Here is a 57,671-nt window from a genome sequence, read left to right as displayed (position 1 = left end):
TGTTTTTGTCGGTGACAGTTCTTTATAGGTATAAACAGCGATGATCGACTCATCTATCGACAGATTTAGAATCGTTTGAGAAATGTGCTCGCCGATTTCTTTCCATCTTAGATCTGGTAATTCATGGACCGGACGATAAATCACATTCGCTTTATTAGTGATCAATAAAACATGATCCAACGTATTGACTTCACCGGTATAAAGCAGGAAGTCCCCTTCCTTCATCCCGATTTCTTCCGGCTTGGATGCACTGTAAGAGCGCAAACTGCTCCGCTTGATGTAGCCTTCATGTGTTACTGTGACTACAACATCTTCTTGAGCAACCAATACTTGTGTATCGATCTTGATCTCTTGGATCTCATTTTCGATTTGAGTCAAGCGTTCATTTCCATATTGCTTTTTGACCTCGCGAAGCTCTTTTTTCATGACGTTGAACAATTCTTTTTCATCATTCAAAATAGTTGTCAATTCAGCAACTAAACGACTAAGTTCTTCCGCTTCTTTTTCAAGCTGCGTAATATCTGTATTTGTTAAACGATACAATTGTAACGTAACGATTGCTTCTGCTTGTGCTTCTGTAAATGCGTACTCTTTCACTAAATTGTTTTTTGCATCTTTTTTATCCTTTGATGCACGGATCGTTTCAATGACCTGATCAAGGATCGATAAGGCTTTGATCAAACCAGATACGATATGTTGACGGGCTTGCGCTTTATCCAATTCAAACTGACTGCGGTTTGTGATCACTTCTTTGCGGTGCGCAACATAGCTGTCTAAAATACGTTTGAGCCCCACTTGATGCGGTGTCATGTTATCGATGGCAACCATATTAAAGTTGTAATTGATTTGCAATTCAGTATTTTTGAAAAGATAGTTCAAGATTCCTTCAGCGTTGGTATCCTTTTTCAACTCGATAGCAATCTGCAGCCCTGTTCGGTCACTTTCGTCACGAACTTCGGCGATCCCCTCGATTTTTTTATTCAGACGTACTTCATCGATTTTTTTCACTAGTGTCGCTTTATTCACTTCATAAGGAATTTCAGTGACGATGATCTGCTGTTTGCCGCCTTTTAATGGTTCGATTTTTGTTTTCGAACGGAGAATCACTTTTCCTCGTCCTGTTTCATAGGCCTTCTTGATTTCTTCTTTTCCTTGTAGAATACCTCCTGTAGGAAAGTCAGGTCCTGGGATAAATTCCATTAATTTTTCTAATGAAGCATTTGGATGATCGATCAGATAGATCGTTCCATCTATGATTTCGGCTAAATTATGCGTAGGGATCTCCGTCGCATAACCTGCTGATATCCCTGTTGAGCCATTGACTAACAAATTGGGATATTTTGCGGGTAAAACTGTTGGTTCTTTTTCTGTATCATCAAAGTTCCATACAAAGTCAACGGTGTCTTTTTCGATATCTTTCAGCATTTCTCCACTTAATTCTGATAAGCGGGCCTCAGTATAACGCATGGCTGCAGGCGGATCACCGTCCATACTTCCATTATTTCCATGCATTTCGATCAAAACTTCACGAAGCTTCCAGTCTTGACTTAAACGAACCATCGCTTCGTAAATACTGCTGTCTCCATGGGGGTGATAATTCCCCATGATATTTCCGACAGATTTTGCTGACTTTCTAAAACTTTTTTCAAATGTATTGCCATCTTTATTCATGGAAAATAAAATTCTGCGCTGAACTGGTTTTAATCCATCACGAATATCTGGCAGGGCACGCTCTTGAATGATATATTTGGAATATCTTCCAAAACGATCGCCCATTACTTCTTCAAGAGTCAGTTCTTGAACTTCTTGGCGTTTTTCCACATTCATCACTCCCTACTCTAAATCGAACAAACTGATTTCTTCAGTTTCTGTCTTTTTTTGTTCATTTTCTATTTTTTTCTCTTCATCCAAAACATCGTTTGAAATGGAAGGCGCAATCTCTGTTTCGCCATCTTTACGGTCTAAAATACTGCCGTCTTCTTCTAAAGTGAATTGAACATGACGTTCGATCCATTTTCTTCTCGGCTCTACCTTATCTCCCATAAGAGTGGTAACACGACGTTCTGCCTGAGCTGCATCATCGATACGAACTCGAATCAACGTACGAGTTTCAGGGTCCATCGTTGTTTCCCATAACTGATCTGCATTCATTTCACCAAGACCTTTGTAGCGTTGCAGCATATAGCCTTTACCAACTTGTTCTGTTACATTTGCAAGCTCTTCGTCGGTCCACGCGTATTCAGTGATCGCTTTTTTACCCAGCCCTTTTGAAACCTTATACAACGGAGGTAAAGCAATATAAACTTTGCCTGCTTCGATCAGCGGCTTCATATAACGATAAAAGAACGTCAATAACAAGACTTGGATATGCGCACCATCGGTATCTGCATCGGTCATGATAATGACTTTATCATAATTGCAGTCTTCAACTGAAAATTCAGGACCAACACCGGCGCCGATCGTATAAATCATCGTATTGATTTCTTCGTTTTTGAGAATATCCTGCATTTTTGCTTTTTCTGTATTTAACACTTTTCCTCGAAGCGGCAAAATTGCTTGGAATTTTCTATCGCGGCCTTGTTTTGCAGAGCCGCCGGCAGAATCTCCTTCGACTAAGTAAAGTTCATTTTTCTTAGGGTTTCGCGATTGAGCAGGTGTTAACTTACCGGATAAAAGAGACTCCCCTTTTTTCCGTTTCTTTCCGTTTCTGCTTTCTTCACGTGCTTTACGAGCGGCTTCACGTGCTTCACGTGCTTTGATTGCTTTACGAACTAATTGCTGACTCATTTCGCTATTTTCTTGGAGGTAGAAGCCCATTTGCTCACCGACAACATTATCCACTGCATTTCTAGCAAGAGGTGTGCCTAATTTTTCTTTTGTTTGACCTTCAAATTGTAAAAGATTTTCAGGTACACGAATAGATAAAACTGCAGCCAAACCTTCACGAAAGTCACTGCCCTCAAGATTTTTGTCTTTTTCTTTCAATAGACCTACTTTACGAGCATATTCATTATATGCTTTCGTCATGGACGTTTTCATCCCGACTTCATGAGTTCCGCCATCTTTTGTTCGGACATTGTTAACAAATGACAAAACATTTTCTGAATAGCCATCGTTATACTGATAAGCTAATTCAACTTCGATCCCTTCTTTTTCACCAGAAAAATAAACAACTGGCGTCAAGGTATCTTTCTCTTCATTCAAATACGAGACAAATTCTTTAATTCCTTCTTCATAATGGAAGACTTCTTCTTTAGGTTCTTCTCCTCGCAGATCAGCAAGTGTGATTTTTACCCCTTTTAATAAGAAAGCAGATTCACGTAAGCGTTCCGCTAATGTTTCATAAGAGAAATGGATCGTAGAAAAAATCGTATCGTCAGGTAAAAAAGTAACAGTTGTCCCGTTCTTTTTATTTGTCTTACCGATTTTTTTCAATGTACCGACAGGCTTCCCGCCATTTTCAAAACGCTCTTTATATTCAACACCATCGCGGACGATCGTTACTTCCAGCCATGAGGATAATGCATTTACAACGCTGGCACCTACTCCGTGAAGTCCACCGGATGTTTTATACCCGCCCTGTCCGAATTTTCCACCTGCATGTAATACGGTAAAAATCACTTCTACAGTTGGTATTCCTGATGCGTGCATCCCTACGGGCATACCACGTCCAGAATCGACGATCTTTATACTATTGTCTTTTTGAATGACTACATTGATTTCATTTCCATACCCTGATAATGCTTCATCGACGGCATTATCTACGATTTCATACACTAAATGATGTAATCCGCGGCTATCTGTTGAACCGATATACATCCCTGGTCTTTTACGTACCGCTTCCAAACCTTCTAAGACTTGGATGGAGGCGTCATTGTATTCATTGTTTACCTTTTTCGCCAAAGAAAAAAACTCCTTATACTTGAATTATAGGGCCCTTAGCCACATCATTACAATAATACTCTAAAAACTCTCAAAAAAAAAGAGCTTTCCTATTCGGTAACTCTTTCTTAAGATCATTTGTGCTTATTTCGGCATTTTAGCGAGTTCGATCTTAATGCAACGATTCATTATGATAGCATTTCTTCCTGCTTTTTTCAATAATTCCGCAGCTTCTTCACTTTCTAGCCCTAGTTGTGCCCAAAAAACTGTCGCATTTGTTTCTAAAAAGTCACGGGCAACTTCTGGCAAGAATTCACTTCTGCGGAAAATATCGACAATGTCGATTGAGCCAGGGATATCCTGAAGTTTTTCATACACATATTCACCAAGGATTTCTTGCCCTGCCAAGACTGGATTGACTGGAATGATTTCATATCCATATTCCTGCAGTAATTCTGCAATTTGGTAGCTTGTTCTATCAGGCTTATTACTTAAACCGACAACTGCGATTCGTTTCGCTTCTTTCAAATAAGTAAAGATTTGTTCTTGTGATGGATTTTCAACAGACATCTTTGTCATCCTCTCTTAATTTCGCTTCTTTTTTATTATACAACGAATAGTTAATTATTGTTAGCTGTTTCTATTCATGATAAAATATAGGCTAGCTTGAACAGAAAGAGGTCACTTGATGAAATTTATAGTATTATTGATCATTGCCTATTTATTAGGTTCGATTCCGTCTGGCGTTTGGATCGGAAAACTTTTTTTCAAAAAAGATATTCGCCTTTTTGGGAGTGGCAACACTGGAACGACCAATACGTTTAGAGTATTAGGGAAAAAAGCTGGAATCACTGTTTTATTGATGGATATTTTAAAGGGAACTTTAGCAACTAGTTTACCACTCTTATTTTCTTTGAATGTCAATCCGTTGGTTTTCGGTGTAGCAGCTGTATTGGGACACACATTTCCAGTTTTTGCGAATTTTAAAGGTGGCAAAGCTGTTGCAACAAGCGCGGGGATGATTTTAGCCTATAGTCCAACATTTTTTGTTTATTCTGCATTGATTTTTATTATTACATTGTATATTACCAGTATGGTAAGTTTGACTAGTATGGTTAGTGCTGTGTTGATCACATTATCAACGATTATTATTCCTTTCGCGATCCCACAGATTTTGCCGAGATTTGACTGGTTGCTGACTTTGATCGCTGTGGCATTGACGATTTTTATTTTTGTCCGCCATAAAGACAACATCAAACGAATCAAAGAAGGAACAGAAAGCCGTGTGTCCTTTGGATTAGGGGCAAAAAATAGTAAATAAAAAACAGCCAAAGCTCGAACATATTAGGTGTTCGTCTTTGGCTGTTTTTATTATTTCGCTGTTAGTGTATAGTGTGTCTTAAATATACCTGAGCTATCAAGCTGATTGATGCCGATTTTATCAATAAGATTCCCTGTTGCATCTACACCATCTGCAATTCCGCACCATGGCTCGATACAGACGAATGGAGCTTCCTTTGGATAAGGAGACCAAAAGCCGACATAAGGCATGTCAGCATAGCTTAAACTAATGCTGTGAGGACTTTCATCCGTTGCGATCGTAAAGGTATTGACTCCTTTTGTTTCAAAGATGATCGCATCCTCTTTAAATAACTCTCTGCGCAAATCTAGACTTGTATTTGTCTGTCCAAGTGTCTTATGAGCAAAGTCAGCATAAGGACCGCTTAACGGGATTTGAATGCGTGACTTTTGTGGTGAGAACCCTAAATAATAATCATCAAATGATAAGTTCTTTTCTAAAGGCACATTAAAAGCTGGATGACCGCCAATCGAAAAGTACATTTTTTCATTGCCTGTATTCTCAACCTGATAGTTTACAGTAAGGTTGTTTTCTTCTAAGGCATAAGAAAGAATCAATTCAAAATCAAAAGGATAGACTTCCTTCGTTTCTGCTGAACTTTTAAGCGATAAAGAAACTAATTCTGTCCCGTGTTCGATCACTTCGAAGACCTGATCTCTCGCGAAGCCATGCTGTCCCATCGGATAAGACTTGCCACCATATGTGTATCGATCCTCTTTCAATCTACCTACAAAAGGAAAAAGAACAGGTGCATGACGTCCCCAGAAAGCTGGATCTCCGTTCCAAATATACTCGATATCACTTTTTTTAGATTTTAAACTGATCAATTCCGCTCCGTCTTCTGCAATCGTTGCGATCAAAAATTCATTTTCAATTTGTACAGTCATTTGTCATGCCCCCTACTAGTTCTCTTTTTCTAGTTCTTTCATGAATTGCTTATTCAAGACTTTCAAATAAGTTCCTTTCATCCCTAACGAACGAGATTCAATGATTCCGGCAGATTCTAATTTTCTCAACGCATTAACGATCACTGATCGCGTGATTCCAATCTCATCTGCAATACTTGAGGCTGTCAAACGACCTTCTTCCCCATCTAAAGCTTTGAAAATCGCATGAACAGCTTTCAGTTCGCTATAAGATAATGTGTTGATCGCCATTTGAACAGCGGTTGCACTGCGAACACTTGCTTCGATCGATCTGGATTGTTGATACAAGATCTGCATGCCAACAACGGTCGCACTATATTCAGCTAGAACTAGATCTTCATCATCAAAAGACTGTTCCACTCTCGCCAAAATGATCGTCCCTAAACGTTCTCCTGCCCCAAACATCGGAACAATCGTTGTCAATCCAAACGGATATTTTTCGCGCCATTCCACAGGAAAAGCTGTCAGATCACTTGTAATGGAAATATTTGCTTCTGTTTTAGCTAAATTGTCCGCTGCATCTGTATAGCTTTGAGGAAAGCGTTTTTCTTCAAACATATGTTTGACACGTGCATTATTGACATCTAGTTTTTCATTATACCCTAACAGTACGCCCTCACTGCTGATGATGTAAGCATTGCTGTCTAATACGTCCCCTAAGATCATCGCCATTTTATCGTAAGGTAAATCAGCTTTTTGATCAAACGTATTCTTTTGCTGTAATAATTTGTTGATTTGACGCGTTTTTTCTAATAAAGTAGTCATTTTTACTCCTCCTAATTTAAAAACTATCAAGCTTGTTTTAAAAAGATGTCCGAAGAACGTTTACTAGGATCAAAGAATGTAGCGGCTTAAATCTTCGTTTTGAACGATGCTGTTCAATTTTTCGTTCACGTAGGCTTCTGTGATCGTAATTTCACCCATTTGCATATCTGGTGCTTCAAATAACAAATCTTCTAAAAGACGCTCTAAAATCGTATGCAGACGACGTGCCCCAATATTGTCCGTGTCGCGATTGACATCAAAAGCGATGTCAGCAATACGCTCTATTGCTTCTTTAGTGAAAATAACTGTTACATTTTCTGTTCCGATCAATGCTATATATTGTTTGATCAACGCGTTATTTGGTTCAGTCAGAATCTTAACGAAATCTTCAGCGGTTAAATCATCTAGTTCTACACGAATCGGGAAACGCCCTTGCAGTTCCGGGATCAAATCACTTGGTTTTGATAAATGAAAGGCACCCGACGCGATAAATAAAATATGATCTGTTTGGATCGGACCGTATTTTGTATTGACTTGTGAGCCTTCAACGATCGGTAAAATATCACGCTGTACTCCTTCGCGTGACACTTCTCCAGAATTTTGCTGGCTTTTTGACGTGATCTTATCGAATTCATCAATAAAAATGATCCCGCTACTCTCTGCTAAACGAATCGCTTCGCTGTGAATATCAGCATCTTTGACGATTTTAGCTGATTCTTCTTTGACTAGCAGTTCTTGCGCTTCTTTTACAGTGACTGTGCGCTCTATTTTTTTCTTTGGTGACAATGCCCCTAGCGTTTCGTTTAAATCGATCCCCATTTGCTCCATCCCTGCATTCATTGCCGGCATATTTTTCTTAGGTTCATCGATTTCGATTGTAACTTCACGATTATTCAACAGTCCTTTTTCTAACTGCTCAAGAACGGTTTTTCGGTTGATTTTGATTTCTTCCGTTACTTCTTCTTGTGTTTCCTGTGGCTGTTGTGCTGCTGAGAACATTTGCATCATTTGTTCAAATTGATTAGTTGATGCTTGTTTTTGTTCTTTTTTTATCCCAGGAACCAATACTTTTACCAGACGATTATTCGCTTTTTTTAGCGCTTGAGAATAGACTCGACTGTATTGTTTTTTTTCGACGATTTGAATGGCATTTTCTACTAAATCGCGGACCATTGATTCCACATCACGACCTACATAGCCAACTTCCGTGAATTTAGTTGCTTCAACCTTTATAAATGGAGCATTGACGATTTTAGCCAAACGTCGAGCGATTTCAGTTTTTCCGACCCCAGTAGGACCAATCATCAGCATATTTTTAGGTGTGATATCCTGCTGCATTTTTTCATCGAGCTGCAGACGTCTGTATCGATTTCTTAAAGCAACAGCAACAGATTTTTTAGCCGTTTCTTGGCCAATGATATATTCATCTAATTCCTTCACGATTTCTCTAGGTGTTTTATTCAGTTCATTCATAGCTAGAATCCTCCATCTATAATTCTTCTACAATAATATTGTGGTTTGTAAAAACGCAGATATCTGCGGCTATATTCAATGCATTTTCCGCAATGCTTTTGGCAGACATCTCTTTATCACCGTAATGTTTCATCGCTCTTGCAGCGGAAAGTGCGAAGTTGCCACCTGAGCCAATGGCTAAAATGCCATCATCTGGTGTGATCACTTCTCCTGTTCCGGAAACTAAAAGCATTTCTTTTTTATTCATGACGATCAACATTGCCTCTAACTTTTGCATAGACTGCTGTGTACGCCATTCCTGAGCGAGCTCAACAGCTGCTCGAGTCAGATTTCCATTATATTCATTCAATTTACCTTCGAATTTTTCTTCTAAAGTAAATGCATCTGCAACGCTGCCTGCAAAACCGACAACGACCTCATCATTATAAATTCTACGAACTTTTTTAGCTGTTCCTTTCATCACGACAGATTCACCCATCGTAACTTGACCGTCACCAGCCATCGCAAATTTTCCATCTTTTTCAACCGCACAAATCGTTGTTGAGTGAAATTGTGATTCAACCATGATACTTCCTCCTAAATCAAAAGCTCACACGCTTTTGTTGTATTATAGATCCACGCCTTTAAAGCAGCTAATATTTTTTTGCTAAGCTCGAGGGTGAAATGTTCGATAATTTTTTTGTAAACTTTCTTTTGTTACATGCGCATAAATTTGAGTTGTCGATAAATCCGAATGTCCTAAGAGCTCTTGGACGGTTCTCATGTCAGCGCCATTATTCAGCAAATGGGTGGCAAAGGTATGCCGCAGCATATGAGGGTGGATATCCCCGTTTAGCGTGCTTTTCTTGATCAATTGATTCAACACATATTCGATCCCTGTTGATGTGATCTGATCCCCATGGTGATTGATGAAAACAAATGCATGATCTTTCCCATGTTTTTCCATCAAAACTTTTCTACCATGTTCAAGATACTCTTTTAATGCATCTTGAGCGAATGAGCCGAAAGGGACATAACGATCCTTGTTTCCTTTCCCATGGATAAGTAACACATTTGCAGAAAAATCCACTGACTGGAGCGTTAAGTTAGCGCATTCACTCACACGAATACCTGTTCCATATAAAATTTCAAGCAGTGCCTGATTTCTTAAGTCCAGTGGTTTTGTTCCCTTAGCACTCTCAAAAAGTGCATCCATCTCTTTTTCATAAAAGAAACGAGGAAGTCTTAATTGCTTTTTTTTCATATGAACATAGGAAAATGGATTTTCTTTGATTACTTCATTTTTAAGTAAAAATTGATAGAATGAGCGTAAACTAGCAATTTTTCTACTGATCGAATTGCGACTGTATTTCTTATCGTACAGAAAACTTAAGTATGTACGAATATCCAAATGATCGACTGTTAAATAATCAGCGTCTCCAGAATTTTTCAGGAAATCAAAAAAATTTAGAATGTCTTCTTCATAGGCAATTCGTGTTTTTTCAGAGTAACCGCGTTCGACGATCAAGTAAGTTAAGAACATCTCCGGCCAGTTTTTTTGCTGCATAATTTCCCCTCCATCAAATTACAAGGTAACTTTAGCATAACCATTTTGAAAAAACAAATGAATTGTCAGAATTTAATTAATATTTTCAAATTTAGTAACAATTTATTCATATTTGAAGATAAATAACTCGTGTTTTATAAGGGAAATCTAATCTGTGACAAGTCAAAAAGCAGACAAAAAAAGCTAAGGTACAGAATGTTTCCACCCTAAGTACCTTAGCTTTTAATTACTAATCGACAAGATCAAATTCTTGTTTTGTCTCAGCCAATTTTGTTAATGCTCTATTGGCAATTGCTTCATAACGCTCTTTTTTATCACGAATTCGTTCAGGCATCTCAGGAAAGAGACCGAAATTGGCATTCATTGGTTGGAAATGCTTGCCTTCTGCATGAGTGATGTAATAGGCCATACTGCCAAGTGTCGTTTCTCTTGGAAAGACAATAGGCTCTTCTCCTTTAGCTAAACGCGCTGCATTGATACCTGCCAATAAACCACTGGCCGCACTCTCAACATATCCTTCAACACCAGTCATTTGACCTGCAAAAAACAGGTTCTCTCTCTTTTGAGATTGATAGGTTGGTTTTAAAAGCTCTGGTGAATTCATGAAACTGTTTCGATGCATCACACCATATCGCACAAACTCAGCATTTTCTAACCCGGGAATCATTTGGAAAACACGTTTTTGCTCTCCCCATTTTAAATGAGTTTGAAATCCAACTAAATTGTATAAAGACGCTGCTGCATTATCTTGACGCAATTGAATCACCGCATACGGACGTTTTCCTGTCTTAGGATCTTCAAGTCCTACAGGTTTTAAAGGTCCAAATAGCATTGTTTTGATTCCGCGTTTAGCCATTACTTCGATCGGCATACATCCTTCAAAGAATTTTTCTTTTTCGAATGTTTTTAACGGAACGACTTCGGCAGAAACTAATGCTTCATAAAAAGCAGTGAATTCTTCCTCTGTCATCGGACAGTTTAGGTAAGCTGCTTCTCCTTTATCATAACGTGATTTCAGGTAAACTTTGTCCATATCGATCGTTGCTTTATCAACGATCGGTGCAGCTGCATCATAAAAATAGAAACCATCTGAGCCATTGAATTCTTTGATTTGTTCTGCCAAAGCTTCTGAGGTCAAAGGTCCTGTTGCTACAATAACGATTCCTTCTGGTAATGCAGTGATTTCTTCATTTTTTACAGTAATTAACGGATGATTTTTGATCCGATCTGTGATTTCCTGAGAAAAGGTATCTCGATCGACTGCCAAAGCTCCTCCTGCGGGAACTGCCGTTAAATCAGCGCTATTGATTATAATTGAGTCTAAACGGCGCATCTCTTCTTTTAAAACCCCTACTGCATTCGTTAAATTATTTCCTCTTAAGGAGTTAGAGCAAACTAACTCAGCAAAATTTTCAGTCTGGTGAGCTGGTGTCTTTTTTACTGGTCGCATTTCATATAGAGTAACTGGCACACCCGCTTTGGCAACTTGCCAAGCAGCTTCACTGCCAGCTAGACCAGCGCCAATAACTGTTACAGAAGTAGTAGTCATTTAGATCCTCTTTTCTTTTATATAGATACAGAAACAATTGACTTTAAAAAAGTAATTGCTTCTGTATAATTGATTATTTTATTTGTAGTCAAGATAGCTATTTTTGAACATTTTCTTCGTAATCACCATTGATACAGACAACTTGTTTTCCGCCTTTGACTTTCTTTTCAACAAGATACTGACCACATTTTGGACATGGACGTCCAATTGGTTTATCCCAAGAAGTAAAGTCACATTCTGGATAACGGCTGCATCCATAGAACAATCGGTTTTTCTTAGATTTACGTTCAATAACTTGGCCTTCATTACAAACTGGACATGTTACACCGATTTCTTTAACGATGGCTTTAGTGTTTCGACATTCTGGGAAATTGCTGCATGCATAAAATTTTCCGTAGCGTCCTAGTTTGATGACCATTGGGTGTCCGCAAAGGTCGCAGTCAAAACCAGCTGGCTCATCTTTGATTTGGATTTTTTCGATTTTCTCTTCTGCGTTGGTCAATTCTTTTTCAAATGGTTGGTAGAAGCGGTCCACAACTTCCACCCATTTTTCCTGCCCAACGCCGATTTTATCCAAATCCCCTTCCATTGATGCAGTAAAATGGACATCAACGATTTGCGGGAAGAATTCCACGATCAGAGAATTAACGATTTCACCAAGTTCAGTTGGCTCAAAACGTTTATTCGTTAATTTAACATAATAACGTCTTTGAATAGTTTCCAAAGTTGGTGCATACGTTGATGGACGTCCCACTCCGTTTTCTTCCAATGCGCGGATCAATGTTGCTTCACTGAATCGTGCTGGAGGTTGAGTGAAATGTTGTTTTGGTTCGATATCAACAGCCTTGACTTTATCTCCTTCAACTAAATCAGGAAGAATATTTTCTTTGTCTTCTTTTCCGTCATCTCGACCTTCAACATAAACTTGCATGAACCCTTTGAATTTCACTTTTGCACCGTTTGCAATGAAAATCACGCCATTTTGCTCAAGGGTTACTTTCATTGTATCCAGCACTGCTGGTGTCATTTGACTTGCAACGAATCGGGACCAAATCAATGTATACAATTTAAGTTGGTCTTTGTCTAAGTATTGCTTGATTTCATTAGGTGAGCGCAATACACTTGATGGTCGGACAGCCTCATGGGCATCTTGCGCCCCTTGTGAATTTTTGGCTTTACGCCCGCCGTGTGCTGAAAATTCACTACCGTAATTTTTTTCGATATATTCTGCAGCTTCTTCTTTCGCTGAATCCGCGATTCTGGTTGAATCGGTACGCATATAAGTGATCAAACCAACTGTTCCCTGTTTTCCTAAAGCAATTCCCTCATATAGCTGTTGAGCAACCATCATTGTTTTTCTCGTTCTAAAATTCAATTTTCTAGCTGCTTCTTGTTGTAAGCTACTCGTAGTAAAAGGTAATGCTGGATTACGTTTACGTTCTTTTTTCTCAACTTTGGTAACATCATAATCTTTTCCCGTAATTCTAGTGGTCACTTCTTTGACTGCTTCAGCATTAGGTAATTTTTTCTTCTTTCCATCCACACCCCAAAAATTCGCTTTGAATTTTTTCTTTGCTTTTTGGAAATTTCCATCAATACTCCAGTATTCTTCTGGAATAAATTTACGAATATCATTTTCACGATCAATAATGATCTTCAATGCAACAGACTGAACACGGCCTGCACTTAAGCCTTTTTTGACTTTACGCCATAGAATGGGGCTAAGTGAATAGCCAACAAGACGGTCTAAAATTCTACGAGCTTGTTGCGCATCTACTAAATCTAGGTCGATCGTTCGAGGTTCTTTGAACGCAGCTTTGACTGCTTCTTTTGTAATTTCATTGAAGACAACTCGGTTTTTGTCTTTCAGATCAAGGCCGAGAAGGTAAGATAAATGCCAGGCAATTGCCTCTCCTTCTCGGTCCGGATCGGCTGCGAGATAGACTTTATCAGCTTTTTTAGCAGCAGCTTTTAAACTTTTGATTACATCGCCTTTACCTCTGATCGAGATATAGTGCGGTTCATAATTATTTTCAATATCGATACCCATTTTACTTTTTGGTAAATCACGAATGTGTCCAACACTGGCAACTACCTTATAATTTTTTCCTAAATATTTTTCAATCGTTTTGGCTTTAGCTGGGGATTCTACAATAACTAGATATTTATACGCCATTCAACGTGTGGCTCCTTTCGGTTTTTGTGTTTCTTCTATTATATATATCAAAATGTAGAGAACTCACAAATCGTACTTCATCATATCTATTCATCACAGGTTTGTCAAGGATTGATAGTATTAAATTGAAAAATTTTGGATTTCTTCAAGGATATCTTGAGGGCAAATCGTACACTTTGCACCTTCTTGAATCAGTGTATGACAACCATCAGAACGCAAATCTAGTGAATTTCCTGGAACTGCAAATACTTCTCTTCCGTATTCTAATGCTGCTTGTGCAGTAATTAAAGAGCCACTTTTTTTACCGGCCTCGATCACACATGTACCTAAACTGATGCCTGCGATGATCCGGTTTCTCATTGGAAAATGGTATTTTCTTGGCTTTGTTCCGTTAGGATACTCACTGATCACTAGCTGTTCTGCCATCATTTTGCGTTGAACATGAGCTGTTTCTTTTGGGTAGCAATAGTCTAGTCCCGTTCCGATCACACCGATCGTTTGACCTGAATGATGCATTGCTACTTGATGGCTTACACTATCTATTCCCTTAGCTAATCCACTGACGATCGTCAGCCCATGTTCAATCATTTTAGGTACTAATTGCCTAACGACATTTATTCCATAAACAGAAGAAGATCTAGCGCCAACAAAAGATAAACAAGGATTCTTTAAAAGAGCAATATTTCCTTGGTAAAATAATAAAACTGGACAATTGTAGATTTGCTTCAGATATGTTGGATAGTCATCATCTAAAATTGTAATAAAACTATGCTGTTCTTGAAAAGATCTTAGGCTCTTATTTTCTCTAGTCCAATACTCCCAAGAGTGTAAAAAAATCTTCTGATAGGTTCGGATTTCAGCTATATGAATAATCTCTTCTTTGGAGAAATCAGCTATATTATTATAATTCATTGAAAAATCTAATACTTTTAGCATTCCTAGATTGCCTATGCCTTTACATACCGAAAGTTTAAAAAATAGTGCCCGTTGTTCTTCATTCATAAAAAAACCTTCCTTTGTGTATACTTGTTATAGTAAGTATCCGCAAAAGAAGGTCTTTTTTATTTTTTAACAAAAATCTTTTATTGGAGCAAAGGTCTTTCTATGAATTTTACAAATTCCCAGCTCCTTGATCCCTTGTAAATGCTCTTTTGTTCCATAACCAGCATTTTTTTCAAAACCATAACCGGGATACATTTTGGCATAGTCCTCCATCAATCGATCACGAATAACTTTTGCTACAATACTTGCAGCTGCAATCGAAACAGAGCGTGCATCTCCTTTTATGATATTTTCTTGAGGGATCTTGACATCCAAAGTCATTGCATCTATCAACAAATAATCAGGCATGAAGCTAAGATCTTCTAATGCGATTCCCATTGCAAGTTTAGATGCCTGATAGATATTGATTTCATCGATTTTATTGTGATCCACCATGCCAATACCGATAGAAATAGCTTGATTTTGAATTTGATCATAAAGCTCATCTCTTTTTTTAGCAGATAACTTTTTAGAATCATTAACACCAAGCAATTGAAATTTTTCTGGTAAAATAACCGCTGCTGCAACGACTGGTCCAGCCAAAGGACCTCGACCAACCTCGTCGATTCCTACGATCAAACGATGTCCTTGTGTGCGGGCATTCCTTTCAAACACTTGCATCTCATCTAAAAGCGCTATGTCCTTTTCATATCGTTGAATTCTGCGTTCCCATTGCTTTAGAGCTTGTTGTACTCCGCTGCGCTCATCTTGCTGCCAGTGCTCAATTCGTTCGTCATCTCTTCTATCAATTTCAGCTAAAGCCATTTTTATTTGTTGAATCGATTCAGCTTTCATCATTTATAGCTCCTAATTCTTCCCAACGATCTAATGTATAAGGTCCCAATTTACTGCTTCGGATCTCCTGGATGATCATTTCACTTGCTCGATCGTAATCATCACGGTACCCACGTTTTTGACTGATCAGCATCAAAAGCTCCGCAGGTGGTAAAAAAGTTTCTTCTTCAGTTAGACGGTATCGTTCAATCAAACGCTCAGGATAAAAACGAGAAAAAAACGACAAACCATAAATGGCTAAATCATCTAAATGAAGAAGTTGATCCTTGATTGCTCCCGTCAATGCCAATTTTTTTCCAATTTCCTGATCTTCAAATTTAGGCCACAAAATACCCGGCGTATCTAAAAGTTCTAGCTCCGTTCCTGAACGCAGCCATTGTTGTCCTTTGGTAACACCCGGCTTGTTGCCTGTTTGTGCTATTTTTTTCCCGACTAATCGATTCATCAGCGTTGATTTCCCGACATTAGGAATCCCAATGCACATGGCACGGATCGCGCGAGGCTTCAGTCCTTTTGCTCGTTCACGTTCGATTTTCTCTTTCAGAGCCTTTTTGGCTTCTGGAACGATTTTATTGACTCCTTTATTCTGCTGAGCATTGATAATCAGGGTATGGTAACCTTTTTCTTGAAAATATTGTTGCCATTTTTGATTCTGCTCCTTATCTGCCAAATCTCCTTTATTCAATAAGATCAATCGAGGTTTTTGCTGAACGATTTGATCCATCATTGGATTGCGAGATGAAAGCGGCAATCTCGCATCAATCAGTTCAAATACGATATCTACGTATTTGATTTTCTCTGATACTTCTCTTCTGGCTTTTGCCATATGTCCTGGGAACCACTGTATTGTCATTTTATCACCTATCTTGGTATAAATTTCATGTGTGAAAATGGGTAGTACACAAATTGAGCTTTGCCTAAAATATACTTACTTTCGACTGCTCCAAAAGAACGGCTATCCTTTGACATCCGACGGTTATCACCTAGTACAAAGTAGTGATCTTCAGGCAGCACCTTTTCTGTGATCAGATCGCTCAAATCGAAATTGGTCGTGTAAGGAACCGTTTCATGATCTTTTTTCAGATTTTTTTCTAGGAAGGGTTCCTCTACCGGAGTTTCATTCACATAAAGCTGATCGTTCTCATAGCGAATTGCATCCCCCGGCAGCCCAATGATCCGTTTAATATAAATCGATCCATTCGGTAATTTAAACACAACTACATCAAACCGCTTGATCGAAGTGAACTTCTCCATCACGATCATATCCCCTTGATTCAGTGTTTTGGCCATTGAACTTCCGTCAACCGGAACAGGAATCAAGAAAAAACCTCTCAAAATAAAAACTAAGACAACAGAAGGAATGAGTAATTTCATGAAAGAAATAAAGTAACCAACATAATTTTTCTTTTGATCCATCTTCCCCATCCTTTCGTCTATCTTATTATAAAGGAAGAACATTAGAAAAAGCGACTATTTTTATAGAAAAAAATGAATCCTTTTACAAAATAAAGTAAAGGTGTGAAAAAGGTAAAATATCGTTTAATGAATCACCCCAATTCACACCATCATTTTTAATTTTTGTTTCGTTCTTCCTGTAATTCTTTGACGCCCAAATCATAGGCTTGATCATTTTCAACAATTTTTTTCGCTACTTCTTTTTCGATATGATCTGCAGTTTCGTTATCTACTTCACCAGTAGCTGGAAGACTGTTCTCAGTTTGAATAGCAGCTACAGCATTTTTCGTTTCTTCAGAAAAATCACTGCTTTCGGCATTTACTTCATATCCCAAAGCTTTTAATAAAGCATTGAGATTTTTGACAACAGAAGAAGAATCGCCTATTTTCAACGTTTTGTCTCTAGAAATCGGAGCTAGATAGGCATAGTCAGGGTAATCTGCTTTGATCGTTGGCTCTAATCCTTTTTCATGAATCCACTCACCTTTAGGCGTCAACCACTTCATCACAGTCAATTTGATCTCACTTTTATCGTTCAAATTCTTCACTGATTGGACAGTACCTTTGCCGAAGGTTTTCATCCCAATGATTTTTTTATTTCCAGATTCTTTTAGAGCCGCTGCGAAAATTTCAGAAGCGCTCGCACTGCCTTCGTCCACCAAAACAACAGTTGGCTCTTTTACTTTAAACCCGTCATCTAATTCAGAAGAAGCCGTATCTTCACTTGTATTTCCCTGCTTATCTTCAAATTTCACGATAGTTTGACCATCTTCTAAGAACATACTGGCCATCTGTTCCACCTGATCCAATAAGCCCCCAGGATTTTGACGTAAATCGATCACGAAGGAGGTTGCCCCGTCTTTTCTTAATGAGATGATCGTATCTTTCAACTCTTGGTATGTATTTTCACCAAAGGAAGAAATTTTGATGCTGCCGATCGTTTTATCTTTGGCATCGATTTCTCCCTTAACAGTTTCGATCGGGATTGTATCTCGTTTTAATTTTAGCTCAAAAGTTTCAGAACCACGAGTGATGGTCAAGCGGACTTCTGTCCCTTTTTTTCCTCGTATTTTACTTACAACTTCAGTGAGTGTTTTTCCTTTCGTTTCCTCATCATCCACTTTGATGATTTGATCGTTTGCTTTGATTCCTGCCTTTGCAGCTGGAGATCCGTCGATCGGTGCTTGTGCCACAGTAGGTAGTTCATCGGTCATGGTCATGGTTGCACCAATTCCCTCAAAACTTCCTGAAAGACTTTGATCCAGTTCATCTGCCTCGGGTTCATTTAAATAGCTGGAATATGGATCGTCTAACGCTTCTGTCATTCCTTTTAATGCACCATCTACTAGCTTTTCTTCATCGACCTTTCCGACGTAATTTGTGACAATTTCGTTGTAAAGAGCGTCAACTTTTTTTAGCTCACTGCTTTGCATTGGACGATCTGCAAGTTGTTTTTTATATTGGTGATCAAAATAAATATAACTACCACTTCCAACAAGAAACGCGACACATAAAATTGAAATTATGTACTGATAATAAGGCACTTGTCGTTTCTCTTTCATAGCGTTCTCTCCTTCCTGCTAATTTATACTGCATGCATTCCAGTGTAACATGAAAAAAAAGCAAGGAAAAGTCTTCCCCGCTTTTTATTTGTTGTTTTCTAAGTATTTTTCCCACAACTCATCAAAAATGAGCATATTGCTTATATAATCTACATTCATTTCCAAGTAACTGGATATTTCATGATAATCCTCAGATTGTTTTGGGAATTGAATGTCTTTTGCAGCGTCATTGGCAAATTGACTTTCTGCAGTTTTTTTAGGAGCTCGTAAAGTCATTAAGTAATGGTAGAAACTTCTTCTCATTGATTCACCAATTTTCTTTTATAAAATTTGCTCGATTTGCGTGAGCATCTTCGTAGCGTTCAGGGTCTTTTTGATAAAAATCTTGATGATAGTCTTCGGCAGGATAAAAAGTGACAGCCGGTTCGATCTTTGTAACTATAGGATCATCAAAGCGTCCGCTTTCCGCTAATGCTTTTCTGCTTTGTATCGCAATTTCCTTTTGCTCATCTGTTGTGTAAAAAATCACTGGTCGATAATTGTCCCCGCGATCTTCGAATTGACCAAGAGCATCGGTAGGATCTGTTTGTTGCTAGTATATTTCTACTAATCGTTCATATGACATGATTTCGGGATCAAATTCGATCTCGACAGCTTCAGTATGCCCAGTAGTATGACTTAAGACTTGCTCGTAAGTGGGATTAGGCACATGTCCTCCTGTATACCCAGAGGTAACCGAAAGAATGCCAGGTTGGGTATCGAACGGCTGGATCATGCACCAAAAACAACCTCCAGCAAATATTGCTTTTTCACTCATAATTAATCCTCCTTACTTGAAGTATCTTTTGGTAGATAGATGTTCATTCGAATATCATCGTCTACTAAATTGATTTTTTCAGCTCGAATAAACAGGCCGTTTTGCATTCTAAACTGATCTAAACGCAGCAAAATAGTACTGTCATCCGGATTTACCTCTACCCAACTTGGTAGCTTATAATCTCGCTGAACAAACTTCAAGATCTCTTTTATTGGTAAACCTAGCGTTCCAATTGATAAACTTTTAGCCTTTAGTTGAACATTGCCATCATTCATCACAAATGGATCGAAATAAAGGTTGAATTCAATTGGATAGCCTAAAACTTCAAAAGTTCCGTTCAACATAGCTTCGTTTTCTAAATAAAATTTATAGGTAATGTCAGAATCCTTTTGAAAATCACTAAGGAAAAAATCGATCAATGCATTGACCTGTTTTTTATTTGATTGAATAGCAATTACAGGTGTTCCCTCTTTAGCAACCAGTTCAGGAACCGGTTTATAATTAGGCTCACGAACTTGAGTGATTCTTACAAAAATAAAAGCTAAACTTGCCATAATAGTACCAACTAAAATAAGAAAAGCGATCTTCCAACGATTCATTGGTGTTTGCACGTCTTTCTTTTGTTTTCTCTGCTTAGCGTCTTTTTCCTTTTTAGAAGTCTCTTGTTCATTGTTCATCTTGTTCACTCACTTCCTTTTTCTAGCCACTTATTATTTGTTTTGACCATTTCATCACGAATCGCACTTGCCATAAGTTGATAACCCAAATTATTTGGATGGAATCGATCTTCTTCATAAAGAGCATTGTTTTTGATATCACGATTTTCACTTGACGAGGTAGTCTGATCAGCACTAACGATCCCAACCTGGTCGTCTACGCCTTTATATAATAAATCATTGATTGGAATAAAATAAGAATTTCCTTCAGCTTCAACGATTTCTTTAGTTCCCTCATTCCAATTATCTACGATATCTTGCATCTCAGTGATTTCAGGAAAATAGAGATAAAATGGATTATAAATGCCCACTACATAAATAGGTGCCTCTGGATTGTATTTCCGGATCTCCGCAAGTAACTGTTCCACTTGGCTCTGATATTTTTTGAGCGGTTTTTTGAAAGAATCTTGTGTTAGACGAAAAACGTCTCCTTTAATGACTTTCATCAAATCATTTCCGCCAACTGTTAAAGAAATCAAATCGGCAGAAGCTAATCCTGTCTGGATCTCTTCTTTTTTCTTGATTCTTTTAAGAATTTGGTCGCTGCGGTCGCCATTTTTACCAAAATTATCTGTTTGAACACCATTCAAATGATATTCTTCTTGTAAATCGTTGGCAACTAACGGAACAAAACCGCCAGAGTTAGTTAAATCGCCGATCCCTTCAGTTAATGAATCACCTATTGCCGCATAATGTATCACTTCTTTTGTCGCTCTTTTTTCTGTTTTTTGGTCACCAGTTCCTAAAATCGGTTTCGCTTTAGGGATTGTGATCATCAGGAGCAAGAAAACGCTGATGATCGTGGCAAAGAAAATTGCAAAGCTTCGCCAGTTTTTTTGAAAAAAATAGTTCATTCTATCCCTTCCTTTACATAAATCAAATGAGGTAGGATTGCTACCTCCAAACGGTCATTTAAACTTACTATTAATCGCTATGATACACAAAATCAGACTGATTTTCTATGCTTTTATATCACTTTCATCAGAAAACTAGAAAAAAGTGACTGAGCGATAACTTGTCCAGTTATTCCTCAGTCACAAATTTTCTGAAATGGTACAGCTCAAAAAATTGTTCGTCTTACATCTTAAATAATTCTAAATCAAACTAAAGCTAAGTGTTTTATTGCTAGTCTGTATAATACATGATGGCAAAAGCACCTTTACCTGTATGTGTCGCGATAACAGGGTTAGTATGCAGCACAGGAATATCCATATCAGGAAATAAAGCTTGTAAACCTTCTTTGAACCCATTCGCTAACTCTAAACCATCAGCATGTGAAATACCAATTTGGCGTACATTGGATAATTGACTTAATTCATTTTTAAGTTCATCAAACCATTTGTTGAAGGTTTTTATTCCTCGACCTTTAGCCACTGGAATCAATTCTGTATGTTCAAAGTCCATGACCACTTTCATATTGAAAATATTCGACAAAAGCCCTGTTGCCCGACTGATACGACCACCTTTAACCAAGTTATCTAATGTAGAAATGCCGATAAATAGTTTGGTATTTTCTTTGACATGATTGATCTCAGCTAATATCTCAGGAAGGCTTGCGCCATTTTTAGCAAGTTTTGCTGCTTGGATCACTTGGAATGACAAGCCCTGATCGGTAAAATCACTATCAATAACTGTCACTTTACTGGTACTTAGATTGCTGGCTTGGCGCGCAGCTTCAACTGTACCACTTAGTCCTTTAGTCATGTGTATGGAAATTATTTCACTGCCGTCAGCCCCTAGACGATCATAAAGCTCAACAAATTCGCCAATTGGCGGTTGGCTTGTTTTAGGCAAAGATTTAGCTGAAGCCATCAGTTCCATGAAGTGTTCACCTTCCAAATGATCATCATCAGCGTATACAACACCATCAATCATTACAGATAAAGGCATCATTTGAATGTCTAGTTCATCTCGTACACTTTTCAACATCGTACAAGAAGAATCCGTCACAACTTTAACATTTGTCATAATTTTATCACTCTTCCTTTAAAAACAACCCCAATTCGTGGTAAAATACTTTTGAGGCTTGAATGTCTGTTTATAGTATAACAGACAAAGAAGTATTTTTCACCAAATTAAAATGAAGGAAGTTGATTTCTTGGAAAAAGCAAAATTCTCCAGAAAATACATGATTTTAAATGAAGTCCTCAACGCAGTGACTCATGGCATCGGTGCCGGCTTGAGTATTGCTGGACTTGTGATTTTACTCGTCAAAGGGGCACGTCTTGGCTCCGCAGTTCATGTTGTCTCCTATGCAATCTATGGATCAACTTTAATTTTATTGTTCCTGTCATCGACATTGTTCCATAGTCTAATTTTTACGCGAGCAAAAAAAGTCTTTCAGGTTTTCGATCATAGTTCGATTTTCTTACTGATCGCAGGTAGTTATACCCCCTTTTGCTTATTAAGCGTCAAAGGTTGGCTGGGCTGGTTATTGTTCGTACTGATTTGGTTGATGGCAATCAGCGGTGTCGTTTATAAGTCTCTTACACTACACAAGCAAGAGACCGTCAAAAATATTTCTACAGTGATTTATATTATCATGGGTTGGCTTTGTTTAACCGCAGCTAAACCACTATATGATTCTTTAGGATTCACAGGAACTGCATTATTGGTTGCCGGCGGTGTTTCATATACGCTAGGAGCAGCATTTTATAGTTTAAAGAGTGTACGATTTATGCATGTTGTTTGGCATCTGTTCGTTATGTTGGGTGCTGGCTTTATGTTTTTCTCTATTCTATTCTTCACTTAAAAATCATGTACAGCTTATCTTTTTACACCACGAATCAAAAAAGTTCTTCTTTTATAAAAAAAGAAGAACTTTTTTTGCATTTATCTCTTTACAAACCGAACAAACATTCGTATAATAACTATACAAACATTTGTTCGATAAAAAATTATGAGGTGATTAAGAATGAAAGCTATTCGTCGTGGCGGGTTATTATTTGTTGTATTGATTATTGGTATTTTCTTAGGAACATTAGGGTTGCGTTCAGCTTTACTTATCGTTAGCCCTCTCTTTATTATATGGTTTATGTTATGGGATGAGAAAAGATATATTCATACTCGAAAAAAAAGTGAACATCAACGGTATGTCTATCGGAAGTATCCATAAAAATAGTACGATTCGTTGTGTTTATAACTAAAAAAGATGTTGAAGTAGACCACCTTTACGGTCCCTCTTCAACATCTTTTTGTTTTATCAATACTCCATCAATGTAACAATTTCATAGTCACTGATTTTATCTCGTCCATGAAGATCCATTAGCTCGATCAAGAAGGCACAGCCAACAACGATTCCACCCAAAGATTCGATCAATTCAACGGTTGCTTTGATCGTTCCGCCAGTTGCTAGTAAATCATCGCAAATCAAAACACGTTGTCCAGGCTGGATCGCATCTTTATGAAGCGTCAATGTATCTGTTCCGTATTCTAAATCATAAGTAACTTCGATTGTTTCGCGTGGCAATTTGCCTTTTTTACGAACTGGAGCAAATCCTACACCTAATTCATAGGCGACTGGACAGCCTACGATAAAGCCTCTAGCTTCTGGTCCTACGACCATGTCTATTCTTTTTTCTTTTGCATAATCAACGATTTGCTTTGTTGCTTCACGATACGCATCTCCATTTGCCATCAATGGTGAGATATCTCTGAAAACGATGCCTTTTTCAGGGTAATCGGGAATACTAGCAATATAATCTTTCAAATTCATTTTTATACTTCCTCCTCATTCCACAGCCATTGTTGTAATGTCTCACGATCGCTGTATAACAAAAATTCTTCTGTTTTGATTCGTTTTAAGCGAGTTTGATAAACTGTACTCTCTGTCAATGGATGATTTTCAGGTTTTTCAACTTTTCTTAAAACACCGTTTTCTATTGTAACAAATCCCAAGTCAAAAAACACCTGAATCATAAAAATTAATAATTTTTTTTGAATATTTAGGTATTGCGCTACATTATCCAGCTTATACCGAACATCGACTTGTTCTTGTTGTTTGACGAATTTGAACAATTGCGCGTATTGCTCCCTTGTGCCCACACCATTTAAATAAGCTTCTTCTGGTGAAATGCCCATCAAATATACTCGTTCAATCTGTCCCTGCAAAGTAATTTGCTTGATCAATGAGCGATCATCGGGACAATCAACAAATACTAGTTGTTCAATTTGATTTGTTTTGATCGTTTCTAAAATATCTTCGAGGTGACTAAACAACACTCGATTTGCTGCAGGATTATCGATCAATTTTTGATTATTTTCGTTAAAATAAATAAATAGAGTGTTAGTGACAGGTATTTCTTTTTGACGACTATTTTTTCCTCTCAAGTCAAATAACTGCATACCATCAACGGAAAAATCATTGACCATCAATTGCGGTTTTTTATTGCCATTCCATTCGTTGATCGATAATTGTCCGGAGATGTTCGTCTTCCCTTGCCCTAGTTCATCGATTTGGCTGCCCATCTGAAAGGCAATTGCATCTAATTTTGCACTAGATTGAACTAATTGGAACTTAAGATGACTTTTATCCGCACCGATTTGCTTGCTCTGCTCGATGGAAACATCTTGGAATAGGAAGTTAGGAACAGGATTATCCGTACCGAAGGGAGCCAAGATTTTCAATTGCTGAATAAAAGGTAGTGTAACCTCTTCTATTTTTAATGTTTCATCTATCAATAGTTCTTGACCTTGAGAAAGATCAATTTGCTTTACTTCCAGATAATTCAGCAAATGTTCTTTTACTTTAGAAATATTTTCAACAGGTAAAGTCATTCCAGCAGCCATATGATGTCCACCAAAATGCGTGAACGATTCACGAATCTCATTTAGAGCATCAAATAGATTTAGTGCTGAAACACTTCGCCCAGATCCTTTAGCCAATTCATTATGCTCATCGATCGTCAAAACGATCGTTGGCTTTCCAGTGTCCTGCATAATTCTGCCGGCAACGATCCCCAAAACCCCTTCATGCCATCCTTGTTTTGCAAGAACGTGAACTGAATCAGCAGGATCGATCAGCTCAAAGGCTTCTTTTGTGATCCTTGATACGATTTCTTTTCGTTCTTCGTTTTGGCTATTGACATACTTTGCGATCTGCTGCGCTTCTTCTTCGTCAAAAGTCGTCATCAGCTCAACACCAGGTGCCGCATCACCTAATCTGCCTAACGCGTTTAAACGAGGACCAATGGTAAAACCAATATTTTCTTCTGAGATACTTTCTTTTTTTAATTCTGCTAAATGAATCAACATATCTAGACCGATTCGTTCACCCGTCTGAATCATTTCAAGACCCATTTTTACAAGAACTCTGTTTTCGTCTGTTAAAGAAACTAAATCAGCGATCGTGCCGATCGCAACTAAGTCTAAAAACTCAACTGGCAACTCTCCTAACAAGGCTGTGGCCACTTTAAATGCAACACCTACCCCAGCTAGATCACTGAACGGATATGAGCCTTTAGGATGTTTTGGATGAATAATAGCAAAAGCATTCGGTAAATCTGAAGGCAATTCGTGATGATCGGTAACGATCACATTGACTCCTTGAGTTTCAGCGTACTCAATCGCTTCATGCCCAGCAACTCCATTATCGACCGTTACGATCAATTGAACGCCGTCTTCTATTTGCTCTTTAAAGACAGACAAATTTGGACCATAGCCATGCTTAAAGCGATTTGGCAAGAAATAATCCACTTCGCCGCCAATCAGCTCGATCGCCTCTTTCATCACAGTCGTACTTGTGATCCCATCGGCATCATAGTCACCATAAACTAAAATTTTTTCACCTTGCGCAACAGCATCTTGAATTCTAGTAACAGCTTTTTCCATATCATACATCAAAAAAGGATCATAAAGATTTTCTATCGTTGGACGTAAAAAAGTTTCTAAGGCTTCCGCAGACTGGACCCCGCGATGCCATAGAATCTGTCCTAATAAGGGATTGATTTTTTCATTTGTTAGTATTTCTGTAAACTCAGCCGGCAATTCGCTCTTTTCTTGCAATCGCCATGCATATTTTGCTTTTTTCACGTCACCACTCCTAACCAAGTAATTATAACAAATTCAAACGGAAAACTAAAGAAAGTCTCTCACTTTATGCAAAAGAAAAAAGACTGGACAAGCGGCTCATCGAGCAGTCTGATCAGTCTTTTTGATGTATGGATCAATTATTTCTCGGCTTAGTGAAATGATCGACACGGCTTCCTACAGATTCAGGATCAACAGGTTCAGCCGTATTCATTGAAAGGGACGCTTCATATTTAGCTTGTAATTCCGCCAATTGATTTTCATAGCTGCGTTTGATTTCTTCCACTTCTGCCTGCGTTGCTTGTTCGCTATCATTTTTATAGGTTTCAATCGTTTTCTCAAGTTCTTTTACTTGTTTTTTTTGTTTCCACATCGTTGTTGTTGATGTCAACAGACCAATTAACGCTCCTATAATTGCTGATCCTAAAATCGTTAAGATCAAAGGACCTGAGATTTTTGCGACTCCGAAATTAACAGGAACTGTCTGACTGTTCAAAACTGCAAAGACCACGATAATAAGAACTAAAACAAGGCCAATCACTACTCGCCACTGATTTTTCATGTATTTTCCTCCTACTTCTTATTTAATAAACCGCCAGCTAAAAAATCACCAATGTGCGGGAATAACGCATACAGACGATATGCCCCCTCCATAGCCAATGGCCGATTGATTTCTCTTTTAAAAGTCCCCATCGCTGAAACGATCTCTTTCGCTAACTTGTTGGGCTCTAATACAAATAAATCAACTGATGCCAAATAATCTCCAGAAGGATCTGCCTTATCAAAAAATTCTGTTTTGATCGGACCTGGGTTAACGGTCGTTACAGAAATTCCTAAAGGTTTTAATTCTAAGCGTAAAGCATTGGAAAAACCAAGTACAGCAAATTTTGTTGCAGAATATATCGTTGATTTCGCTGTCGCCATTTTTCCTGCCATAGAAGCGATATTGATGATATGACCTGTTCCTCTTTCAGCCATCTGTAAAGCTACTTTTTGAGTGAAAACCATCATTCCTAAGACATTCACTTCAAACATGTTTTTAGCAATAGCCAAATCTGTTTCTAAAAAATTCTCAAAAATACCAAAACCAGCATTGTTGACCAAAACATCGATCGGTCCAACTTCTGCTTCGATTTTTTCAAATACGGCATCTACATTATCCGGATCAGCAATATCTAGTTGAAATGAGTATGCTTCATTCCCACTCAATTCTTCACACATTTCTTTGACTTTGCCGATTAGATTGATTCGGCGAGCGCACACCACGACGATAGCGCCTTTCTTAGCTGCCTCATAACAAATCTGCTCACCTAAACCAGCAGAACCACCTGTTACAACGACCACTTTATTTGTTAAATCCTGTCCTTTAAACATCACTTATCCCCCTCATCCTTAAACGGTATATCGATGATATCCATATCTTTCACGATTTTTGTTTTTTGGAAAATTTCTTTGGCTTCATTTTCCAGTTGAATAATATCACCAGTTAAATAGCGGGCACTAATATGAGTCAAGATCAACTTCTCAACATTCGCATTTAGAGCCACCTGTGCAGCTTGATGACTTGTAGAATGGAAATAAGCCTTCGCCATCTTTTCTTCTTCTTTATTGAATGTACTCTCGTGAACGAGAATATCAGCATGATCAGCTAATAACACACTATTTTTAGTTTTTCTAGTGTCACCTAAAATCGTTACTGTTCGTCCTTTTTTTTGTTCTCCAACAAAATCTTTTCCGTTGATTTCCTGTCCATCCGGTAACGTGACCGTCTCTCCGCGTTTGATTTTCCCGTAGATCGGACCAGATGGGATATTTAAAGCTTTTAGTTTTTCAACTTGTAGTTCTCCCTCGTGATCTGCTTCGACGATTCGAAAACCAAAACTAGCGATTCCGTGATCTAACGGTAAACATGAAACACTGAATTGTTTGTCAGAAAAAATAGTACCGCCTTCTTTGTCGATCTCAATAATCTTCAATTCATAAGATAATCGCGTTTGTGACACTTTTAGTGCTGTACGTACAAATGAAGCAATTCCAACAGGACCGTACAGTTCTAGTCGTTCATTTCCGCCTTGAAATGAGCGGCTGCTCAATAATCCAGGCAGACCAAAAATATGATCACCATGCAGATGAGTAATAAAGATTTTCTCGATTTTTCTAGGGCGAATATTGCTTTTTAAAATTTGCAGTTGTGTTCCTTCTCCGCAATCGAATAGCCAAACGGCATTTCTTTCGTCTAATAACTTTAATGCAATGCTGCTGACATTGCGGTGTTTTGCTGGAACCCCAGCGCCTGTACCTAAAAATTGTAATTCCATCGGCTTCCTAACTTTCTTTAAACTTCTTCTTTATTTTAGAAGAAAGTGCTCGCTTTAGCAAATAATATTTATTTTAAAGGAAAACGTAGTGTGACGGTCGTCCCTTTCGGATTAGTATCAGTCAACTCTATTTTTCCTTGATGTTCGTCTACGATCCACTGAGCAATAGCTAACCCTATGCCGTTGCCTCCTGTTTTGCGATTCCTTGATTCTTCTCCGCGATAGAAGCGCTCAAACACCGCCGCTTTTTTATCATCAGGAATACCGATTCCTGTATCACTGATTTTGATGATCCATTCACTATTTTTTACAGTAGAAAAAACGATGATCCGCTCTCCCGATGACGTATATTTCAAAGCATTGTCCAAAAGAATGATCAACAATTGGTGGATTCTCTTTTTGTCAAAAAAGAGTTGTTGTTCTTCACCTAGATCAATCGTGAATTGTTTCTCTTCAGCAATAGCTAACTCCTGATACGGCAGTAACAATGTGTTTAGAAAGTGATTGATTTTCACAGGTGTTTTTTCTAATGTCAAAGAGTTGGAATCCGAACGAGCCAATAGTAATAGGTCGCTCGTCAGTTGACTCAAACGCTGTACTTCGTCCAACGAAAGTGCGATCGTTTCAGATTCCTGCATAATGGTATGATTTGGTTTCGTAAATAGTTTTTCCAATTTTGCTTGGATGATCGCAAGCGGGGTCCTCAATTCATGAGAGGCATTTTCAACAAATTCCTGCTGTTTTTTCCATGAAATCAAGATGGGTTTCATAAACCATTTTGAAAGAAAATAACTTAATCCAATCGAAAGTAATCCGAAAATAATCATACAAATGATCAAGATTTGTTTGAATCGCTCGACAGTTCCTTTGATAGGATCTGTATTCACTAATAATTGGATGTATGCAATATCTTCTTGCCCTTCTGTAGGAAGAATGATCGATCGAAACTGTAATGAACGGTCATTACTGTCTTTCGTTTGGACATTAGTAATTTTATTCAAGTCATCAGTGGATAGCTTTAATGCTTGAAAATCATAAAGCCGAGAACCCAGTTCTCTTTCGTTCAAAATTTTTCCATCTGCAGACCAGAGGATCACTTGCTGTTGGAAATTGTTTGGAGGCGGACCGTCAAACTTTCCTAACATAGGTGATTGATTTTGCAGCTGTTCTTTTTTCATCAACTGATGTTGAATAAATTTTTGATCTGTCGCTAGTCGTTCCAAATCGTTATCTACAGATTGATACATCGATGTTTGAACCAGCTGGAATACGATAACACCTAAAATCAAAAAGATGCTGGCAAAGGAAACTAAATTCATCAAGAAATAATTGAACCGCTGCCTTTTGTTGAGTTGTTTATTCATGGGCATGACCTTCAGGCACTTCAAAGAGGTAGCCTACATTCCGTAATGTTTTGATCCAGCTATCCAGTCCGAACGGTTTCATATTTTTTCTCAGATTACTCATATAAACCTCGACTACCGTTAATGTCGTATCCGATTGAAATCCCCAAATCCGATCGAAAAGCTGATCTTTAGTAATGATTCTTCCGCGGTTTTGCATAAGATAGTGAAGCAGATCAAACTCTTTTCCCTGAAGAACTAGCTCCTGCTCTTTGAAGCTTACCTGACGATTATCTGGATCTAAACGTAAATCAGCTACCACTAACTCATTCTTCCCATTCATTCCTAAAGAACGTCTCGCCAACGCTTGAACACGAAGTAGTAACTCCTCACGGTGAAAGGGCTTTGTCAGATAATCATCTCCCCCATTTTTAAATCCATTTACCTTATCTTCTAAACCGTCTTTAGCAGTCAAAATAAGAACTGGCGTATAAATATTTTTTTTGCGGAGTGCTGTCAGAACTTGTTCTCCAGACATTAACGGTAACATCAGATCCAAAACAATTAGATCATAAATTCCGCGCTCGCCTTCATAAAGAGCTTCCTCTCCATCATAGACTTGGTCGATTTCTCCGATTTCAGATAAAATCTCCAAAATACTATCTGACAAAATTTCATCATCTTCTACTAAAAGTATCTTAAGCATCTTATTCCCACCTTTTTACTCAAAAAAAGAAGACGAAAGCAGCATTTGTCACGTCTTCTTCATGAACTATTTATTTCAACTTGCTTTAAAAATCAATGATCCACTTTTTCGCTTGATTCTTGCTTTTTATTGCGCCAAGATCTTTCTGCTGAGTCCTTTGTTTCTTTTTCAACAGCTTTAGCATCTGAGATTTCTTGTTCCACATCTTCAAAATCTAAACGAGTGATCTCACCGCCTAATTCATTCATGATCAAATGATTCAATGGACGATTATCATCTTCTTCTGCAATCAAGATCAGTCCCGTTTCACCTTCGCCAATTTGCTTTGTGACATGTTCGAAAACGGTTTGCGCCCCTTGAATTTCTTTCGCATCCTGACTGGCACCTAAAAGGCTTCCTGCAAACCAGCCAAGTAAAATACCTAGGGGACCACCTAAAATACCGATCAACATCCCGATCATACTATTTTTTGATGTATGGTCATTACCTGTAAAATCAAGAAAATCATCGATCTTAAATTGATGGACGCCATCATTGATATGAGTGACTACCGCCATTTGTTCTCCTTTGACCTGTTTTTCTACATACAATTTTTTTATTTCTGAAAATGCTTGATACGCTTGACTTTCTACTTCAAAATGCATAATAATTACTCGTTTTGACATCGTATCCACCTCATTTTATTTGATGTCTTCATTTTATCAATAAAGTAGGAGCAAAAGCAATGAAAATCAATTACATCGGTGGTTGTCCTACGCCCATCTGATTCCCACTGACTTCATTCCCGGACTGATCCACTGAGGTTAATACGTCGTCGATCGAAATAGAAGCTAGCTGGGTTCCGTTTGAATAGTTTCCATCTTGATACACCCCGTTTGTCATAGTCCCGGAGTCTTCCCCATCTATAGAAAGAGTGACTGTTTCACCGACTTTTAAATTTGGTGAACTAATCGCAATGTGAGAAAAATCTTTTGCTGGTGCAACTGAAACAATGGTTTTCCCTGTTTCATCCTTCACATTGATCAGTGTACCTGCAGCTTTTGTTTCGTCAAAATAAATACTAAGGCTAGCTTGAGAAGAGGAGTCGCTCGCACTCATTGCCATACCTGAACTTCCGCACGCGATAAATGTGCCACCGTCAATGGTAAAGGAACCATCATAGTCTAACGCTGCATTCCCATTATCCAATGGTCCATTTACGATCAATGTCCCCTCGGTCATTCGTATATCGCCATTACTGTCGACTCCATCACCTTGTGCATCAACAAAAACCGTACCACCAGAAATCTCTATAAATTTTGTACTATCTCCAGCTCCATCTGGTCCTCCGAATGAATCCGTACCGAAAGGACCTTCTTGTTCATTTTCGTTTGCGCTGCCACCAGCTGCATTGATTCCATCATCTGAAGCTTTGACAGAAATATCCCCGTCTTTGATTGTCACCGTTGCTCCTTCCAGTCCTTCATATGATTGACTGACTTTGATTTTTCCATTATTGATCAATAAATCAGTATCAGCATGAATCCCGTCATCACCACTTGTTATTGAAAACGTCCCATTGTTGATGGTAACTGCTGCATTTGCGTGGATCGAATCATCTGCGGTATTTAGGTCAAATGTTCCAGAATCAACTATAATGTTACCTGCAGCTTTCAATCCTTTGTAGCTTTTGGTTGTATCGATGGCTGAATCGTCATAGCCGTCAGCAGTTTGAATCGTTATGTCCCCAGTAGAGATCGATAGATTTGTTTCAGCCTGGATCCCATCATTTCCGGATTGAATATTGATTTTTCCGCCATCGATAGCGATCCACCCTTTTTCAGTATCTGTTGCGTTGTTTGCCTGGATCCCATCTCCTTCTGACGTCTTTAAACTAAGTGTGCCGTCTGCGATCGATACCGAGTCTTTGCCTTTCAGCGCATTATTTTTGGCTGTGACATTGATCGTGCCGTTCGTGATAACCAAATCATCTTTACTACGAATACCGTTGCTATAATTTCCTGTCACATTCAGTGTCCCTGAACCGTTTATTGTCAAATCATCTTTGCTGAAAAATACAGCATCCGGCTCAGTCACATCTGAAGAAGAAAAAGTGTAATTGGCTCCATCAGATAAGCTGTTGTTTGAATCATCTACTAAAGTCGTGATTACTTTTTGTGCCTGCTCAACGTAGATCGCAGAAGAAGAATCGTTTGTGATGTTCGCATTATTTAATACTAAATGAATGACTTCATCTTTTGCACTGATCCTCACCTGACCATCGTAATCACCGGAAAAAACATACGTTCCACCAGCAGTTATCACGATCGACCCGTCTTTTTCAGAAGCGCCGGAGCCGTCGATCTCAGTTCCAGAGTTCTTTAAAGTGATGTTTGTAGCTTTAGCTTCATCATAGCTTTCTTCAAAATCTTCATCGTCATATGAGCCATATGTATTTTCAGATGTTTGTGTAGCTTGTGCAACGGTCTTTGCTGCTTGTTGTGATGTATCGGCAGTTGTTTTTTCATCTGTATTTGACGCCTGACGATCGCAACCAGCAAGTGTCGCCAAAATCAAGATTACCAAAGCTGAACTTAGTTTTTTTCGTTTCATGATATGCCACCTACAATTCTTCTCTATTTGTTGATACTTTTCCAAAAACGATCGTTAGATTTCCATTTCTAACACGCATGGCGTCCATCAACTCTTTTTCTTTTCGGCTGTCTTTCAAATTAATCTGGTAGCGTAATTCATATAAACTACCCATATTCGTGGTTTTAACAGAATCCAAAGTAGAAGAATAAGTGTATTTTTGAAACAAATCATCAAATAAACCAGGATAATCTAAATCTTCTGGTATCGTGATTTTGATTTCTCGTTCCGCAACTCTTTGTTTTTCACCAAAATGGATAGTATTCAACAATAATAAGAATAGAGCAATGATCACAGAAAATAGTGCAATATAGCCAACAAATCCCATACCTGTTGCTAAACCGATCCCCATTGACCAGAAAATACTTGTGATTTCTCTTGCACCACCAGCTACCGAACGAAATCTGATCAAGCTAAATGCACCAAGTACTGCTACGCCTGTGCCTAAATTTCCATTGACCAGCATGATGACCAACTGTACCAAAACAGGTAAGACTGCCAATGTGATCACAAAGTTTTTGCTGTAAACATTGCGATACATGTGTACCCATGCTACCAATAATCCTAAAAAAACCGATGTTACGATACAAATAAGCAATTGTTTAAAGGATAGATCGACTGAGCTTTCAACTAACAGACTAGACAACATGATAAAAATCCTCCCTACAATATAAATAACGCTGATACGCTTGAGCATATTTAGAAAATGAACATGGATAGACCTCGAATGCTGCTAAAATTTCAGAGAACCATAAAGGATATGCACCCAATGCTTTTACTTCCATTAAAACATCGATTTCTGGAGCTACACGTTCGCCAAAATCAGTTATTTCTTTAGTTAAATATTCTTGTCTAAAACGGATATTAAAGTCAAAAGTGACCCGGAAGTCATGATTGTCTAAAGCAAATAATGCTCGACGATCATAGGCGATCATGACTTTTGGCTGTAATCTTTTTCGAGCAAAGAGCCAGTCGATTTCTTGTTTGATCTGCTGCTCTTTTGCTGAACTCAACTTAAGTGAATGCGGGTGTTGAATGTATCGTTTCGCAGATCGATAAGGCAATGATATTCGACGCTTATAAACAACTCCCAGAACTTTCTTTTTGATCTCTAAGAAGACTTCTGAGTGCTCTTTGGGAACACCATAGCTTCTGATTCTAAATTTTTCTTTATAGGTTGGCTTTGCGATCGACTGTCTGATCATTTCATAATCTTGAGTATCGAAGTAGACAGAGATGATCGTGTGTAGTCCGTATTCATCTTCTTGCATGTAGACCTGTAGTTCTTCTTTTAATTTATGATACATTTCATAAGATAACGCATATTTTTTCTCTTTTCTTTGAAAACTATTTTTTAGTTTAACCATATTTGTCTCTCCTTTAACTGAATTCATTGTAAAAAAGGAAACATAAATAAAACTTAAAGTTGGTTGATTTCTCTGGGGAAATATAAAAAATGACTGAGAAGTAATTTCAAAAGATTACTTCTCAGTCATTTGGAAATTAAATAAATGTTCATATAGCTTATAGATCGTTTAAGTTAAAAGCTCATATACTGGTGTATATTCTTTATTTTGATCTTTTGCGACTACCTCTATTGTCAAATGATTTTTATACGTGTTTATCCCTGTGGCAATCGTTTCATTTTCTTTTGCTGCTTGGACGATCCCTTTATTAGCAATTGTTACAGCATAAGGAATCGTCGTGTTTGTTAATGCAAAAGTAGAGGTTCTCGGTACAGCACCCGGCATATTAGCAACAGCGTAATGAACAACACCGTGTTTGATATAAGTCGGATGGTCATGAGTCGTGATTTGGTCCGTTGTTTCAAAGATTCCTCCTTGATCGATGGCGATATCAACAATGACTGCACCAGGCTTCATTTGCTTGACCATTTCTTCAGTGACAAGCTTCGGTGCTTTAGCACCTGGTATCAACACTGCACCAATGACCACATCTGCTTCTTTGACTTTGTTTTCGATATGATAAGCATTTGAAATCAGCGTCTGCACATGATTACCGAACAAATCATCTAATTCTGCCAAGCGATTCGGGTTGACATCCAATATAGTAACTTTAGCCCCCAACCCAATAGCGATTTTTGCGGCATTCGTCCCTGCAACACCTCCGCCGATAATGACCACTTTTCCTCGCTCAACACCAGGAACGCCGAAAAGCAGGATTCCTTCTCCACCTTTTGGTTTTTCTAAAAATTGTGCACCGATTTGAACAGACATTCTACCAGCGACTTCACTCATTGGAGTCAATAGAGGTAATGTATGGTTCAAGCTCATTGTTTCATAGGCTACAGCGGTGACATTACTAGTGATCAAAGCATTCGTCAATTCAGGTTCAGGTGCAAGATGCAGATAGGTAAACAAAATTAAATCATCATGAAAATACTGAAATTCTTGCGGCAGCGGTTCTTTGACTTTGATCACCATTTCTGATTGCCAAACTTTACTAGTATCCGCTTCAATGACTGCACCAACTATTTTGTATTCCTGATCTGTAAAACCTGAACCAAGACCTGCTCCACGTTCAACAACGACGTCATGACCAGCATCAACTAAACTAACGACTCCAGAAGGTGTGATGGCTACTCTGTTTTCATTATTCTTAATTTCTTTAGGAATTCCAATACGCATTTTTATCACCTCGCTGATTTATTTTAAACAACTAATGTCCGTTCATTACTAAACTGTTCATAGGTCTTTTCTACGGCGATTTTCTCTAGTGTTTCCACAAGTGTATACACTTCTTGATAAGTATTATACAAAGCTATTGGTGCCAACCGAATGACATTTGGTTCCCTAAAATCCGGAACAATCCCTGCTTGCTTTAATGCCTTGCAGATTCGGTATGCTTCTTGGTGTTCTAAGCAAACATGACCGCCACGTCGATAGTCTTCACGAGGATTTCCTACATTATAGCCATAACGTTCAAGTTTTTCATCGATCAAATACATTAAATAGGCTGTGATCAACAATGATTTTTCACGAATCTTTTCTATTCCCACTTCATTAAAAATGTTTAAGGTCCCTTCTAAAGGCGCCATAGCTAAAAAGCTTGGTGAACCGATTTGCCAACCACTGGCATCTTGTTGGTGTTCGAACTGATGCTTCAATTCAAATTGAGTCTCATCTTTATTCCCCCACCAGCCAGCTAATCCAGGAGTTTCTTTAAAATGTTTTCTATTCATGTATAGACCAGCAATCGATCCTGGTCCTGCTGAGAGATATTTATAGGTACACCAGACTGCAAAATCTGGTTGAACCTCTTTAAAATCCATTGGAATCGCACCGATTGCATGACACAGGTCCCATCCGATCAAGATCCCTCTATCGTGTGCGGCTTTTGTTACTTTCCCCATATCTAGTACCTGAGAACTTCTATACAACACAGTTGGCAGCAGTATGATCGCAACATCATCTGTCATTGCAGCGATGACCGCTTCTTCATCGATCAAACGACCATCAGAACTTTTGACTACTTTAACAGCTTCATCAGGGGTGTATCCACGCAGACGTACTTGACTGTCGATGGCATATCGGTCTGTTGGAAAATTTAGATCATCTACTAATATTTTATAACGATCTTTTGTTGGTTTATATAATGTACTAATGCATTGATGAATATTTATCGTTGTACTTCCAGTGATCACGATTTCATCTGGATAAGCATTGATCAATGGAGCGGATAATTCACCTAACTTTCCGGCATAATGAAATAAGCCGTCCCATAGTTTGATGCCTTCCTTTTTCCAAGTTTCCAGCATTTTTAGCAGGGCCTCTTCTGCATCTTTGGAGGCTAGCCCCAAAGAATTCCCATCCATATAAATTTCATCTTCCTGTACATAAAAGCGACCTCTAATTTCTTTTAACGGGTCATTATCATCCAACCATTGTGCATATGCACGATCTGCTTGAAAATTTTTTTTCATTGCTATCACCTTTCCTTTTTCAACGATTCCTATTTAATAAATCAATCATCGCTCTTTCAGGCTAAAACTTTTTCTCGATTCAATCTGACAAAGGCTATGATCGCCAGCAAAGAGAAAATTCCAATACCGCTCAGCGCATAAATCGCGAACTTCCACGATTGATTTTTTTCACTGATTTCTGTAGCTATGGGTGTGCCTATAAAAATACCTATATAAAAAAATAAGTTGATAAACGAGATGCTTGACCCAATCGATTGTTCTTGCTTGACTACTTTTGGTGCTAAGATCATCACACAGGATGATGCTAGACTTGCTCCGGCAGATAGAGTAAACAATTGTCCAATAAATGTCGCTTCACTGGATAAAAATGCCATCCATAATGTTGAAACAAATAATAAGAGAAATGAACCAACAATCACGACTTTGCCTTTTCTTGTTTTATCGATCAAGTAGCCGGCTACAGCACCGAAAGGAATACCGAATAGACCAAAGTAACCTGTATACCGATTTGCCACTATTTCTGATAATCCATATAGCTGTGTATAAATCAATGGATAAAGATTGATAAAAGCGAACAAAATAAAAGCCATCCCACCTTGTGCTAAAGCCAAAAGACAGATCGATTTATTTTTGATCGTCTTTTTAATAGTTATCTTCTTTTCTTTTTGACTTTCCTTTTCATATACTGCGGGTTCATCGAATAGAAACAGATAAATAAACAATAAGAAAACGGCACATACTGCGATAAGCAACCACAAGAAACGAAGACCGTACAATTGAGTCAATGGTTTAAATACATTCATAGCCAACATCGAACCTAATGCTGAAAAGGTTCCCCAAAGACCAGTTGCAATGCCGCTATTTCCTTTTTTAAACCAAAAATTGATCAATACGATGCCTACCATAATGATCATCGAAAACGAAATTCCCTCAATGACTCTGGAGAGTAATAATGTGAAATAGCTCTTGGAAAAATATCCCCAAAGGTTCCCTATAGCTAAACAACTCATCAACCCAACTAATAGCTTTTTCGCTCCAAAGTGCGCCACTAAAGCGCCTCCTGGAATTGCTAAAAAGATACCAGAAACTGTAAAGATCGCCATCAACCATGAAATCATCGATAGACTAACGCCAAGCTCCTGACTTAATTCATTCTGAATAGGAACCAACTTCAATTGGCTCAATGAAACGACCACTCCACCTAAATAAAGCAACAAAAATTTCAACCATTTGTTTCCCACCATAAAGAACACTCCTTCTTGGTTCCTTTTTTGATTGAAGAAACACTGCTTTTACTAGTAAAATAGCTTACATCTCAAGATAGGTTTATCATAAAGGATTCTTTCTATTTTTGTATATAAAAAAAAGCACGAAATGAAAACGCATTCTTTTCAGATTAGAAATTATTCTTTCTTTTTTTTTACAATCTGAAATAGCTAGAAAAAACACGAATTATACACTATAATAATTGTACAAAATAAGTCACACAGCACTATTAGGAGGTAGATCGATGGATAGAACTGATTATAAGCTATTACAGATCCTGCATGAAAATTCACGTATTTCAATCGTTGAGCTCTCTCGTCAGGTTAATTTAAGTCGTCCCAGCGTAAAAGAACGAATCGATAAATTGGTCGAAAAAGGGATCATCAAAAGCTTTACGATCCAAACATCTTTAAATCAGTACAATGAAACAATCACCTTCTTTTCCGAACTAAGCCAAGTCACCTTGCCTCTTGAAAAGATAATTCCCATGCTAAAACAGCTGCCGCAAGTCAACGAAGTCCATATCGTCAGTGGAGAAGTGAATTATCTTGTGAAAGCCACCGTTCAAAATACCACTGAGATGAAGGAGCTGCTTGCAAAATGGATGAGATTTGCTAAAGTCAAGAGTTCAATTATCTTAGAAACTCCTATTGAAAATCACTATCATTTTGAAGTAGACAATTAAATCAAAGAGTCTCTTGAAAAAGAGTCTTTGCCTCAATTCATGTGAATAAATTCACTAAAATCATCTAAAAAAGAACTGATCAATGATCAGCTCTTTCATCTATTCTTATTCAACAAACTCAAATTCAAATTCAGCTATTCTCACGATATCTCCATCTTTTGCTCCGCGTGCTCGGAGAGCTTCATCAACGCCCATTCCGCGTAATTGACGAGCAAAACGCATCACGCTTTCGTCATGTTCAAAGTTCGTCATTTGGAATAATTTCTCCAATGATTCACCTGACAAGATCCAAGTGGCATCAGGGTCACGGTCAATGCTAAATTGCGGACCTTCGGATTGGAAACCATAATGAACAGTATCTTCGACGATTTCCTCTTCATATAACGGAAATTCTGGAGTAACCTCAAGTAGATCCGCTGTTGCATTCAGCAAAGGCTCGATCCCTTTGCGGGAAATACCTGAGATAGGGAAAATCGGTAAATGATCAGCATATTCATCTGTCCGTTCTTTCTCGATCTGTTCCTTGAATTTTTTTAAGTTTTCTTCAGCTTCCGGCATATCCATCTTGTTAGCGACAATGATTTGCGGACGCTCCATTAAGCGCAAGTTATGAGAGGCAAGCTCTTTATTGATTGCCAGATAATCTTCGTACGGATCACGGCCTTCCATCCCACTCATATCGATCACATGAAGGATCACTCGTGTTCGTTCAATGTGGCGTAAAAACTGTGTACCCAAGCCGACACCTTGCGACGCACCTTCAATCAATCCAGGCAAATCAGCAGCAGCAAAACTGCGCCCATCTGTTGTTGAAACCATTCCAAGATTTGGTACAAGCGTCGTAAAGTGATAGGCACCGATTTTTGGACGTGCAGATGAAATGACTGAAAGTAACGTAGACTTCCCGACAGAAGGAAAACCAACGAGTCCGACATCAGCTAAGACTTTCAGCTCTAATTCGATTCGTCTTTCTTGGCCTGGTTCACCGTTTTCAGCAATTTCAGGTGCTGGATTTTTCGCAGAGGCAAAACGAATATTCCCACGTCCGCCGCGTCCGCCTTTAGCTACAGTCAAAGTTTGACCATTTTCGATTAAATCACCGATCAAAACGCCCGTATCTGCGTCGCGTACAGTTGTACCCGGCGGAACTTTGACAAACGTATCTTCCGAGCCGCGCCCGTGCATTCCTTTACTCATACCATTTTCGCCCGGCTGTGCTTTAAAATGACGGTTAAAACGAAAATCCATCAATGTACGCAAGCCTTCTTCAACGATTAAAATCACATCACCGCCGCGACCTCCGTCACCGCCTGCTGGACCTCCGTCCGGTACATATTTTTCTCTACGAAAAGCTACCATTCCATCGCCGCCTTTACCGGCTTTGACGTCGATCGTTACCTGATCTAAAAACATGGACATAATTTGTCCTCCTATTCTAAAGAAATTGAAATAAACTCTTTCGATATTCATTATTTCATTCATTGGATTTAATTGATGATCGTAAAACAGCTTAGTGTTTTACTATTTTCCTCAAAAGGAAATGCTGTTTGAAAGCCTTTCTTATTGTAAAGGTTAATGCTGCATTTGTCTAGTTACTTTCCTTATTATGAGCTTAAATTAACAAATGTCCATGTTTTCTTTTTTCACTTTTATGCTATAACAGCAAATATTTTTTGTGACCTTTATTGATCAAAAGACAAGATTTTTGACAAAAATCGAAAAAGCGTTCATGCTACAGGTATAGCGTATATCTATCTGTTCTTAACTCAAAAGGGATATTACGTTGACTGCTTTATTCATTTTATGTACTGTTTTTGTGTTCAAAATTTTGGATAAATGGTGAGAAGGTATCAAAATAGTTAACCTATTTCTTGATATTGTCTTAACCTTAACTATCAAAGGAGGAAATTTAGCATGACAGTAAAAGTAGGTATTAATGGATTTGGACGTATTGGACGCCTTGCGTTCCGTCGAATCAAAGAGGTTTCTGATGATATTGAAGTGGTGGCGATCAATGATTTGACTAGTCCGACTATGTTGGCTCAGTTATTGCAGTTCGACTCTACTCATGGTACTTATCCTGGAAAAGTAACTGCAACTGACGATTCAATTGTAGTTGACGGGCAAGAAACAAAAGTCTATGCAGAAGCTGATGCCAGCAAATTGAAATGGGTCGAAGAAAATGGTGTCGACATCGTTTTAGAATGTACTGGTTTTTATACTTCTGAAGCGAAAGCACAAGCTCACTTAGATGCTGGTGTAAAACGAGTTGTGATCTCTGCTCCTGCTGGAGACATGAAAACGATCGTATACAACGTAAACGATGATACATTGACTCCTGATGACAAAATTATTTCAGCTGGCTCATGTACAACAAACTGTTTAGCACCGATGGCCTTTTTCTTAAACAATGAGTTTGGTATTGAAGTCGGCACAATGACTACGGTCCATGCGTATACTTCTACTCAAATGCTTTTAGACGGTCCAGTCAAAGGTGGAAACTTGCGTGCCGCTCGTTCTGCAGCTGATAATACGATCCCTCACTCTACTGGAGCAGCTAAAGCAATTGGTTTAGTTATTCCGGAATTGAATGGAAAATTACAAGGCCATGCGCAACGTGTTCCTGTTGTTGACGGTTCATTAACTGAATTAGTATCGATTCTAAAAACAAAAGTAACTGCAGACCAAGTCAATGAAGCAATCAAAAAACATACAGTTGATAATCCTTCATTCGGCTATGATGACCGCGAAATCGTTTCAGGTGATGTCATTGGTACTACAGAAGGATCGATCTTCGACCCAACTCAAACAGAAGTCACTTCTGCTGGTGAATTCCAATTAGTCAAAACCGTTGCTTGGTATGACAATGAATATGGCTTTACTTGCCAAATGATTCGCTTACTGGAAAAATTTGCTAATTTATAAATCATGATCGTAAAAAAGCTCTCACAAGCAATTATTTTGCTTTGAGAGCTTTTTTCATTGCTGAAATTATTTACGCATTCTCAGCAATATATTCAACTAAACGTTCCGTTTCATCCCAGCCTAAACATGGATCGGTGATAGATTGACCAAACACCTTGCCGTTTGCTTCTTGCCGTCCACTTTCAAGGAAACTTTCGATCATAAAGCCGCGAACCCATTGTTTCATATCATTGTTCCAAGAACGATTGATCAATGTTTCTTTGACGATTCGGATCTGTTCTTTGTATTGTTTACCAGAATTATCATGATTAGTGTCGATCACAATAAATGGATTTTTATACCCACCTGATTTGTATAATTCTACTACTTTCAATAGATCTTCATAATGATAATTAGGAATATTTTTCCCATACTCATTTAACCCTCCACGTAAAACAACATGAGCCAATGGGTTTGAGCTAGATTCCACTTCTAATCCATTAAAAATAAATTCTTGTTTTTGTTGTGCTGCATACAAAGAGTTGAACAGTACATTTAAGTTGCCGCTAGTTGGGTTTTTCATTCCTGTAGGCTGGTCGATCCCGCTAGCCACAAAACGATGTTGCTGATCTTCTACTGAACGAGCACCAACTGCAATGTAGCTGACTAGATCCTGTACAAATTCTAAATTTTCTGGATAAAGCATCTCATCTGCTGTTGTCAATCCTGTCTCACTGATTACACGATTATGGAGACTGCGGACAGCTGCGATACCTTTGATCAGGTTACTTTCACCTTCTGGATTTTGTTGATGAAGCAGCCCTTTATAGCCGTCGCCATTTGTTCTTGGTTTATTCGTATAAACACGCGGAACCATAAAAACTTTATCCTGTACTCTTTCTTGCAATTTTGCTAAACGAGTAACATATTCCATCACAGCTTCTTCATCATGAGCAGAACATGGGCCGATCAATAATAAAATCTTTTGACTTTTCCCTTCTATGATCTCCTTCAATTCATGATCTCGAAGTGCTTTTTTCTCCGCTTGCTCTTTCGTTAATGTAGACAAAGATTTTACTTGATCAAAATCGATCGTCTTGCTTAATGCTTTAAAACTCATAGAATAACTCCCCCTCATTTTTCTAGTACTCAAACAATAAAAAAAGCCCCGCCTTTTCATTTCTGAAAAGGACGAGACGTATTGACTCGTGTTACCACCTTTGTTTACAATCAGCTCACACTCATTGTCTTAATAGGTACAAATATATACCCTGGCACAATAACGGGCGCGCACTAACCGTCACAGCCTACTTCATTCGGTGTGAAGTTCAAAGAGGAATTCGGATAATCCAAGTTTGTGCGCCTCTCAACTACCGGCTACTTTCTGTACAACTGTCTTATCTTACTAGTTCTTATCGATACTTTTATTGTTTATTGAAGCTATTGTATGAGATTCTTCAAGGATTGTCAATCATTTTTGCAAATAAACGACAAAAAGCCAAACAAAAGTATCTAAAATACACGTTTGGCTTTTTCAAATAGAACACTATTCTTTTGTTTGACTTTTCTTTTTCTGCTGACATTCTTCACAAATACCATGAAAGGTTAAGCGATGATCTTTCACCATGAAATGATAGCGTTGCTCAATCACTTGCTCGACTTCACCGAGAAGGTCCTCTTCTACTTCTTGAATATTGCCACATTCCAAACATAGCAAATGATGATGGAAATGCTTTGCACCTTCTTTACGTAAATCATAACGGGCTAATCCATCATTAAAACTTACTTTATCGACGACCTTTAGATCCGTCAATATTTCCAGTGTGCGGTAAACAGTTGCTAAACCAATTTCAGGGCTTTTTTGTTTGACTAAAAAATAAATTTCTTCTGCTGATAAGTGATCTTTTTCATTTTCTAGTAAGACTAAAACCGTTGCTTCTCGTTGAGGCGTTAGTTTGAATCCAGATTCATGCAATTGTTGTTTCGTTTTCTTTAAAGCAGCAGTTGAATCCATAGTTGGCAGCCCCTTATTTAGAATGATTTTAAACTAGGAACTTAATTCCTAGAATTAGATTATAATTAGTATAAAATAACTGAAGAACATTTGCAAGTGATTCTCAATTAGAATGAAAAAAGATTTATTTCTTCTCTTTTTCCAATAAAATAGTAAAACCAGATTCCTGCTTGATCTTCCCTTGTTTTAGCAAGCTGCCGATCGCCCGCTTGAATTGAGCTTTGCTGATACCAAATGTCTGCTTGATTTCCTCAGGATTCGATTTATCAGTAAAAGGGATCTTATGATCTGCAGCTCTTTCTAAGAAGGTCAAAATCATCAGCGCATCATCACTAATGACTTCATATCCTCTAGGTTTCAATGAAAGATTCAGCACACCATCAGGACGCACACCAATGACTCTGCCATTTACTTTCTCACCTAAACGCGGCTCTTGATAACGTTCGGAAGGATGGATAAAGCCAATTTGAAAATCATCTGTTAGAACAAAAGTACCTGCCATCTTTAAACGATAAACGATGCCGCTGACATTTTTGTTTTTAAGGTCTTCAGTTCCAGGCTTAGCCATTGCTTTAAACAATTTTTCATCTGCTAATTCACCCCAAATACGGTCTTTGTCATCGACTTTGAGTGCAATCATTAGTTGGTCATCTTTCTTAGGCCATAATTCGCGCATAACAGGCAATTCATCAAGAGAGACTACTACATCCTTATCCTTTAAGCCAATATCGACAAAAGCGCCCAGATCTCTTCTAGTACCCGTTACCGTCCCAAAAGCAAATTGACCGATTCGAGCTGCTGGGATCACCGTTGTCATTTCCGGCTCTTGTTTTTGATTTAAGTAGCCGAATCCTTCAACTGCCTCACCGATTTCATGAGCTCCTTCTTCTTTTGCTAAACGAAAAGTGATCCCGTTTTTTTGTAAAAAGTAATATCCGTCATTTTCATCGATCACCAATGCGGTAAAAATTTTTGCTAATAATTCATTCATAGTATGCTCCTTCTGGCCTTAGCCTAAAAAAATGCGTAGTAAAGCTACCGTTACGATCCCGACTAAAACGGTTTTCATTAAGTCTTTCGTACGAATAGCTACGAGTAAAGTGGGAATACAGCCTAATGCTTCTATTACTTTTACCCGGGGGAAACCTGTTGTCTGAGCCTCTAAAATACTCTGAAATAAAAGTGCAGTCAAGATACAAATAGGAATAAACGATAAAAATCGTAAAAACCATTTAGGAAAATCTACACGTTTTGAGATCAGGAACGGTAAAATCCGCGGAATCCAAGTAACTAATGAACATCCTAAAATAGTCAGCAGCACATAATTATTCATCACGATAATTCACCACCCCGACTGTACAACCTAATAGTGTAGAAAATAAAACAGAAAGTTCTGGGGAAAAGAATCCCATAAATAGATAAAGTGAAACGATCACCGTTCCTAAAACGATCAATGTTTCTTTGGTATGTTTTTTTATTGGATCATCCAATTGCAATATGAATAAGCCGGCAAACATCGCAACTAACGCAAAATCCAAGCCAAGTAAATTTGGATCTGGAATCCAAGTACCCAATAATCCTCCAATGACAGTGGCGAAAATCCAAGCAGCGTAAGCTGTGATATTCAAGCCGTGTGTCCATGCCGAAGAGACACGATTTTCATTATTTAAAGCTGACATCAAAACCCCATACGATTCATCTGTCAGAAGTGTTCCGATCCCAATACTTGTGATCAGAGGCTCTTGTTTAAAATATGGCGCAACGGACATGCTCATCAAAAAATGACGTAAATTTACTAAAAAAGTGGTAAAGATAATTGCAGAAACTGGTGAATGTATTGCGAGCATGCCGCAAATGATAAATTGTGCACCTCCGGCATAAACCAAAATGGACATTAAAGCAATTTCCAAAATCGATAGGCCAACGTTTTTCCCAACGACTCCTGCAGCGATCCCGATGCCTAAATAGCCTAAAATGGTTGGTACACAAGCCTTTACCCCTTCTTTGAATGTGTTATATTCTTTTTTTTCCATACTGTTTCTCCTTGTATTTAGCCAATCGTCATTGGCTATTTTCACCATAGGGCGTTTATCAAGACAATTAGTGATGCTTTTAAAAATACAGAAACTCATTTTTTCTATTTCATGCTTGCATAAGCGCCTATATAGATTGATTCAGAAGGAAAACGAGACAAAAGTACAAAGACCTTTGCCTCATCTATTTCTTCTCAAAAAAATGATCATCTTCCAGCATTTCTTGAAGCATTTCCTTTGAACCAGCCTGTTTTAGCATTGATCGTAACTAAATACTGACCATCTCCGCCATAGAGATTATAATAGCCTTCCCCATCAATGATTCTAGCAGGTTGTAATGAGTAATTACCTGCTGTAATGTAGCCACGTTCAATACAAGTAGCAATGACTTTATCTTGGATCCCAGGTGCCCAGACCCATGCTGGGTTACTCATATCGCTAACATCATTTGCATCTGCCGTATAAACAGGAGCTGTATAAACACCATCAGCATTTGCAGGCGTGAATGTACTTGCATCTGGTTGTCCGCCATTTGCAAGTTGTACAGTATTTCCTTGCTCATCATAAACAGCTGTGTTCCCCGCTGACGACTGTCCGCTCGCTTGAGCAGATGCCGCTTGCTGTTGTGCTGCATTTGCTGTTTCTAGTTCAGTCAATGCTTGATCAGCTTTTGCCAGTGCTTCTGTTAACGGCTTACGTAACGTTTCACTCTTGACTTGATCGACTTCGGCTTTTGCAGCATTATAGGTTTCTCTTGTCAAGGCTTCAGTCGTTTGGTTATCCTTGTAGACAACTTCAACTGCAGCTTTGGCTTTTTGTAATTGATCATATTGTGCGATTGCTTGATCGATTCCTTGGTTGATCAATTTGTCAAAAGCATCTTTTTCATCATATTTACTAATATCGACTTTTTTATCGGCCTTGATTGCAACATCATTTAATTTGTTTCCAGAAATAACTGGTTGATCAAATAGCTCATTGACCTGTGAAAGTGCAGCCTGCTTCGTCGTCACTTTATCATACAATGCTTGTAGTTTTTTGTGATCTTTATCATCTTTCAATGTGTCCAAATTTTCTTTGATGGTTTTCGGACTAAGATTGACCATCTCCGGCTTGATAAACAGCTGTTTATCATCTGTAAAATAACTATTCAATTCTTTTTCTGTTTGAGAAGCAAGTTTTTCATTCGTTTCAGACACTTTTGTTCCATCAGAAGATTTCTTTTGTGTTTGGCTATAAGCAAACCACGAGCCTCCTGCTAGTACTACGACCGCCGCCAAAATAATCGATAATTTTTTATAGTTTTTTGGTTTTGATGGTTTTGGATTGTCAGATTTAGGTTCAGCTTTACTAGATGGAGCCGCCGGTTTAGCGAAATGATCTTTAGCAGAAGACGATCCTTCTTCCCCATCTTTAAAAAAGATCGGTGCTGCGTCCATTTCGATTTCTTCTGGCTTTTTACTATTTGAAGGGATTTCAGTTGTTTCTTTCGGTAATGCTTTAGGACCGATTGGTTTTTCTTCTGGTTTAACGAATTTAGAAATTCCTTCTTTTGATGTATTATTTATCGATTTTTCATTCTGTTGTTTATCCTCTTCTATAGGCTTCACTTCATCTTGTCCTTTATCAGTAGATTCTACTTCCGGCTCAGCAGCTTGTTCTGTTTCTTCAGAAGTCATCGGCTCTTTAAGCTCTTCATTTTCATTGGTCTTTTCAGCATCTTTTGTTTTCTCATCAGAAGATAACTCGTCTTTTATTTCTTCATTTTTATGGTCATTGATATATTGGGCTAACGCAGCTGTGTCTTCGAGGTTAGTCTTTTTCTCTTCGATTATTTTCTCAGAGTCATTTGTGCTTTCCTCAGCAGTCGCACTTGTATCTTCTTGCTGCTCATTGAACATCGTCATTACATGACCAATACTCATATCTTTCAATTCAGACCATTCAATATTTTCATTTTGTTCCTTATTAAGAAAACTTGAGGATGACTCTTCCTCATTGATCGTCGCTTCAGTGTTCGTTTCCTCAGTTGAAATCTTTTCACTTTTTTGGTCTTCTTTAAAAGAATGACCACAGTTTGGACAGATTTCTTCTTTATTATCTATTTCAGTTCCGCAATTTGGACATTGTTTCGTCATTCATTCCGCCTCACATTCTATCATTCAAGTAAATCTAATCTACCATAAAAATGCTGTTCTTCCAATATGTACTATCTAACTTTTTTGTTACGATTATTTAAAAAAAGAGTGAAGCAAAACTAAACAAAAGTTTTGCTTCACTTTAAAACTTAGATAAACAGCGTCCTATCAGCTATTTTTATTCATTTTTAACTGTACCTATTCTTATTCTAAAAAGTCTTTCAATTGTTTAGAACGAGATGGATGGCGTAATTTACGCAATGCTTTCGCTTCGATTTGACGAATACGCTCACGAGTTACACCAAAAACTTTTCCAACTTCTTCTAATGTGCGAGTACGTCCGTCATCTAAACCGAAACGCAAACGAAGAACATTTTCTTCACGATCAGTTAATGTGTCTAAGACATCTTCTAATTGTTCCTTCAACAATTCATACGCTGCATGTTCAGCCGGACTTGTTGCATCTTGATCCTCGATAAAATCACCAAGATGAGAATCGTCCTCTTCACCGATCGGTGTTTCTAAAGAAACTGGCTCTTGAGCGATTTTTAGAATCTCACGTACTTTTTCAGTAGGTAAATCCATTTCTGCTCCGATTTCTTCCGGCGTTGGTTCTCTGCCTAAATCTTGCAGTAATTGACGTTGGATTCGGATCAATTTATTGATCGTTTCTACCATATGCACTGGAATCCGGATCGTTCTTGCTTGGTCAGCGATCGCACGTGTGATTGCTTGACGGATCCACCAAGTCGCATAGGTTGAAAACTTGAACCCTTTACGATAATCAAATTTTTCAACGGCTTTCATCAAGCCCATATTTCCTTCTTGAATCAAATCAAGGAACTGCATACCACGGCCAACATAACGTTTTGCAATAGAAACAACCAAACGTAAGTTAGCTTCAGCTAAACGCTGTTTCGCTTCTTGATCGCCTTCTTCGATCTTCAAGGCAAGTTCAACTTCTTCTGCCGCTGTCAGTAATTGAACGCGGCCGATTTCTTTTAGGTACATACGCACAGGGTCATTGATCTTGACACCCGTAGGAGCAGATAAATCTTCCATTTGGGCCTTTTCAGCAACTTTTTCATCTTTTTTCAGACTATGTTCACTAGGGTCGCCATTTTCATCTACAACACTGATTCCAGCGTCTTCAACTTTTTGAATCAATTTTTCCATTTCATCTGCATTCAATGTAAATGGTGTTGCTAATGTGTTTGTTAAATCATCATAAAAAACAGTTCCTTTAGGCTTGTTTTTCTTGATAAAGGCTGCCAGTGCAGCTGCATATTTTTTTTCTGTTTCTTTTTCCATGAAAAGAAGGCCCCCTTCATTTTTCCATTCAGCTAAATCTATAAATAATAGTCAAATACATGCTCTTGAACAGTTCGTTAAGAGGCTGTACGACTTTTTTGCAATTGTCTTACTAAGCCGATGACTTCAATGGATAATTCATCAACTAATTGTTTGTTGCCGATACGTTCTGCTTCCTTTTTTTGCTGTTGTTTCAAAGAAATTTGTTCTTCCAAGCTGGAATTTTGGATCACTCGTATGACATCTGCAATTTCACGATCCGAACTTTCTTCAGAAATCTTTTGAAGAGAGATATCAATAGCGAGTTTCTTTGTCGAATCTTCTTTCAAATAATCAACAAAATCAGCTAGTAAAAAATCACTATGAATACTCATATAGCCATCCAAAAGTAAATATAATTCTTGATACTGATCATGAGCAAAACTAAAGTCAGCCAGCTGCATGACCTGATTACGAATCCCCTGTTCATTCATTAAACGATAAATCAATGTTCGCTCTGCCTTTTCTACTTGAGTCAAAGGCAATTTATTTTGAGCAGAAGGCATCGCTTCTTCTTCAAAAAATTCAGGTGGTTCGATCATCCCGTCTATTTCTAAAACAGGCGGCGGTGCTGTTGCTTGCTGTCGTTCGCTTCTTTTGACGGAACGCTGTTGTGTTTCAAGTTGTCTCAACTGTTCTTCCAAAGAATGAAAGGATAATTGAAATTCCTGAGCGAGTTGGTTCAAATAACGGTCTTTTTCTAATGGTGACTGAACAAGTAGCAGCTCTTGGAGTAAATCATTAACATAGTCCAGCTGTTCTTTTTCGTTGTTCATATTTCTTGATAAACGATGATACTGCATTTTAAAGCTGAAAACTGTCTCGCGACCATGAAGTGCAAGCTCACGAAAAGAATCACTGCCGTATTTCCTTAAATACTCATCCGGGTCAAGCTTTTCCGGGATACTAACGATACTCAACTTAAAACGACTATGGTCACTTAATAAGGAAATCGCCCGATTGGTTGCTTCGATCCCTGCTTTATCCCCATCGTAACAAATAACAAGTTCTTGAGCGACTCGCTCTAGCTTTCGGATTTGTTCATTCGTCAAGCTGGTTCCCATCGAGGCAACACCACTAGTGATGCCAGCTTGCCAAGCAGCAAGCACATCCATAAAGCCTTCGAACAAAAAGACTGTATTCTCTTTACGAATTTCTTTACGGGCCTTATCAAAGTTAAAGAGTGTATCTCTTTTATTGAATAAGACCGTCTCAGGACTATTGAGGTATTTAGGCATGTCTTCGCCAGAAAAATCTTCTGTTTTGAGCAATCGTCCAGAAAAAGCAATAATATTTCCACGATCATCATTGATAGGAAACATCACACGCTGATAAAAACGATCCAAAAATTCACCGTTGTCTCTTTGAATAAATAAACCTGATTCTTTAAACAATTCTTCGGCTGTTTGTTCATTTTGGAAAACCTGGCTTAAAAAATCTCTTTTTTTCGGAGCAAAGCCGATTTTAAATGTTTCAATCAACTCTTTCGTCAAGCCACGTTCTAGTAAATAGTTCAACGCAGGCTCGCCGATTTGTGTGTTCATCAATACATGGTGATATAAATCAGCAGCTTTTTTATGCAGCTCGATCAATTTACGATTTTGGCTATTTTCAGCTGTATCCGCATCATAAGAATTGCTCCAGTCGATAGATACCGGAATATTTTCAAGCTCTGCAACTCTTTTTACCGACTCAGGAAAACTGATTCCTTCGATTTCTTGTAGAAAATTAAAAACAGTTCCACCTTTTCCGCAACCAAAACAGTGAAATATCTGCTTGTCTTCTGCTACCGAAAATGAAGGGGAACGTTCTTCGTGGAACGGACATAGACCCATATAGTTCTTGCCGGATTTTTTCAATTGAACGTACTGTCCAACAACATCAACGATGTTTGTTCGTTGCCTCACTTCCTCGATCACTTCTTGAGGAATTCTTTGTGCCACTGTTCTCACCTCCTAAAAAAAGCCAAAAGCTAATTCACGTGATAGTCAGTAAAAAAGCACTGAAACCTTCAGCGCGATTTTAAAAAGACACAATTACACATGGTTCATTGTATCATATTTAGCATTATTTTCAAGTAAATTGCCTATTTATTTTCTTCACTCAAAAATCCTTTTTTATAGTTTACATAAAATAAATATAGTCACCTAAATCATGGTATAAACAAAAAAAGAAGACAGATAATCAACTTACCGTTTTCTTTTCTTGTTTAATACGATATTTCCCTTAAAGTTCTGGAGTCGAATGCTCTTTCTTATCTTGAGCGGACCATAATTCTTTCGCTACAGGAATATTTCCTAATTCAGTCATATTGCTTGGTAAGATCACTGTATTAGTATCACTTTTCACCACTTCTTTAAATGCTTCTATTCCAAGATAAGCTAAGGCTTGATCATTTAAATCACTATCCTTGATTGCCTGATTCAATGCAAAAATCCTTTGTCTTTCGGCTTCGGTTGTAATGCGAATTCTTTCTGCCTCGGCTTCGGCATCGATTTTCGTACGTTCAGCACGCGCTTCAGCGTCTATTTTTGTCTGCTTAGCACGCGCTTCAGCATCGATCTGCATTTGCGACGCATTCGCTTCAGAATCCAAAATAATCGATTGCTTTCTACCTTCAGAAATAGTGATCGTTGATTCTTTATCTCTACTGGCGGTGATCAATTTATTCATTGAATTAACGATTTCATCTGAAACTGAGATTTCTCCGATATTGATTCTATCGATAGATAAGCCGTATCCAGCAGTAATGTCTTTGACACTTTCGAATAAACTCACATTGATTTCTTCCGTACCATTCAGTACTTCATTCAAATCCATTTTACCAATGATACCGCGTAGATTTGATTGACAATCTTGAATCATCGAAGTCACAGAATCTTCGTTGTCATAAACAAATGCACGAACATCGGTTACATGGTATTTGATTGCTTCATCAACTTCCACGATTACGTTGTCTCTGGTAATCACACTTTGAGACTCGATTTCTAAAGGCGTTTGCTTTAGTGACACTCTTCCTCTAACCTTGTAAAGTACCGGAATTAAAAAATGAAGCCCTGGATCGATCGTTTTAACATATTTACCAAAGCTTTCAACGATCTTCACTTCTCCCTGCTGTACAATGATCACCATTTTTGAAACAAGTACCAAAATTAAAATAAGAACGACAATAAAAATTAAAATATTAAGGATTATCAATATAATTCACATCACTTTCGAATAAATAGTTGTTTACAGTTACAAATAATTCTGTACTAGAAAAATCAACGACTTCCAACATTGCACCCTTTTCAGGGATACCGTTGATCACACGATACATATAAGGACTGCCATAGATTCGAACGACTCCATTAAAATTATCTGTTGAAGACCGAAAACATTTTCCAATCGTTTTGCGCATTTGATATTCGCCGCTCATCATTTCCCCTCCTTATTTTTCACTCACTTTTAAAGCTCCTTGATTGTTTTACCTGCGCGTTTCATTTGATAAAATCCAATGATGATTCTTACGACAATATTTATCACCATCATCACAGCGAAGATCGGTAACGTTTGGCTAGTTAAAAATCCGACTTCTAAAATATGGTGGAACAGCATCGCTGCAACATAAATACCGCCGATGGTTGTTACCGCAAGGAAAATCCGTAATGGATTAAACGGTAAACACGCTCTAACCACAGCCATACAACTGATCCCGATCAATAGATAATACATTAGAGTCGTTGTTTCCATTTGGCTAAAGCCTCGTCCCTGAGCAAGCAGGTAAACAGCAACGATGTTTAACACAACTAATACGGCATTTACAGAAGCATTTCTCAAAGCCGTAGGTAAGAACTTCCCTTTAACCTTCCGCTTATCACTTTCGAATGACAGGAAGAAAGCTGGATACCCTTCAATAGCCAAATCGATCAATGTAATCTGAATCGGTATAAATGGGAATGCGATTGCAGTGAACATACAGATCATGGATAAAATAAATGAATAGATCGTTTTAATGAAAAAGATACTGGCAACTTTTGTGACATTATTGACCACTCGACGCCCTTCAAATAAAACATCCGGTAAGGTCGTAAAATCAGAATCGAGTAAAACCAAATTAGAAATCTGTCTTGTTGCGCCGTCTCCTTCTGCCATTGCAATACTGCAGTCTGCTTCACGCAAAGCTAAAACGTCATTTACTCCATCACCAGTCATCGCGACAACATGGTCATTATCTTTTAGTTCACGAACGATGATTCGTTTTTGCTGTGGTGTCACTCGACCAAAAACAGTATACTCATGTACTGCTTTACGAACCTGTTCTTCTGTGTTCAAAGTAGATAAATCGATATATGACTCATAACCGAACAAACCTGCTCTGCGAGCGATATTCGATACCGTCACTGGATTATCTCCGGAAATGACTTTTAAATCAATGCCTTCTTCACGTAAATAAGCTAGTGTCTCATTTGCATTTTGGCGAATCGGATCATCGATTTCTAACACAGCTAAAGGCTCTAGGTGCGGCATCGTTTGCTCATCCAAACGAATGTGTTCAGCAATCCCCAGCATCAGCACACGATAGCCATTTTCCTGAGCATCTAAAACTTCTTTAGGTAGCCGTTCATCTGAGAATAATTTTTCAGGCGCTCCAAGGTACACAGTCCCAAGCTCGGTAAAATCGATCGCTCCCCATTTTCTCTCAGAAGAAAATGGTAAAGTTTGTTCTGCACCATAACGATTTGATAAGTCAAAATGATCTCGAATCGCTTGCATCGTAATATTATTATCTGTACTTTCAGCTAGATAACTTCCTATAATCTGTGGAAAGTTCTCGTGATATTCAGCATGAAGCACTGTTACTTTTTGGACTTTCATTTTTCCTTCGGTGATCGTCCCTGTCTTATCTAGACATAGTGTATCGACATGTGCTAACGTTTCGATAGAATACATATCTTGAACTAAAATTCGTTTTTTTGCTAACTTGGCAACACCTGTTGTCAACGCGATACTAATCAGTAAAACCAATCCTTTTGGCAGCATCCCTAACAAAGCAGCTGCTGAAGCGACGACAGATCCTTTTAGACCTGCATCTCTGATCAAAAATCCTTCTAAAAACAAAATGACACCCAATGGAATGATCACTAAACTGGTAAATTTCGATACTTTTCGAATCGAGTTTACTAGCTCTGATTGAATTGGTTTATGGACCTTTGCTTCCGCTGTAATTTTGACCGCATAGTTTTCAGCTCCGACATGGATAACTTTAGCATAGACTTGTCCACTCGCTAAAAAACTGCCGGAAAGTAGGATATCTCCACTCACTTTTTCGATCAAATCAGATTCACCCGTCAGCAGGGCTTCATTTGCTTCTGCTTTTCCTTCAATTACTTCTAAATCAGAAGGAACCTGTTCACCTGCTGCAATCACAACGATATCGTCCATGACTAATTCTTTGGTATCGATCTCGACTTCTTTTCCATCACGTACGACATGTACGCTTTCTTTGGCAACGATCGATAACTTTTGGACTAAATTTCTGGCATGGATCTCCTGATAGATCCCCATACCCATATTGACTAAAATAATTGCTAGAAAGGCTAGATTAGAATAAGCCCCAACAAAAAATAAACAGATGGCAATGGCAAAGTTCAAAAAGTTGAACAAGGTCATTACATTGTCGTAAATAATGTCTTTCGTTGATTTTGCAACATTTTCTTCGTAATCATTTTGTAGGCCTTGCCTCTTTCTCTCTTCTACCTCCGATTGAGTCAGACCCTGTTTTATATCAAAATTATTTGCCATGAATTAGCTTCCCTACTTTCTCCTTGTTAAAGATACACATTCTTTAGTTTACTTGTTAATAGAAAGAACTTCAAGAAAATCCTTGAGAATTCGTATAATTTCAACAAACGATCATTCTCAAGGATTATGTAGTTACTTATTTGAGCCATTTGATAAATTGCATGTTCATCTTGACAATATCTGCATAAAACATGTTTCCGCCATTACGATATAAAAAACCACCGTTATGAAAAACTGCCTGCGGCCGATAATAACGATACATTTTTTGCTCGTCATTTCCTAATAAAGGCGCCAAAACATCTCTTGAATACTCTTCAGCTAAACGAACGGTATTTTTGCCTCCGCGTTCTTTAACAAATTCAATATAATCCAACCCAAAATTATATGCCTGCACCGCAGTCCACTGATCACAACCAGCTGCTTCAGCCTTTTCAACTGATTGAGCTAAGTAAGCGACACCTGCGTCAATACTCTCTTTGGTCGTTCCGATCATATGTCGTTGACCATAGACACTCTCACTACTTTGCATCAGGTCGTCTGCTCTACCTTTTGACTCTGTATAAATAATTGCTAAAATCACATTCTTATATTCAGGAATGTTGTTTTCCTTCACAGCTTCCTCGACCTCTGCTTCAAACGTCATCACATGTTTGACATTTTTACGAATGTCGTAGCCAAGATAACCCGCTACAATAATCAATAGTAATAATATTAATAATAGTGATCTTTTAAATAATCTCGCTAATTTGCCCATCATATCATCCAAACTTTTTTAAGGTATTACTTATCATACGTTATTCTAAAAAAAAAATCTAAATAAATGCTGAATTCTTTATTATTCTTTAATAAAAGGTTCCTAAATAAATATCTTTTCGGTTTGAAAACGAGTCAAAAACCGATATACTAAGAACGACAGGTGGGAATAAAATGAAACGAGAAAAAAGAGTGTTATTAGCAGCTGATCACAGTCAAATCTATTACGAAATTTGCGGCACCGGCTTCCCTTTATTTCTTCTTCATGGCAATAGCGGAAGCGGAAAATATTTCGAAAAACAGTTACCTGAATTCAGTCAACATTTTAAAGTGATCACCGTTGACAGCCGTGGACATGGGCGTTCCACGAATCAAAGTACTACCTTGTCATTTAACCAAATGGCAGAAGATTTACATTTGATCATGAAGCAGGAGGATATTCGGCGAGCTGATTTTGTTGGTTTTAGCGATGGTGCGAATGTTGCAATGGTCTTCACTAAAAAGTACCCCAAAGCTGTTCATCGCCTTGTATTAAACGCTGGTAATACAACCGTTTCAGGAGTCAAACTTTTTTTTAGAGGATTAACGGAACTAGAATATCTGTTAGTTCGCCTAGCTGCAGTGATTAGTGAAACAGCAAAAAGATATTTGCCAGTTATTCAGTTGATGCGAAAAGATATCGATGTCTCAACAACTGATTTAAGCCAATTTAGAGCTAAGACATTAGTTATTGTCGGAAAATACGATGTGATCAAACGTGCCCATTCGATGTATCTGGCAAAAAATATTCCGAAGGCTTCATTTGTTTTAGTCCCCAGACAAGGACACTCTTTTGCAAGAAAGAATCCTGAGTTATTTAATCAAGAAGTGCTCTCATTTTTATTAGAAAAGTAGGTGTATTTAGTGAAAAAAATGCTGCAATGGTTCAAGGAACGAATCAGTTATTTTAAAATAATCTTTATTTTTTCAGTTATTATTATCATCTTGCGTGAACTTCTTACGATCAGTAAAACGATCTCATTCAATCAATTAGGTATCGTTTTTCAAGATATTCCTCTTTGGAAAATTGCTTTGATGCTGCTTATTGGATTAGTCTCTGTGCTGCCGATGCTTAATTATGATGTAATCCTCAACAAGATACTAGGACAACATCCCAAGAAAAGATTTCTAATTGAAAGCAGCTGGATGATCAATACGATCAATAATATTGCAGGCTTCGGCGGATTGATCAGTATCGGACTACGCTCTGAATTCTACGGTAAAGAAAAAGATGGCAAAAGAGTTGTTCAGGCACTTTCGAAAATTTTACTATTTTTGATGTCCGGTCTTTCAATCTATAGTCTGATTTCATTTTTATTAGTAACACTAGGGCATACAAATGACTATATCCAACAATATTGGGTTTGGTTAATTGGCGGTAGTCTGTATTTTCCGATCGTACTACTTGTTAGTTTTTTCAAGAAAGATAATTATATCGGGGATATCGATAGAAAAACACGTGCTGGCTTGATCTTGACCTCTTTCATGGAATGGACAGGCGTTTTAGGCAGCTTCTTGTTGATCGGCATGCTGATGGGTGTCAAAATGAATCCATTACAAATCATCCCATTATTTATTGCTGCTTCAGTTATCGGAATCGTTTCGATGATTCCTGGTGAACTTGGTAGTTTCGACTTATTGATGATCCTCGGATTGTCTGCACTCGGTATCTCT

Annotated in this window: 53 protein-coding genes, 1 pseudogene and 1 other annotated feature (2 of these 55 cut by a window edge); of the genes and pseudogenes, 7 read left to right on the top strand and 47 right to left on the bottom strand. The window is 38.2% G+C overall.

Going from position 1 to position 57,671, the window contains the following annotated elements; genetic code table 11:
- From parC to H3T55_RS07365, 3 genes are all read right to left on the bottom strand, one after another.
- Positions 1-1,821 carry the 5' portion of a DNA topoisomerase IV subunit A gene (parC, locus tag H3T55_RS07375; protein WP_087640083.1) on the bottom strand. It extends 645 nt beyond the left edge of the window, so 1,821 of the gene's 2,466 nt are visible here — the first part of the coding sequence; it begins with the start codon at positions 1,819-1,821; its stop codon lies beyond the left edge, outside the window.
- Between the two features lie 12 nt (positions 1,822-1,833).
- Complete coding sequence (gene parE / locus H3T55_RS07370) at positions 1,834-3,903, bottom strand: DNA topoisomerase IV subunit B (protein WP_225533955.1); 2,070 nt, start codon at positions 3,901-3,903, stop codon at positions 1,834-1,836.
- Positions 3,904-4,026: 123 nt separating this feature from the next.
- A complete protein-coding gene (locus H3T55_RS07365) occupies positions 4,027-4,452 on the bottom strand; it encodes a CoA-binding protein (RefSeq protein ID WP_087640085.1) in 426 nt (141 codons plus the stop codon).
- A gap of 118 nt (positions 4,453-4,570) precedes the next feature.
- On the opposite strand from H3T55_RS07365, the gene plsY reads away from it, so the two are divergent.
- Entirely contained in the window at positions 4,571-5,203 is a 633-nt protein-coding gene (gene plsY / locus H3T55_RS07360; protein WP_225533954.1) for a glycerol-3-phosphate 1-O-acyltransferase PlsY, read from the top strand.
- Positions 5,204-5,253: 50 nt separating this feature from the next.
- On the opposite strand, the gene H3T55_RS07355 is transcribed toward plsY, so the two are convergent.
- The 17 genes and pseudogenes from H3T55_RS07355 to H3T55_RS07275 form a co-directional block, all read right to left on the bottom strand.
- On the bottom strand, positions 5,254-6,129 hold the full coding sequence (locus H3T55_RS07355; RefSeq protein WP_225533953.1) for an aldose 1-epimerase family protein: 876 nt from the start codon (positions 6,127-6,129) through the stop codon (positions 5,254-5,256).
- Positions 6,130-6,144: 15 nt separating this feature from the next.
- Positions 6,145-6,933, bottom strand: a complete 789-nt coding sequence (gene codY / locus H3T55_RS07350) for a GTP-sensing pleiotropic transcriptional regulator CodY (protein WP_087640088.1) — start codon at positions 6,931-6,933, stop codon at positions 6,145-6,147.
- A 69-nt stretch (positions 6,934-7,002) separates the two neighbouring features.
- Positions 7,003-8,406 carry an ATP-dependent protease ATPase subunit HslU gene (hslU, locus tag H3T55_RS07345; RefSeq protein ID WP_087640089.1) on the bottom strand — a complete coding sequence of 468 codons (1,404 nt, stop codon included), beginning with the start codon at positions 8,404-8,406 and terminating at the stop codon, positions 7,003-7,005.
- Between the two features lie 16 nt (positions 8,407-8,422).
- Complete coding sequence (gene hslV, locus H3T55_RS07340; protein ID WP_087640090.1) at positions 8,423-8,971, bottom strand: HslVU peptidase proteolytic subunit; 549 nt, start codon at positions 8,969-8,971, stop codon at positions 8,423-8,425.
- Positions 8,972-9,052: 81 nt separating this feature from the next.
- Complete coding sequence (gene xerC / locus H3T55_RS07335) at positions 9,053-9,952, bottom strand: tyrosine recombinase XerC (RefSeq protein WP_225533952.1); 900 nt, start codon at positions 9,950-9,952, stop codon at positions 9,053-9,055.
- 229 nt (positions 9,953-10,181) lie between these two features.
- Positions 10,182-11,501 (bottom strand): FADH(2)-oxidizing methylenetetrahydrofolate--tRNA-(uracil(54)-C(5))-methyltransferase TrmFO, encoded by a 1,320-nt coding sequence (gene trmFO, locus H3T55_RS07330; protein ID WP_225533951.1) that lies wholly within the window; start codon positions 11,499-11,501, stop codon positions 10,182-10,184.
- A gap of 97 nt (positions 11,502-11,598) precedes the next feature.
- Positions 11,599-13,677, bottom strand: a complete 2,079-nt coding sequence (gene topA / locus H3T55_RS07325; protein ID WP_087640093.1) for a type I DNA topoisomerase — start codon at positions 13,675-13,677, stop codon at positions 11,599-11,601.
- A gap of 120 nt (positions 13,678-13,797) precedes the next feature.
- Positions 13,798-14,679 carry a DNA-processing protein DprA gene (gene dprA, locus H3T55_RS07320; protein ID WP_225533950.1) on the bottom strand — a complete coding sequence of 294 codons (882 nt, stop codon included), beginning with the start codon at positions 14,677-14,679 and terminating at the stop codon, positions 13,798-13,800.
- A gap of 66 nt (positions 14,680-14,745) precedes the next feature.
- The gene (locus tag H3T55_RS07315) at positions 14,746-15,513 is read right to left on the bottom strand and encodes a ribonuclease HII (protein ID WP_225534147.1); all 768 of its coding nucleotides are present in this window, start codon (positions 15,511-15,513) and stop codon (positions 14,746-14,748) included.
- Positions 15,503-16,366: a ribosome biogenesis GTPase YlqF gene (ylqF, locus tag H3T55_RS07310; RefSeq protein WP_087640096.1), complete on the bottom strand. Its 864-nt coding sequence runs from the start codon at positions 16,364-16,366 to the stop codon at positions 15,503-15,505. Before ylqF ends, H3T55_RS07315 begins: the two co-directional genes overlap by 11 nt.
- An 8-nt stretch (positions 16,367-16,374) precedes the next feature.
- Positions 16,375-16,929: a signal peptidase I gene (gene lepB / locus H3T55_RS07305; protein ID WP_225533948.1), complete on the bottom strand. Its 555-nt coding sequence runs from the start codon at positions 16,927-16,929 to the stop codon at positions 16,375-16,377.
- 155 nt (positions 16,930-17,084) lie between these two features.
- A complete protein-coding gene (locus H3T55_RS07300) occupies positions 17,085-18,530 on the bottom strand; it encodes a S41 family peptidase (RefSeq protein ID WP_225533947.1) in 1,446 nt (481 codons plus the stop codon).
- 84 nt (positions 18,531-18,614) lie between these two features.
- Positions 18,615-18,833: a YozE family protein gene (locus H3T55_RS07295; RefSeq protein ID WP_087640099.1), complete on the bottom strand. Its 219-nt coding sequence runs from the start codon at positions 18,831-18,833 to the stop codon at positions 18,615-18,617.
- A 4-nt stretch (positions 18,834-18,837) separates the two neighbouring features.
- Positions 18,838-19,347, bottom strand: a pseudogene (msrA, locus tag H3T55_RS07290) (peptide-methionine (S)-S-oxide reductase MsrA).
- A gap of 2 nt (positions 19,348-19,349) precedes the next feature.
- On the bottom strand, positions 19,350-19,946 hold the full coding sequence (locus H3T55_RS07285; RefSeq protein ID WP_225534146.1) for a YpmS family protein: 597 nt from the start codon (positions 19,944-19,946) through the stop codon (positions 19,350-19,352).
- Positions 19,947-20,029: 83 nt separating this feature from the next.
- Positions 20,030-20,917, bottom strand: a complete 888-nt coding sequence (locus tag H3T55_RS07280; protein WP_225533946.1) for an SGNH/GDSL hydrolase family protein — start codon at positions 20,915-20,917, stop codon at positions 20,030-20,032.
- A gap of 271 nt (positions 20,918-21,188) precedes the next feature.
- Positions 21,189-22,031, bottom strand: a complete 843-nt coding sequence (locus H3T55_RS07275; RefSeq protein WP_087640102.1) for a DegV family protein — start codon at positions 22,029-22,031, stop codon at positions 21,189-21,191.
- Positions 22,032-22,161: 130 nt separating this feature from the next.
- Between H3T55_RS07275 and trhA the strand changes: the two genes are divergently transcribed.
- The gene (gene trhA / locus H3T55_RS07270) at positions 22,162-22,815 is read left to right on the top strand and encodes a PAQR family membrane homeostasis protein TrhA (RefSeq protein ID WP_176372775.1); all 654 of its coding nucleotides are present in this window, start codon (positions 22,162-22,164) and stop codon (positions 22,813-22,815) included.
- 162 nt (positions 22,816-22,977) lie between these two features.
- Positions 22,978-23,178 (top strand): hypothetical protein, encoded by a 201-nt coding sequence (locus H3T55_RS07265; RefSeq protein WP_225533945.1) that lies wholly within the window; start codon positions 22,978-22,980, stop codon positions 23,176-23,178.
- Positions 23,179-23,265: 87 nt separating this feature from the next.
- On the opposite strand, the gene H3T55_RS07260 is transcribed toward H3T55_RS07265, so the two are convergent.
- The 14 genes from H3T55_RS07260 to H3T55_RS07195 all read right to left on the bottom strand — a co-directional run bounded on the left by H3T55_RS07260 (position 23,266) and on the right by H3T55_RS07195 (position 38,275).
- Positions 23,266-23,778 carry an adenine phosphoribosyltransferase gene (locus H3T55_RS07260; RefSeq protein WP_087640105.1) on the bottom strand — a complete coding sequence of 171 codons (513 nt, stop codon included), beginning with the start codon at positions 23,776-23,778 and terminating at the stop codon, positions 23,266-23,268.
- Between the two features lie 2 nt (positions 23,779-23,780).
- The gene (gene recJ / locus H3T55_RS07255) at positions 23,781-26,093 is read right to left on the bottom strand and encodes a single-stranded-DNA-specific exonuclease RecJ (RefSeq protein WP_225533944.1); all 2,313 of its coding nucleotides are present in this window, start codon (positions 26,091-26,093) and stop codon (positions 23,781-23,783) included.
- Between the two features lie 133 nt (positions 26,094-26,226).
- Entirely contained in the window at positions 26,227-26,652 is a 426-nt protein-coding gene (locus tag H3T55_RS07250; RefSeq protein WP_087640107.1) for a lipopolysaccharide assembly LapA domain-containing protein, read from the bottom strand.
- An 11-nt stretch (positions 26,653-26,663) separates the two neighbouring features.
- Positions 26,664-27,464 carry an SDR family NAD(P)-dependent oxidoreductase gene (locus H3T55_RS07245; protein WP_225533943.1) on the bottom strand — a complete coding sequence of 267 codons (801 nt, stop codon included), beginning with the start codon at positions 27,462-27,464 and terminating at the stop codon, positions 26,664-26,666.
- Positions 27,464-28,408: a ribonuclease Z gene (rnz, locus tag H3T55_RS07240; RefSeq protein WP_087640109.1), complete on the bottom strand. Its 945-nt coding sequence runs from the start codon at positions 28,406-28,408 to the stop codon at positions 27,464-27,466. The genes H3T55_RS07245 and rnz overlap by 1 nt, the downstream gene beginning before the upstream one ends.
- 68 nt (positions 28,409-28,476) lie before the next feature.
- Entirely contained in the window at positions 28,477-29,772 is a 1,296-nt protein-coding gene (locus tag H3T55_RS07235; RefSeq protein ID WP_225533942.1) for a sensor histidine kinase, read from the bottom strand.
- The gene (locus H3T55_RS07230; protein ID WP_225533941.1) at positions 29,765-30,457 is read right to left on the bottom strand and encodes a response regulator transcription factor; all 693 of its coding nucleotides are present in this window, start codon (positions 30,455-30,457) and stop codon (positions 29,765-29,767) included. Before H3T55_RS07230 ends, H3T55_RS07235 begins: the two co-directional genes overlap by 8 nt.
- Before the next feature lie 92 nt (positions 30,458-30,549).
- On the bottom strand, positions 30,550-31,122 hold the full coding sequence (locus H3T55_RS07225) for a DUF1269 domain-containing protein (RefSeq protein ID WP_087640112.1): 573 nt from the start codon (positions 31,120-31,122) through the stop codon (positions 30,550-30,552).
- Positions 31,123-31,192: 70 nt separating this feature from the next.
- A complete protein-coding gene (locus tag H3T55_RS07220; protein ID WP_225533940.1) occupies positions 31,193-33,049 on the bottom strand; it encodes a carbohydrate-binding domain-containing protein in 1,857 nt (618 codons plus the stop codon).
- A gap of 10 nt (positions 33,050-33,059) precedes the next feature.
- Entirely contained in the window at positions 33,060-33,737 is a 678-nt protein-coding gene (locus H3T55_RS07215; protein WP_225533939.1) for a DUF4956 domain-containing protein, read from the bottom strand.
- Positions 33,727-34,455 carry a polyphosphate polymerase domain-containing protein gene (locus H3T55_RS07210; protein WP_225533938.1) on the bottom strand — a complete coding sequence of 243 codons (729 nt, stop codon included), beginning with the start codon at positions 34,453-34,455 and terminating at the stop codon, positions 33,727-33,729. The genes H3T55_RS07215 and H3T55_RS07210 overlap by 11 nt, the downstream gene beginning before the upstream one ends.
- Positions 34,456-34,623: 168 nt before the next feature.
- Positions 34,624-35,736, bottom strand: coding sequence for an alanine dehydrogenase (gene ald, locus H3T55_RS07205; protein WP_225533937.1), 1,113 nt, complete (start codon positions 35,734-35,736; stop codon positions 34,624-34,626).
- A 23-nt stretch (positions 35,737-35,759) separates the two neighbouring features.
- On the bottom strand, positions 35,760-37,031 hold the full coding sequence (gene kynU / locus H3T55_RS07200; protein ID WP_225533936.1) for a kynureninase: 1,272 nt from the start codon (positions 37,029-37,031) through the stop codon (positions 35,760-35,762).
- Between the two features lie 56 nt (positions 37,032-37,087).
- A complete protein-coding gene (locus H3T55_RS07195; RefSeq protein ID WP_225533935.1) occupies positions 37,088-38,275 on the bottom strand; it encodes an MFS transporter in 1,188 nt (395 codons plus the stop codon).
- Between the two features lie 266 nt (positions 38,276-38,541).
- Here H3T55_RS07195 and H3T55_RS07190 point away from each other — a divergent pair, with 266 nt between their 5' ends.
- Positions 38,542-38,982: an Lrp/AsnC family transcriptional regulator gene (locus H3T55_RS07190; protein WP_225533934.1), complete on the top strand. Its 441-nt coding sequence runs from the start codon at positions 38,542-38,544 to the stop codon at positions 38,980-38,982.
- 105 nt (positions 38,983-39,087) lie between these two features.
- Here the strand turns inward: H3T55_RS07190 and obgE are convergent, their stop codons facing one another.
- Positions 39,088-40,401: a GTPase ObgE gene (obgE, locus tag H3T55_RS07185; RefSeq protein WP_318652968.1), complete on the bottom strand. Its 1,314-nt coding sequence runs from the start codon at positions 40,399-40,401 to the stop codon at positions 39,088-39,090.
- A 495-nt stretch (positions 40,402-40,896) separates the two neighbouring features.
- Here obgE and gap point away from each other — a divergent pair, with 495 nt between their 5' ends.
- Positions 40,897-41,907: a type I glyceraldehyde-3-phosphate dehydrogenase gene (gap, locus tag H3T55_RS07180; RefSeq protein WP_087640121.1), complete on the top strand. Its 1,011-nt coding sequence runs from the start codon at positions 40,897-40,899 to the stop codon at positions 41,905-41,907.
- Between the two features lie 70 nt (positions 41,908-41,977).
- Here the strand turns inward: gap and H3T55_RS07175 are convergent, their stop codons facing one another.
- The 12 genes from H3T55_RS07175 to H3T55_RS07120 all read right to left on the bottom strand — a co-directional run bounded on the left by H3T55_RS07175 (position 41,978) and on the right by H3T55_RS07120 (position 55,959).
- Positions 41,978-43,006: a 3-deoxy-7-phosphoheptulonate synthase gene (locus H3T55_RS07175; protein WP_225533933.1), complete on the bottom strand. Its 1,029-nt coding sequence runs from the start codon at positions 43,004-43,006 to the stop codon at positions 41,978-41,980.
- A 64-nt stretch (positions 43,007-43,070) separates the two neighbouring features.
- Positions 43,071-43,314: a binding site (T-box leader), on the bottom strand.
- 118 nt (positions 43,315-43,432) lie between these two features.
- Positions 43,433-43,900 carry a Fur family transcriptional regulator gene (locus tag H3T55_RS07170; RefSeq protein WP_225533932.1) on the bottom strand — a complete coding sequence of 156 codons (468 nt, stop codon included), beginning with the start codon at positions 43,898-43,900 and terminating at the stop codon, positions 43,433-43,435.
- A 124-nt stretch (positions 43,901-44,024) separates the two neighbouring features.
- The gene (locus H3T55_RS07165; protein WP_225533931.1) at positions 44,025-44,891 is read right to left on the bottom strand and encodes a S1 RNA-binding domain-containing protein; all 867 of its coding nucleotides are present in this window, start codon (positions 44,889-44,891) and stop codon (positions 44,025-44,027) included.
- Between the two features lie 18 nt (positions 44,892-44,909).
- Positions 44,910-45,236, bottom strand: a complete 327-nt coding sequence (locus H3T55_RS07160; RefSeq protein ID WP_412523568.1) for an AzlD domain-containing protein — start codon at positions 45,234-45,236, stop codon at positions 44,910-44,912.
- Entirely contained in the window at positions 45,226-45,933 is a 708-nt protein-coding gene (locus tag H3T55_RS07155) for an AzlC family ABC transporter permease (RefSeq protein ID WP_225533929.1), read from the bottom strand. Before H3T55_RS07155 ends, H3T55_RS07160 begins: the two co-directional genes overlap by 11 nt.
- 206 nt (positions 45,934-46,139) lie before the next feature.
- Positions 46,140-48,071: a cell division site-positioning protein MapZ family protein gene (locus H3T55_RS07150; protein WP_225533928.1), complete on the bottom strand. Its 1,932-nt coding sequence runs from the start codon at positions 48,069-48,071 to the stop codon at positions 46,140-46,142.
- A gap of 204 nt (positions 48,072-48,275) precedes the next feature.
- Entirely contained in the window at positions 48,276-49,382 is a 1,107-nt protein-coding gene (gene rpoD, locus H3T55_RS07145; protein ID WP_087640128.1) for an RNA polymerase sigma factor RpoD, read from the bottom strand.
- 77 nt (positions 49,383-49,459) lie between these two features.
- Complete coding sequence (gene dnaG / locus H3T55_RS07140; protein ID WP_087640129.1) at positions 49,460-51,364, bottom strand: DNA primase; 1,905 nt, start codon at positions 51,362-51,364, stop codon at positions 49,460-49,462.
- 283 nt (positions 51,365-51,647) lie between these two features.
- Positions 51,648-52,553: an SPFH domain-containing protein gene (locus H3T55_RS07135; protein ID WP_412523567.1), complete on the bottom strand. Its 906-nt coding sequence runs from the start codon at positions 52,551-52,553 to the stop codon at positions 51,648-51,650.
- Positions 52,554-52,605: 52 nt separating this feature from the next.
- Positions 52,606-52,839, bottom strand: coding sequence for a hypothetical protein (locus tag H3T55_RS07130; RefSeq protein ID WP_087640131.1), 234 nt, complete (start codon positions 52,837-52,839; stop codon positions 52,606-52,608).
- A 29-nt stretch (positions 52,840-52,868) separates the two neighbouring features.
- Positions 52,869-55,205 carry a cation-translocating P-type ATPase gene (locus H3T55_RS07125; RefSeq protein ID WP_225533927.1) on the bottom strand — a complete coding sequence of 779 codons (2,337 nt, stop codon included), beginning with the start codon at positions 55,203-55,205 and terminating at the stop codon, positions 52,869-52,871.
- Positions 55,206-55,341: 136 nt separating this feature from the next.
- Positions 55,342-55,959, bottom strand: coding sequence for a lysozyme family protein (locus H3T55_RS07120; protein WP_207114545.1), 618 nt, complete (start codon positions 55,957-55,959; stop codon positions 55,342-55,344).
- A gap of 173 nt (positions 55,960-56,132) precedes the next feature.
- Between H3T55_RS07120 and H3T55_RS07115 the strand changes: the two genes are divergently transcribed.
- Both H3T55_RS07115 and mprF read left to right on the top strand, forming a co-directional pair.
- Positions 56,133-56,852: an alpha/beta fold hydrolase gene (locus H3T55_RS07115; RefSeq protein ID WP_225533926.1), complete on the top strand. Its 720-nt coding sequence runs from the start codon at positions 56,133-56,135 to the stop codon at positions 56,850-56,852.
- A gap of 18 nt (positions 56,853-56,870) precedes the next feature.
- Positions 56,871-57,671, top strand: partial view of a bifunctional lysylphosphatidylglycerol flippase/synthetase MprF gene (gene mprF / locus H3T55_RS07110; RefSeq protein ID WP_225534144.1) — the beginning only. It continues 1,779 nt past the right edge of the window; only the first 801 of its 2,580 coding nucleotides appear in the window; its start codon is at positions 56,871-56,873; its stop codon lies off the right edge, out of view.

This window comes from Enterococcus sp. S22(2020) (assembly GCF_020295385.1).
Classification (GTDB): Bacteria; Bacillota; Bacilli; order Lactobacillales; family Enterococcaceae; genus Enterococcus_L; species Enterococcus_L dunnyi.
The sequence above is the reverse complement of the archived record's forward strand: the minus strand, read 5'-3'. Positions and strand labels throughout refer to the sequence as shown.

Coding starts and splice junctions, on each gene's coding strand:
- H3T55_RS07365 (WP_087640085.1), bottom strand. CDS start 4,452: ATGTCTGTTGAAAATCCATCACAAGAACAAATCTTTACTTATTTGAAA.
- plsY (WP_225533954.1), top strand. CDS start 4,571: ATGAAATTTATAGTATTATTGATCATTGCCTATTTATTAGGTTCGATT.
- H3T55_RS07355 (WP_225533953.1), bottom strand. CDS start 6,129: ATGACTGTACAAATTGAAAATGAATTTTTGATCGCAACGATTGCAGAA.
- codY (WP_087640088.1), bottom strand. CDS start 6,933: ATGACTACTTTATTAGAAAAAACGCGTCAAATCAACAAATTATTACAG.
- hslU (WP_087640089.1), bottom strand. CDS start 8,406: ATGAATGAACTGAATAAAACACCTAGAGAAATCGTGAAGGAATTAGAT.
- hslV (WP_087640090.1), bottom strand. CDS start 8,971: ATGGTTGAATCACAATTTCACTCAACAACGATTTGTGCGGTTGAAAAA.
- xerC (WP_225533952.1), bottom strand. CDS start 9,952: ATGCAGCAAAAAAACTGGCCGGAGATGTTCTTAACTTACTTGATCGTC.
- trmFO (WP_225533951.1), bottom strand. CDS start 11,501: ATGACTACTACTTCTGTAACAGTTATTGGCGCTGGTCTAGCTGGCAGT.
- topA (WP_087640093.1), bottom strand. CDS start 13,677: ATGGCGTATAAATATCTAGTTATTGTAGAATCCCCAGCTAAAGCCAAA.
- dprA (WP_225533950.1), bottom strand. CDS start 14,679: ATGAATGAAGAACAACGGGCACTATTTTTTAAACTTTCGGTATGTAAA.
- H3T55_RS07315 (WP_225534147.1), bottom strand. CDS start 15,513: ATGAAAGCTGAATCGATTCAACAAATAAAAATGGCTTTAGCTGAAATT.
- ylqF (WP_087640096.1), bottom strand. CDS start 16,366: ATGACAATACAGTGGTTCCCAGGACATATGGCAAAAGCCAGAAGAGAA.
- lepB (WP_225533948.1), bottom strand. CDS start 16,929: ATGGATCAAAAGAAAAATTATGTTGGTTACTTTATTTCTTTCATGAAA.
- H3T55_RS07300 (WP_225533947.1), bottom strand. CDS start 18,530: ATGAAAGAGAAACGACAAGTGCCTTATTATCAGTACATAATTTCAATT.
- H3T55_RS07295 (WP_087640099.1), bottom strand. CDS start 18,833: ATGAGAAGAAGTTTCTACCATTACTTAATGACTTTACGAGCTCCTAAA.
- H3T55_RS07285 (WP_225534146.1), bottom strand. CDS start 19,946: ATGAATCGTTGGAAGATCGCTTTTCTTATTTTAGTTGGTACTATTATG.
- H3T55_RS07280 (WP_225533946.1), bottom strand. CDS start 20,917: ATGAACTATTTTTTTCAAAAAAACTGGCGAAGCTTTGCAATTTTCTTT.
- H3T55_RS07275 (WP_087640102.1), bottom strand. CDS start 22,031: ATGACAAATGTTAAAGTTGTGACGGATTCTTCTTGTACGATGTTGAAA.
- H3T55_RS07265 (WP_225533945.1), top strand. CDS start 22,978: ATGAAAGCTATTCGTCGTGGCGGGTTATTATTTGTTGTATTGATTATT.
- H3T55_RS07260 (WP_087640105.1), bottom strand. CDS start 23,778: ATGAATTTGAAAGATTATATTGCTAGTATTCCCGATTACCCTGAAAAA.
- H3T55_RS07250 (WP_087640107.1), bottom strand. CDS start 26,652: ATGAAAAATCAGTGGCGAGTAGTGATTGGCCTTGTTTTAGTTCTTATT.
- H3T55_RS07245 (WP_225533943.1), bottom strand. CDS start 27,464: ATGTTTAAAGGACAGGATTTAACAAATAAAGTGGTCGTTGTAACAGGT.
- rnz (WP_087640109.1), bottom strand. CDS start 28,408: ATGGAATTACAATTTTTAGGTACAGGCGCTGGGGTTCCAGCAAAACAC.
- H3T55_RS07235 (WP_225533942.1), bottom strand. CDS start 29,772: ATGAATAAACAACTCAACAAAAGGCAGCGGTTCAATTATTTCTTGATG.
- H3T55_RS07230 (WP_225533941.1), bottom strand. CDS start 30,457: ATGCTTAAGATACTTTTAGTAGAAGATGATGAAATTTTGTCAGATAGT.
- H3T55_RS07225 (WP_087640112.1), bottom strand. CDS start 31,122: ATGTCAAAACGAGTAATTATTATGCATTTTGAAGTAGAAAGTCAAGCG.
- H3T55_RS07220 (WP_225533940.1), bottom strand. CDS start 33,049: ATGAAACGAAAAAAACTAAGTTCAGCTTTGGTAATCTTGATTTTGGCG.
- H3T55_RS07215 (WP_225533939.1), bottom strand. CDS start 33,737: ATGTTGTCTAGTCTGTTAGTTGAAAGCTCAGTCGATCTATCCTTTAAA.
- H3T55_RS07210 (WP_225533938.1), bottom strand. CDS start 34,455: ATGGTTAAACTAAAAAATAGTTTTCAAAGAAAAGAGAAAAAATATGCG.
- ald (WP_225533937.1), bottom strand. CDS start 35,736: ATGCGTATTGGAATTCCTAAAGAAATTAAGAATAATGAAAACAGAGTA.
- kynU (WP_225533936.1), bottom strand. CDS start 37,031: ATGAAAAAAAATTTTCAAGCAGATCGTGCATATGCACAATGGTTGGAT.
- H3T55_RS07195 (WP_225533935.1), bottom strand. CDS start 38,275: ATGGTGGGAAACAAATGGTTGAAATTTTTGTTGCTTTATTTAGGTGGA.
- H3T55_RS07190 (WP_225533934.1), top strand. CDS start 38,542: ATGGATAGAACTGATTATAAGCTATTACAGATCCTGCATGAAAATTCA.
- obgE (WP_318652968.1), bottom strand. CDS start 40,401: ATGTCCATGTTTTTAGATCAGGTAACGATCGACGTCAAAGCCGGTAAA.
- gap (WP_087640121.1), top strand. CDS start 40,897: ATGACAGTAAAAGTAGGTATTAATGGATTTGGACGTATTGGACGCCTT.
- H3T55_RS07175 (WP_225533933.1), bottom strand. CDS start 43,006: ATGAGTTTTAAAGCATTAAGCAAGACGATCGATTTTGATCAAGTAAAA.
- H3T55_RS07170 (WP_225533932.1), bottom strand. CDS start 43,900: ATGGATTCAACTGCTGCTTTAAAGAAAACGAAACAACAATTGCATGAA.
- H3T55_RS07165 (WP_225533931.1), bottom strand. CDS start 44,891: ATGAATGAATTATTAGCAAAAATTTTTACCGCATTGGTGATCGATGAA.
- H3T55_RS07155 (WP_225533929.1), bottom strand. CDS start 45,933: ATGGAAAAAAAAGAATATAACACATTCAAAGAAGGGGTAAAGGCTTGT.
- H3T55_RS07150 (WP_225533928.1), bottom strand. CDS start 48,071: ATGACGAAACAATGTCCAAATTGCGGAACTGAAATAGATAATAAAGAA.
- rpoD (WP_087640128.1), bottom strand. CDS start 49,382: ATGGAAAAAGAAACAGAAAAAAAATATGCAGCTGCACTGGCAGCCTTT.
- H3T55_RS07135 (WP_412523567.1), bottom strand. CDS start 52,553: ATGGTGATCATTGTACAGCAGGGAGAAGTGAAGATCGTTGAAAGCTTT.
- H3T55_RS07130 (WP_087640131.1), bottom strand. CDS start 52,839: ATGAGCGGCGAATATCAAATGCGCAAAACGATTGGAAAATGTTTTCGG.
- H3T55_RS07125 (WP_225533927.1), bottom strand. CDS start 55,205: ATGGCAAATAATTTTGATATAAAACAGGGTCTGACTCAATCGGAGGTA.
- H3T55_RS07120 (WP_207114545.1), bottom strand. CDS start 55,959: ATGGGCAAATTAGCGAGATTATTTAAAAGATCACTATTATTAATATTA.
- H3T55_RS07115 (WP_225533926.1), top strand. CDS start 56,133: ATGAAACGAGAAAAAAGAGTGTTATTAGCAGCTGATCACAGTCAAATC.